The 45,996-nt window shown below is 61.6% G+C and carries 36 protein-coding genes and 2 pseudogenes; 20 read left to right on the top strand and 18 right to left on the bottom strand.

Going from position 1 to position 45,996, the window contains the following annotated elements:
- Positions 1-92: 92 nt before the first annotated feature.
- From P0D70_RS27360 to P0D70_RS27335, 6 genes and pseudogenes are all read left to right on the top strand, one after another.
- Complete coding sequence (locus tag P0D70_RS27360; RefSeq protein ID WP_091803992.1) at positions 93-1,778, top strand: phospholipase C; 1,686 nt, start codon at positions 93-95, stop codon at positions 1,776-1,778.
- A 116-nt stretch (positions 1,779-1,894) separates the two neighbouring features.
- Positions 1,895-3,328, top strand: coding sequence for a cytochrome-c peroxidase (locus tag P0D70_RS27355; protein ID WP_408186758.1), 1,434 nt, complete (start codon positions 1,895-1,897; stop codon positions 3,326-3,328).
- A 5-nt stretch (positions 3,329-3,333) separates the two neighbouring features.
- On the top strand, positions 3,334-3,987 hold the full coding sequence (locus tag P0D70_RS27350) for a hypothetical protein (protein WP_408186754.1): 654 nt from the start codon (positions 3,334-3,336) through the stop codon (positions 3,985-3,987).
- Between the two features lie 580 nt (positions 3,988-4,567).
- Positions 4,568-5,737, top strand: a complete 1,170-nt coding sequence (locus tag P0D70_RS27345; protein ID WP_408186753.1) for a GGDEF domain-containing protein — start codon at positions 4,568-4,570, stop codon at positions 5,735-5,737.
- A gap of 44 nt (positions 5,738-5,781) precedes the next feature.
- Positions 5,782-5,985, top strand: a complete 204-nt coding sequence (locus tag P0D70_RS27340; protein WP_408186759.1) for a hypothetical protein — start codon at positions 5,782-5,784, stop codon at positions 5,983-5,985.
- A 147-nt stretch (positions 5,986-6,132) separates the two neighbouring features.
- Positions 6,133-6,321, top strand: a pseudogene (locus tag P0D70_RS27335) (IS5/IS1182 family transposase); the annotation flags it as partial.
- Between the two features lie 117 nt (positions 6,322-6,438).
- Here the strand turns inward: P0D70_RS27335 and P0D70_RS27330 are convergent.
- The gene (locus tag P0D70_RS27330; protein ID WP_408186752.1) at positions 6,439-7,311 is read right to left on the bottom strand and encodes a helix-turn-helix domain-containing protein; all 873 of its coding nucleotides are present in this window, start codon (positions 7,309-7,311) and stop codon (positions 6,439-6,441) included.
- 180 nt (positions 7,312-7,491) lie between these two features.
- On the opposite strand from P0D70_RS27330, the gene pobA reads away from it, so the two are divergent.
- Complete coding sequence (gene pobA, locus P0D70_RS27325) at positions 7,492-8,676, top strand: 4-hydroxybenzoate 3-monooxygenase (RefSeq protein WP_408186751.1); 1,185 nt, start codon at positions 7,492-7,494, stop codon at positions 8,674-8,676.
- 309 nt (positions 8,677-8,985) lie between these two features.
- On the opposite strand, the gene P0D70_RS27320 is transcribed toward pobA, so the two are convergent.
- Positions 8,986-9,981 (bottom strand): AraC family transcriptional regulator, encoded by a 996-nt coding sequence (locus tag P0D70_RS27320; RefSeq protein ID WP_218157146.1) that lies wholly within the window; start codon positions 9,979-9,981, stop codon positions 8,986-8,988.
- A 152-nt stretch (positions 9,982-10,133) separates the two neighbouring features.
- On the opposite strand from P0D70_RS27320, the gene P0D70_RS27315 reads away from it, so the two are divergent.
- From P0D70_RS27315 to P0D70_RS27305, 3 genes are read left to right on the top strand one after another with little or no spacing between them, the layout of a single operon-like run.
- Positions 10,134-11,822 carry an AMP-binding protein gene (locus P0D70_RS27315; protein ID WP_408186757.1) on the top strand — a complete coding sequence of 563 codons (1,689 nt, stop codon included), beginning with the start codon at positions 10,134-10,136 and terminating at the stop codon, positions 11,820-11,822.
- A 52-nt stretch (positions 11,823-11,874) separates the two neighbouring features.
- Entirely contained in the window at positions 11,875-12,642 is a 768-nt protein-coding gene (locus tag P0D70_RS27310) for a 3-hydroxyacyl-CoA dehydrogenase (RefSeq protein ID WP_408186750.1), read from the top strand.
- Positions 12,643-12,687: 45 nt separating this feature from the next.
- Entirely contained in the window at positions 12,688-13,875 is a 1,188-nt protein-coding gene (locus P0D70_RS27305; RefSeq protein ID WP_091803968.1) for an acetyl-CoA C-acetyltransferase, read from the top strand.
- A gap of 237 nt (positions 13,876-14,112) precedes the next feature.
- On the opposite strand, the gene P0D70_RS27300 is transcribed toward P0D70_RS27305, so the two are convergent.
- The 3 genes from P0D70_RS27300 to nthA are packed head-to-tail and all read right to left on the bottom strand — an operon-like array spanning position 14,113 to position 16,699.
- Positions 14,113-15,360 (bottom strand): GTP-binding protein, encoded by a 1,248-nt coding sequence (locus P0D70_RS27300; RefSeq protein ID WP_408186749.1) that lies wholly within the window; start codon positions 15,358-15,360, stop codon positions 14,113-14,115.
- Positions 15,357-16,055: a nitrile hydratase subunit beta gene (gene nthB / locus P0D70_RS27295; RefSeq protein ID WP_408186748.1), complete on the bottom strand. Its 699-nt coding sequence runs from the start codon at positions 16,053-16,055 to the stop codon at positions 15,357-15,359. The genes P0D70_RS27300 and nthB overlap by 4 nt, the downstream gene beginning before the upstream one ends.
- Positions 16,056-16,099: 44 nt before the next feature.
- Positions 16,100-16,699 (bottom strand): nitrile hydratase subunit alpha, encoded by a 600-nt coding sequence (gene nthA / locus P0D70_RS27290; RefSeq protein ID WP_091803958.1) that lies wholly within the window; start codon positions 16,697-16,699, stop codon positions 16,100-16,102.
- A 543-nt stretch (positions 16,700-17,242) separates the two neighbouring features.
- Here nthA and P0D70_RS27285 point away from each other — a divergent pair.
- The 4 genes from P0D70_RS27285 to P0D70_RS27270 all read left to right on the top strand — a co-directional run bounded on the left by P0D70_RS27285 (position 17,243) and on the right by P0D70_RS27270 (position 22,040).
- On the top strand, positions 17,243-18,139 hold the full coding sequence (locus tag P0D70_RS27285) for a transporter (protein ID WP_091803955.1): 897 nt from the start codon (positions 17,243-17,245) through the stop codon (positions 18,137-18,139).
- A gap of 80 nt (positions 18,140-18,219) precedes the next feature.
- On the top strand, positions 18,220-19,269 hold the full coding sequence (gene oxdA / locus P0D70_RS27280) for an aliphatic aldoxime dehydratase (protein WP_408186747.1): 1,050 nt from the start codon (positions 18,220-18,222) through the stop codon (positions 19,267-19,269).
- Positions 19,270-19,321: 52 nt separating this feature from the next.
- Positions 19,322-20,848: an amidase gene (locus P0D70_RS27275; protein ID WP_408186746.1), complete on the top strand. Its 1,527-nt coding sequence runs from the start codon at positions 19,322-19,324 to the stop codon at positions 20,846-20,848.
- Positions 20,849-20,993: 145 nt separating this feature from the next.
- Positions 20,994-22,040, top strand: a complete 1,047-nt coding sequence (locus P0D70_RS27270; RefSeq protein ID WP_408186756.1) for an AraC-like ligand-binding domain-containing protein — start codon at positions 20,994-20,996, stop codon at positions 22,038-22,040.
- A 233-nt stretch (positions 22,041-22,273) separates the two neighbouring features.
- On the opposite strand, the gene P0D70_RS27265 is transcribed toward P0D70_RS27270, so the two are convergent.
- The 6 genes from P0D70_RS27265 to P0D70_RS27240 form a co-directional block, all read right to left on the bottom strand.
- Positions 22,274-22,771 (bottom strand): MarR family winged helix-turn-helix transcriptional regulator, encoded by a 498-nt coding sequence (locus tag P0D70_RS27265; RefSeq protein ID WP_091808933.1) that lies wholly within the window; start codon positions 22,769-22,771, stop codon positions 22,274-22,276.
- Positions 22,772-22,900: 129 nt separating this feature from the next.
- Positions 22,901-23,470 carry a DUF3237 domain-containing protein gene (locus tag P0D70_RS27260; protein WP_091803942.1) on the bottom strand — a complete coding sequence of 190 codons (570 nt, stop codon included), beginning with the start codon at positions 23,468-23,470 and terminating at the stop codon, positions 22,901-22,903.
- 42 nt (positions 23,471-23,512) lie between these two features.
- Positions 23,513-25,303, bottom strand: a complete 1,791-nt coding sequence (locus tag P0D70_RS27255; RefSeq protein ID WP_408186745.1) for an acyl-CoA dehydrogenase family protein — start codon at positions 25,301-25,303, stop codon at positions 23,513-23,515.
- A 1-nt stretch (position 25,304) separates the two neighbouring features.
- Entirely contained in the window at positions 25,305-27,203 is a 1,899-nt protein-coding gene (locus P0D70_RS27250) for a feruloyl-CoA synthase (protein ID WP_408186744.1), read from the bottom strand.
- 111 nt (positions 27,204-27,314) lie between these two features.
- Positions 27,315-28,751 carry an aldehyde dehydrogenase gene (locus P0D70_RS27245; protein ID WP_091808932.1) on the bottom strand — a complete coding sequence of 479 codons (1,437 nt, stop codon included), beginning with the start codon at positions 28,749-28,751 and terminating at the stop codon, positions 27,315-27,317.
- A 103-nt stretch (positions 28,752-28,854) separates the two neighbouring features.
- Positions 28,855-29,691: a p-hydroxycinnamoyl CoA hydratase/lyase gene (locus P0D70_RS27240; protein WP_408186743.1), complete on the bottom strand. Its 837-nt coding sequence runs from the start codon at positions 29,689-29,691 to the stop codon at positions 28,855-28,857.
- Positions 29,692-29,863: 172 nt separating this feature from the next.
- Between P0D70_RS27240 and P0D70_RS27235 the strand changes: the two genes are divergently transcribed.
- Positions 29,864-30,364, top strand: a complete 501-nt coding sequence (locus P0D70_RS27235; RefSeq protein ID WP_091803930.1) for a MarR family winged helix-turn-helix transcriptional regulator — start codon at positions 29,864-29,866, stop codon at positions 30,362-30,364.
- On the opposite strand, the gene P0D70_RS27230 is transcribed toward P0D70_RS27235, so the two are convergent.
- Positions 30,336-31,217: an amidohydrolase family protein gene (locus P0D70_RS27230; protein ID WP_408186742.1), complete on the bottom strand. Its 882-nt coding sequence runs from the start codon at positions 31,215-31,217 to the stop codon at positions 30,336-30,338. The two genes, P0D70_RS27235 and P0D70_RS27230, sit on opposite strands and share 29 nt — an antisense overlap.
- Positions 31,218-31,705: 488 nt before the next feature.
- Between P0D70_RS27230 and mhpT the strand changes: the two genes are divergently transcribed.
- The 4 genes and pseudogenes from mhpT to P0D70_RS27210 all read left to right on the top strand — a co-directional run.
- Complete coding sequence (gene mhpT / locus P0D70_RS27225) at positions 31,706-32,911, top strand: 3-(3-hydroxy-phenyl)propionate transporter MhpT (RefSeq protein ID WP_408186741.1); 1,206 nt, start codon at positions 31,706-31,708, stop codon at positions 32,909-32,911.
- Between the two features lie 42 nt (positions 32,912-32,953).
- Positions 32,954-34,087 carry a porin gene (locus P0D70_RS27220; RefSeq protein ID WP_408186740.1) on the top strand — a complete coding sequence of 378 codons (1,134 nt, stop codon included), beginning with the start codon at positions 32,954-32,956 and terminating at the stop codon, positions 34,085-34,087.
- A gap of 10 nt (positions 34,088-34,097) precedes the next feature.
- The gene (locus tag P0D70_RS27215; protein WP_408186739.1) at positions 34,098-35,807 is read left to right on the top strand and encodes a tannase/feruloyl esterase family alpha/beta hydrolase; all 1,710 of its coding nucleotides are present in this window, start codon (positions 34,098-34,100) and stop codon (positions 35,805-35,807) included.
- Positions 35,808-36,311: 504 nt separating this feature from the next.
- Positions 36,312-36,803 (top strand): annotated as a pseudogene (locus P0D70_RS27210) (IS6 family transposase); the annotation flags it as partial.
- Here P0D70_RS27210 and P0D70_RS27205 read toward each other — a convergent pair.
- From P0D70_RS27205 to P0D70_RS27185, 5 genes are all read right to left on the bottom strand, one after another.
- The gene (locus P0D70_RS27205; protein ID WP_408186738.1) at positions 36,792-37,163 is read right to left on the bottom strand and encodes a hypothetical protein; all 372 of its coding nucleotides are present in this window, start codon (positions 37,161-37,163) and stop codon (positions 36,792-36,794) included. The pseudogene P0D70_RS27210 and the gene P0D70_RS27205 overlap by 12 nt on opposite strands.
- A gap of 169 nt (positions 37,164-37,332) precedes the next feature.
- Positions 37,333-38,139, bottom strand: coding sequence for an oxidoreductase (locus P0D70_RS27200; protein WP_408186737.1), 807 nt, complete (start codon positions 38,137-38,139; stop codon positions 37,333-37,335).
- 31 nt (positions 38,140-38,170) lie between these two features.
- Positions 38,171-41,308, bottom strand: a complete 3,138-nt coding sequence (locus P0D70_RS27195) for an efflux RND transporter permease subunit (protein WP_408186736.1) — start codon at positions 41,306-41,308, stop codon at positions 38,171-38,173.
- Positions 41,305-42,420 carry an efflux RND transporter periplasmic adaptor subunit gene (locus tag P0D70_RS27190; protein ID WP_408186735.1) on the bottom strand — a complete coding sequence of 372 codons (1,116 nt, stop codon included), beginning with the start codon at positions 42,418-42,420 and terminating at the stop codon, positions 41,305-41,307. The genes P0D70_RS27195 and P0D70_RS27190 overlap by 4 nt, the downstream gene beginning before the upstream one ends.
- An 81-nt stretch (positions 42,421-42,501) precedes the next feature.
- Complete coding sequence (locus tag P0D70_RS27185) at positions 42,502-43,119, bottom strand: TetR/AcrR family transcriptional regulator (RefSeq protein ID WP_408186734.1); 618 nt, start codon at positions 43,117-43,119, stop codon at positions 42,502-42,504.
- Positions 43,120-43,195: 76 nt separating this feature from the next.
- Here P0D70_RS27185 and P0D70_RS27180 point away from each other — a divergent pair, with 76 nt between their 5' ends.
- Positions 43,196-44,656: an efflux transporter outer membrane subunit gene (locus P0D70_RS27180; protein WP_408186755.1), complete on the top strand. Its 1,461-nt coding sequence runs from the start codon at positions 43,196-43,198 to the stop codon at positions 44,654-44,656.
- A 248-nt stretch (positions 44,657-44,904) separates the two neighbouring features.
- Here P0D70_RS27180 and P0D70_RS27175 read toward each other — a convergent pair whose 3' ends face one another.
- On the bottom strand, positions 44,905-45,828 hold the full coding sequence (locus P0D70_RS27175) for a glutaminase (protein ID WP_408186733.1): 924 nt from the start codon (positions 45,826-45,828) through the stop codon (positions 44,905-44,907).
- Positions 45,829-45,996: the final 168 nt, after the last annotated feature.

The following is a 45,996-nucleotide window of genomic DNA, read 5'->3' as shown; positions in this document are numbered from 1 at the left end:
GTGGTTTTTGACGTTCCCCGCGCGCCCGCTTATTTCGCGATGAAACAGCGGACGAAAAATAAATAGCAAAACGATATCCGGAGTTAACTCGAATGTTTACCCGAGCTTTCCTGTTTGGTGTATCAGGCATCGCAATGGCGGTCTCACTGTACGCATGCGGTGGCAGCGGCTCGAATGGGCTGACGCCCGTGAGCGCACAAAATCAGTTGACGACGGCAACACCCATCAAGCACGTCGTTGTGATTTACAACGAAAACGTCTCTTTCGACCACTACTTCGCAACCTACCCGAATGCGACTAACCCGTCGGGTGAACCCGCGTTCACGGCTGCCGCAGGCACGCCGTCGGTGAATGGTCTGAGCGGCACACTGCTGACCAATAACCCCAACTTCATCAATACACTGAACGGCACGGGCGCTGCGAATCCGTTCCGGCTGGACCGGACGCAGGCGGCAACGGCCGACCAGAACCACGCTTATACGGCGGAACAGCAAGCGTATAACAATGGCGCCGCGGACCTGTTCCCGAAGTTCACGGGTAAGGGTTCGAGTGGTGGCGCAGGCGCCTTCGGTACAACTGGACAGGTAATGGGTTACTACGATGGCAACACCGTTACTGCCATGTGGAACTATGCTCAGCACTTTGCGATGAGCGACAACGCTTACACGGATACGTTCGGACCGTCGACGCCGGGTGCACTGGAAGTTATCGCCGGCCAGACCAACGGCGTGCAACTGGTCAAGACAAGCCAGCAGCCATTCAATCTCACGACGGCTTCGCATTCTTACTACGTCAACGACGGTCAAGGGGGCATTACCCTCATCAATGACGTCGACCCGGCAAACGACCTGTGCTCCAGCACGACCGACCAGATTCTGATGTCCGGCAAGAACATCGGCGACCTGCTTAACGCCAGGAGCATCACGTGGGGCGGCTTCATGGGCGGCTTCAACCTGTCGACGACCAACAGCAACGGTACGACCGGCTGCAAACGCAGTACAGTGACCCCGGCGGTCGGTCAGGCGACTGCCGATTACATCCCGCACCACAACTGGTTCCAGTACTACGCGTCGACGTCAAACCCGCAGCATTTGCGTCCTAGCGCGACAGCAGCCATCGGCTATACGCTCCAGTCCGACGGCAAGACAGTTGACCCGGCAAACCACCAGTACGACTCTGACGATTTCTTCGCCGCGGTGAAGGCCGGGAACTATCCGTCGGTCAGCTTCATCAAGGCCCCGGCATTCCAGGATGGCCATGCTGGCTACTCGGACCCGCTCGACGAACAGGCCTTCACGGCAAAGGTAGTCAACTTCCTGCAGCAGCAGCCTGACTGGAAGAGCACGGCGGTTATCGTAGCGTGGGACGATTCGGATGGCTGGTACGACCATGCCTATGCGAATCCCACGAGCCCGTCGTTCGACGCTCAGGCGGACCAGTTGAACGGCGCCGGCAAGTGCGGTACGGGAACGGCTCCGAACGGCGTGAATGGTGCGGCGGTCAATGGACGCTGCGGCCCGGGCACGCGTATTCCGTTCCTCGTGATTTCGCCGTGGGCAAAGGTGAACTACGTTGACCACACGCCGATTAGCCAGGCATCCGTGGTTCGCTTCATCGAAGACAACTGGCTGGGCAGCCAACGCATCGGCGGCGGTTCGTTCGATGCGACGGCCGGCAGCATCATGGGTCTGTTCAACTTCAGCGGCGCGGGTAACAACCCGACGGTGTTCGTCGACCCGAACCTGGGCTCGGTCGTCTCCTCCGTACCTGCCATCTGAACTCCGCCCTTCGCATCGGTGCCTGGCACCGATGCGAAACGGAAGAGTACTTCGGTGTTGCCAGCCCTTTGGGTTGGCAACATTTTTCATTTTCAGATTTCCTCGTCGTTGCTCATATGCCCGCCTCCTCAGTTCCTTCTACGGAAACAAGTCCTCAGAGACAGCCGCAGTTCCGCATTCGACGCACGCTTAAACGGGTTGTCGCAGCGGCGGCTGTCGCCGCAGTCGGTTTTTGCGGCTGGGCGCTGCTGTATCCGTCACGCGTGCCTGCAGCAGTCGGCTTGGTTGTGGAAAACCTCACTGGCGCGAACCCGAATCCCATCGAGCTTCAGCGTCCTGTTGCGCCACCTCAATTGAGTGCAGCGGCGCAACTTGGGAAGAAGATATTCTTCGACCCGACACTTTCCGCGTCGGGCCGCCAGTCATGCGCCTCCTGCCATAGCCCGGAGCATGCATACGGGCCCGCCAATAACCTGGCTGTCCAGTTAGGTGGTGCCTCATTGTCGCAGGAAGGCTACCGGCCGCCACAGTCGCTCATGTACCTCTACCGGCAGCCGAATTTCAGCATCGGCCCCGACGCCGGAGACGCGGACAACGCTCCCGACCTGGCGAAGATTGCGAGTCAGGCTGCAGGCGTCGCGCGGGCGCAAAAGAACGCGGGTGTTGCTCCGGCGGCGCCAGCGATGGTTCCGCAGGGCGGGATGTTCTGGGACGGCCGCGCGGATACGCTCCAGGCGCAGGCATCAGGCCCACTGCTTAATCCGGTCGAGATGGCGAACGCGAACATCGCCGATGTCATGGCGAAGCTCGAGCGGACGCCGTACAAGGACGACTTCACCCAGCTTTTCGGCGCGCATGTGTTTGAGAACACGACGCTTGCGATGTCCGAGGCGATGTTTGCAGTAGCGCGTTATCAGGTTGAAGAGCAGTCGTTTCATCCGTACACCAGCAAGTACGACTATTGGCTGGAAGGGAAGGCTAGGCTGAGTCAGGCGGAACTGCATGGACTGCGTCTGTTCAACGACCCGGACAAGGCGAACTGTGCGGGTTGCCACCTCTCGAAACCGGGTGCTGACGGCCTGCCGCCAATGTTTACCGACTACCAGTATGAAGCGCTCGGTGTGCCCCGCAACGTCCATCTTGCGGCCAACAAAGACCAGAGTTTCTTCGACATGGGCATCTGCGGTCCTTTCCGAACGGACCTGAAAGACCAGACGCAATATTGCGGGATGTTCCTGACGCCGACGCTACGGAACGTGTCGACGCGCAAGGTATTTTTCCACAATGGTGTGTATACCTCGCTTGAGGACGTCATGGCGTTCTACAACGAACGCAATACCGCTCCGCAGAAGTTTTATCCGCGCGGCGCGGATGGGAAGACTCGTCAGTACGATGACTTGCCGATGCGGTTTCATGCGAACATCGACGATAAGGACGCCCCCTTCGACCGGAAACCTGGCGACAAGCCGGCGATGACTGACACCGATATTCACGACATCATCGCTTTTCTGAAGACGCTGAACGACGGATACCGGGTCGGTGCGCAGTAGGTGACATGACAACGCTGTGGAACATAAGGGCTGCGTCGATGCTGCCGCAGCCCCCAGCTTTGAAAATTCCAAAGATTCACTTGTCACTTGCAGTGCATCATCAGGAGGAACGATATGTGGATGCTGCCTCGTACCTGGAGGAACTCAAATTACATGATGCTGACGGGCAAATGGCGCGATGCCCATTCTGTCGTCGCGAGATGATGATTGTGGAAGATGCAGGGGAGCAGGGACTTCAGTTTCTCCATCGACAGCATTTCTCGTTATCACCGTGCCCACTCACGACGAGCAATATTCAGCCCCCTGTACTCTTCGCACGAGGGATACGGAATATCGAAGTTGAGGGCAGGAATCGCGATACTTTCATTGCGAACTGGCGGACTTACTTCGCCGTCATGGCTGACCAGGTCAAGACGCTTTCCGTCGAGCGCTTCGTCAACCTCGTATCAATTGCCGACGTGCTGAATCTTTGGTCCTACAGCGACCTGGCTATGAGTGACATGCCGTTCATACTCCTCGTACTCGCGGAGGTAGAGCGCTCCGGTCTGGTGCTGCACACGCGCACGGGTTCGATTTCCAACTCCGATGCGATGCTATTCGAAACTCTGTTGGAGACGATTGAACGCTACCGGCGAAACCGCCACGAGGCACCGTCCTGACAAGCTTGGGGTGGTTCTAACCCCGTGCGAATTGCGAACCGAGGGTCATGGCGAATTTCGCGAGCCGTTATCCTCGAGGGAGAGCCGATACGCCGGCCGCCCGACACGCAATGCATAGCTGCACTTGGGCCCGCCCGGCCGGCATGGCTGACCGCTGGCGGTGATTTTTCGGATGTCGTCGCTGCTTCGCCGGTGTCTCAGGAAAACTTTCCCGACGTTGAGCGGCATTCGATACTATCGCCGCGACATACGTGGTGCCGAGCTTTGTGAAGGCAACTGCGCCGCTCTTTCCAATGTGACATTTCGTCGATTTTGAAGCTGCGATACGCTAAAGAGCGTTGACGGCTAGTGTGCTGCGGAAGATGCCCGTATCCATGAAGTTTCACCCCGTGGGAAGTCTGTTCGCCGATATGGAAATCCGCGGAGGATTCAAGAACGCCAGCCGCCTGCCGTAAACGCATGAGGGGGCCCTTGCTCTGCGACTCAAGGCGAAAAGCCCCGTGGAGCGCTTCAACATGGCCGCGCGCTCTGATGCCCTCTAATCCATATCGCTGTGAGTTTCGACTTCGCGCCAATAGGTATGTTCAGCCTCGTCAGCCTCCTGGTTGTTGCAATCATGTCCTGCTTGGTGAGCATGGCGGTGTTTGGTTCGCTGCTGCACGTGGGAATACAAGGGTTGCGTCGCTGGATTGGCGCAAACGCCGTCGTAGTCGTAGCGCTCGTCCTTCTCGCACTGCAGGCACCTGCGCCTGCACAGCTGGCCATAGTTGTCGCAAGTGCATTGCTCGGGGCCGCGGCGCTCTTGATGTTGCAAGGCTGTCGGCAGTTCTTTGGTCTTCGGCCTGCCCACTCGTTGGAGTACGTCGCGTACGGAGTGGTGCTGCTCGGTATTGTCTATTGGGGATACCTGTCGCCAGACGTCAATGCCAGAATTGCTTTGCTATCGGCGTTTCTTGCGTATGCCCGTCTCGCCATTGGCTGGATTGTGTTCAGGTTGCGGCCGCCGGGCAGACCGAAATATTGCTATCAGTTTTTGGCGGGTGCGGCATTCCTCGGCGCGGCTGTCCACGCATCACGCAGTATCGCCTGTGTAGTGGGATGGGAGCATCAGACCGCCTTTCTGGCGCCGACGCCGATAAACATTGCATTCATCGGTCTTGCCATATTAGCGCTGCCGTGTCTTTCGATTGGCGTGGTCATGCTTGCTCACGACCGGATGGCTGAGGGTATGGAACGCCTGGCAAATGTCGACGGGCTCACGGGTGCGCTTGTGCGCCGTGCTTTCCTTGCCCGGGCAGAGTCATTGCTGGCTGAAGCCAGGAACTCGAACTTGCGGCTGTCTATTGCAATTCTGGACCTCGACAAGTTCAAGGCAATCAATGACGAACACGGGCATGCCGGCGGCGACCAGGTACTTGCGCATTTCGCTTCCACCGTATCAAGCGGCTTGCGCCGCGGGGATGTCTTCGGCCGCCTCGGCGGAGAGGAATTCGCAATCCTGTCTCAGTCCACCGGGCAGGTCGACACCTTTCGCCTGATGGACCAGCTTCGCGTCCGTATCGCAGCATCACGTCTGGCTGTTGCGTCAGGCGAAGTCACCTACACCTTCAGTGCCGGCGTCGATGAGTACCAGGAAGGCGACACATTGGCGAACATGTTGGGAAAAGCGGATGCCGCGCTATACGCCGCAAAAGCCATGGGCCGGAATTGCGTTGTCGGTACGCGGTTGGCCGACAGTCAACGCGCTTGAGATGCACGAGGCGGGAGTGCGAATGAGCGAGCTGACGGACCTGCATGAGATTCGCTGAATTTCTATTCATTCTTCCCCATGGCTTGCTCGCAGATTGCCTGCTGTACGACCAGCAGATCGCAGCGCTAGAGCGCAATGCATTCGCGAACCAGCGACGGCTCGATCTGTCGGACCTGCGCTATCGCAACGGCGGGGACAGCTATCCGGCGCTCGCGGTCAACGATCACGCGTGCCATATCGCGGCATAGAGCCCCGGCTTTGGCGCGGCCCCATAAAGATGCGCGGCTTCATCAGCGTCTTTGCTTGCCGGAGGTTGCTGAAGTATCGCTGAAACACGTCGTCGCGCAGAGCTATCGAGGCTTGATAGATGGCCTATCACTTGCCCGATCGAGAATATGCGCGGCGGCGATACGTTGACCGAGAGTCTGTTTTTACTGCGCAAGCTGGACGACTTCGTCCCGAAGCCGCATCCACTACGTTCGATCCGCGTGATGGCGAATGAAGCGCTCGCGAAGAGGGATCGACTGTTCGACCAGATGTACGAAGCGGACATAGAAGGTGGACGGCCGAGGATCATGCCACAGGGGGCGAACGTAGAAATTACGTCGGGTGCAGACAAGGGGCAGGACGCTTTCGGAGGCGCTTGGATGACGTTGGTTCATTTCCTGCCGTGCAGCAGCCGGATGCTGGCAACAGTGAAATCATTTTCGCTTGCGAAAAGCGTTTGGCGTCACGCCAGTGAATCGCTTGAAGAACCGGGTGAAATACGCGGGCTCCGTAAAGCCCAAAAAATCGGATACCTGATTGATATTGAGTGCGGTGTAGGTGAGACTGCGCTTGGCCTCTAGCAGCAATCGCTGATGGACGAGGGCGAGCGCGCTTTTGCCGGCTATTCGCTGACATACCATATTCAGATGCACCGGCGTCACGCCCAGGCGTTCGGCGTAGCGGCTGATTGGAAAATGTTCGCGGTAATGTTTTTCGATCAGGCCGGAGAATGCCCTCACATAGGCTTGGCCACGATCCTGAGGTTCGCCCCTTTCCTTGCCTTGTTGATCCTGACGACTGACCCATACGACGAGCGCGCTCACGAGAGACCGGAGCATCAGGTCCCTTGAGGGCGCGGGAAGGCTGTATTCCTGATTCAACCGGTCGCATAGCGTGTTCATGTAAGGCAGGTCGTTGCCGACCGAATAACAGCCGGGGCGCTCAAGCACGCGGCGCGGCGCATCGATCTGCTGCTGAAGCCAGTTCATCAGCGGCGCGGCGATAGTAACCACGTATCCGTCGACTTCCGGAGAGAAATGGAAGCCATGCACGCACATCGGCGGGACGACCTGGACCGATGGCGTGTCTATCGTTGTTCTCTCGCCCTCAATGTCGAGCTGTGCCACACCTTTCTGAACGTACAGGATTTGCGCGAGGTCCGCGTGCCGGTGCTGCCGGATTTCCCAGTCGTGCAAACTGCTTCGCTCGGGTATCGACTCGCAGTGCAGCAAATCGAGCGTGCTCCAGTCAGGCCCTTCGCCGTATAAATTGAAGACGGGGATGTCGTGCTGCGCCGGATGCTTCATGAATTCATCCCCGAGGTATCGGCCCGCATAGGACTTTCTAAAAGTCCAATTTTAATCGAAAAAATTGCCTTATCAGCGCTGCGTATTTCTAGAAAAATGCAATTCAACCGTAGCGCCAGTTATTGGGGCTCAAAGAGTAAATTAGAAGTCACGGTGTAGAGGAAACAGGAGACATAGGTTATGCAGACCAAAGTAGCGATTATCGGCGCCGGGCCGTCCGGCCTGCTTTTGGGACAGTTATTGCACAAGGCTGGCATCGACAACGTCATTCTTGAGCGTCAAAGCGGCGAATACGTGCTCGGCCGAATCCGTGCGGGTGTGCTCGAGCAGGGCATGGTCGACCTGATGCGCGAAGCGGGCGTGAGCGAGCGTATGGACGCGGAAGGGTTGGTTCACGACGGCATCGAACTGGTGTTCGGTGGGCGACGTGACCGGATCGACCTGAAGCAGCTCACTGGCGGCTCGTCGGTGCTGGTGTATGGCCAGACCGAAGTGACGCGCGATTTGATGGCGGCGCGCGAGGCAAGCGGCGCGACCACGATCTACGAAGCGGCTAATGTTCAGTTGCACGACGTGAAAGGCGAAGCGCCTTACGTCACATTCGAAAAGGACGGTGAGACATACCGTCTGGATTGCGATTACGTCGCGGGCTGCGATGGCTTTCATGGCGTTTCGCGCAAGACGATCCCTGCGGAAGTGCTCACGCATTACGAGCGCGTCTATCCGTTTGGCTGGCTCGGCATGCTGTCCGATACCCCGCCTGTCAATCACGAACTGATTTACGCGCATCACGAGCGCGGTTTTGTGCTGTGCAGCCAGCGTTCGACGACTCGCAGCCGTTACTACCTGCAAGTGCCGTTGACGGAGAAAGTCGAAGACTGGTCCGACGAACGTTTCTGGGAAGAGTTGAAAACGCGCCTGCCGCAGGACGTGGCGCAGAAGGTTGTCACCGGCCCGTCGCTTGAGAAGAGTATCGCGCCGCTGCGCAGCTATGTGGTTGAGCCGATGCAGTACGGCAAGCTGTTTCTCGTTGGCGACGCGGCGCATATCGTGCCGCCGACCGGCGCGAAAGGCTTGAATCTCGCCGCAAGCGACGTGAGCACGTTGTATCGGATTTTGAGTCGTGTCTACCGCGACGGCCGTACCGATCTACTGGAAAAGTATTCGCCGATCGCGCTGCGCCGCGTGTGGAAGGCGGAGCGTTTCTCGTGGTTCATGACCAACCTCCTGCACGAGTTTTCAGAGCGCGACGCCTTCGACAAGCGCATGCAGCGTACCGACTACGACTACTACACGACTTCCGACGCAGGGCTCAAGACGATCGCGGAAAACTACGTTGGTTTGCCATATGAACCCATTGAATGAAGCAGCAGTGATGTTCGCTTGATTCGCACTCGCCGGCCGTGAAGTTGTATCTCAGGGTCCGGCGCATGGCATGCCGAGATCCCGCATCCGTCTTTTCGGCAGGCGAATTTCTACTGCACGTTTAGATTCTCGCCGCCGGCATCCACGCCCTGCGTGATGGACATCTTGCGTAGCAGTACACCTCGCGCGCCAACCTCGTAGGCGTCGTGACGAACGGCACGGCCGTGCTTAGCCTCGGCAACATCGGCCCGCTCGCGGCCAAGCCGATGCTGTGACGGCCTAGCGCCTACGGACCCTTGTCAGTCGAGGTCATGACGCACGACCGGCATCACGCCTGTACGCCCCCGGACTTCTGGACGTCCATTTTTTAAAGGCGCGATGGAACGCGCTTGGCTCGGTAAAGCCGAGTTCGCTGGCTACTTCGCTGACGCTTCGCGTGCTATGCACCAGCCAGTCGATCGCGAGACTCCGGCGGATCTCATCTTTGATCGAGGTGTACGTTTGCCCCTGCTGCTGCAAGCGGTGACGCAACGTGGATTCCGGTAAGCGCACTTGCCGCGCCATTTCCTCGAAGTTTGGCCATGCGGCGGGCGATAGCTGCTGCAGACGCCCGCGAACGTCGGCGACAAGACCCGCGTCATAACGATACCGCACGAGGATGTTGGCCGGCGCACCGCGCAGAAACTGCTTCAACGCGCGCTCGTTCCGGATAGTCGGCAGTTTAAGAAAAGCCGTGTCGAAGGTGAGGCGACTCACTGGTTGATCGAACCGGACAGGTGCGCCGAAAAATACGCGATAGTCAGCGCTACGACCCGGTTCGGCACAACGGAAATCGACCAGACGTAACGGGATCCGGCGCCCAACCAGCCAACACGCTATGCCGTGCAGAATGATCCAGTAGGTTCGATAGGCGAAAGCCGAACGTGCCGCACCGCAATCGGTCAGAACAATTTGCGCAAGACCATCTGCCGTCACCAGCTTGCCGAACGGATCGTCCAGTACCACGCGAAGAAAGCGCAACGCACGCTGCAGCGCCTGCTGCAGCGTGCCGGCGTGCAGCACGCAATGACACAGCAGCGTGAAGCTGCCGACCCGCATTGGGCGCTCGCCCAATCCGAAAAACTCGTCGTCCATCGCCCGCGCAATGGCTAACCAAAGGGCACCGTAGTGTTCGGCTGACACGGGCTCCTGCACCGAAGGTGGCAGGCCAGCCGCGGCTAGCAACGGTTCGGTGGGCGTCCCGTAGCTACGTGCGCATTCCAGTGCCTCGTGGACAAACGACGCTGAGATGGTGCGCAGTTTCATGCCGTCCTTATTTCGTGTTTGGGTCACATGGCAATATCGGCCGAAAAACTCGGCCTCTTTGGTCATAGATTGCCATATCTTGCCGCTGTATAGTGGATTTGAAGGCTAGGCGTGACGCCCAAAAATTCGAAAGATGGTATGAAGGAGACGGTATGAGTGATTGCAAAGACGGATGGAGCGAAAGCCTGACCGCCTACGCTGACGCACGAGAAGGCTTTCGGGTCGAAGACATGGCGGCTGTACTGGAAGGGAGTCTGGAGGACGGAATCAACGCCTGCATTGAATGCTGCGACCGGCACGTCGCGCCTGGGCGCATAGCGTTGGAATGGGAAAGCGAAGATGGCCGCCGTGCGACCTATACGTTTGAGCAACTGCGGGAACACTCAGCCCGGTTCGCCGGCTTCCTGACCTCTCGCGGCATAGGCGCCGGTGACGTGGTGGCGGGGTTGCTGCCTCGCACCCCTGAGTTGGTGATCACGATCCTCGGAACGTGGCGGGCCGGTGCTGTCTATCAACCGCTCTTCACCGCATTCGGGCCCAAGGCCATTGAACATCGATTGCGGATGAGCGGGGCCAAGCTGATCGTTACCGATCCACACAACCGGCTAAAACTGGATGAAATCGCCGACGCGCCTGCGGCCGCCGTCGTGACTCGTCTGGACGGCAACGAGACTGTGCGGTCGGGCGACGCCGATTTCCATGCGGAACTGGCGCGTCAGGGCAAAGATTTCGAACCGGTCATGCGGCGCGGCACGGACCTGTTCATGATGATGTCGACCTCGGGCACCACCGGCTTGCCCAAGTGCGTGCCGGTGCCACTGCGGGCGTTGCTCGCGTTCTATGTCTACATGCGCGATGCAGTCGACCTGCGGCCGGGCGACAAATTCTGGAATATTGCCGATCCGGGTTGGGCCTACGGCCTTTACTACGCGGTGACCGGACCATTGCTGCTGGGGCATGCCACCACGCTTTACGACGGTCCTTTTTCCGCTGAAAGCACCTATCGGATCATCAAGAATCACGAAATAACGAATCTTGCCGGTGCACCGACTGCCTACCGGCTGCTCATCGCGGCAGGCGAGGCGGCCGCAGCCGCCGTGAAAGGAACCCTGCGCGCAGTGAGCAGCGCGGGCGAGCCGCTGAACCCGGAAGTGATCCGCTGGTTCGACGAGCATCTCGCAGCGCCGATATACGATCATTACGGCCAGACTGAACTGGGCATGGTGGTGAGCAACCATCACGGTCTGCACCATGCCGTCCATCCGGGGTCGACCGGCTTGCCTTTGCTCGGTCATCACGTTGTGGTGCTTGACGACGAAGGCCGCGAGCTTCCGCCCAACGTGCCGGGCACTCTTGCGTTGGATATCGCGCGCTCGCCGCTTATGTGGTTTACCGGCTACCTGAATCAGCCGACCCCCGCGATTGAAGGCGGGTACTACCGGACGGGCGATACAGTCGAACTGGAAGCTGATGGACATATCAGCTTCGTTGGACGCAACGACGACGTCATCACGTCGTCTGGCTACCGAATCGGTCCGTTCGATGTCGAGAGCGCGTTGATAGAGCACCCGGCGGTGGTGGAGACAGCGGTGATCGGCAAGCCGGACCCGGAGCGCACGGAGATCGTCAAGGCCTTCGTGGTGTTGAGAGCCGACATCGAGCCGTCCGACTCCCTCGCGGACGAATTGTGCCAGCACGTCAAACGACGGCTGTCGGCGCATGCTTATCCGCGCGAGATTTCGTTTGTGGAGCAATTGCCCAAGACACCCAGCGGCAAGATCCAGCGCTTCATTCTCCGCAATAACGAGAGGGCTCAAGCCGCCGTAAAGACCGCGGAGTGAGTTGTTACGCCGTGCGGGTTCGATCAATGCTTTGAGAATACGGAAGTGGAATATGCAGGTTAAGGACCATGTTTTTCTGGTGACTGGCGCAGGGTCCGGTCTGGGCGCTGCCGTGGCTTGCCAGCTCGTGACCAGCGGCGCTTATGTTGTCTGCGCGGATATCAACAAGGCGGCCGGAGAGCGCGTCGCGTCGGAATTGGGCGCCCAGGCTCGCTTCATCACCACCGATGTCACCAGCGAGGCCGACGGCCAGGCCGCAGTCGACGCAGCGCTTGAAAGTTTCGGACATCTTCACGGCTTGATCAATTGCGCGGGCGTGGCACCCGGCGAAAAAGTGCTTGGCAGGGAGGGACCGCACCGGCTCGACAGCTTCGTCAAGGCGATTGGAATCAACCTGGTTGGGACCTTCAATATGATCCGCCTCGCCGCCGCGGCCATCGTGAAAGAAGCGCCTGGCCCCGACGGCGAACGGGGCGTCCTCGTCAATACGGCTTCTATCGCTGCATTCGACGGACAGATCGGCCAGGCAGCCTACGCCGCCTCCAAAGCCGGCGTGGTTGGCCTGACCTTGCCGGTTGCGCGCGAACTCGCCAGGCACGGGGTGCGGGTCGTCACCGTCGCGCCGGGTATCTTCGAGACGCCCATGCTGACGGCCATGCCGCAAGCGGTTCAGGATTCCCTCGGGCAAAGCGTGCCATTCCCTGCGCGGCTGGGCCGCCCATCCGAGTACGCCGCGCTCGTCATGCACATTTGCGAAAACATCATGCTGAACGGCGAAGTCATCCGTCTGGACGGCGCCCTGCGGCTGGCGCCGCGTTGATGAAGTTGCTGCCGGCACTCGAACTCAAGCACTTACGGAGAAGCAATGTCTACACAAGATCCTGTCGTGATAGTTGGAGCTGCGCGCACGCCGATGGCCGCGCTGCAAGGAGATTTCGCATCGCTCAGTTCGCCGGAACTCGGCGCTGTCGCCATTCGCGCCGCAATCGAGCGTGCCGGCCTCGCGGCTGATCAGGTCGAGGAAGTGATTATGGGTTGCGTGCTGCCTGCCGGCCTCGGCCAGGCGCCGGCGCGCCAGGCTTCGCGCGGCGCTGGCATTCCCGATTCGGCGGGATGCACAACTGTCAACAAGATGTGCGGCTCGGGCATGAAGGCGGCGATGTTCGCACACGATCTGCTGCTGGCCGGGACTAACCGTGTGATGGTGGCGGGCGGCATGGAAAGCATGTCCAATGCCCCGTACTTGTTGGACAAAGCGCGTAGCGGATATCGCATGGGTCATGGCAAGCTCATCGATCATATGTTCCTGGACGGATTGGAGGATGCCTATGATCGGGGCCGTCTGATGGGTACATTTGCCGAGGATAGCGCGCAGACCTATCAGTTCACCCGTGAGGAGCAAGACGCGTTTGCCACGACCTCGCTGGCGCGGGCATTGAAGGCCAGTACCGACGGCAGCTTCGTCCATGAGATCGCACCTGTCGTGCTGAAAGGGCGCAAGGGCGATACCGTGGTTGCCGTCGACGAACAACCCGGCAAGGCCCAGCCGGACAAGATACCGAACTTGAAGCCGGCCTTCCGGGACGGCGGTACGGTGACGGCGGCCAATTCGTCTTCGATATCGGACGGCGCCGCTGCGTTGGTGATGATGCGTCGCTCGGAAGCCGAGAAACGCGGCTTGAGTCCCATCGCCACGATTCGGGCGCATAACACCTTTGCTCAGCTGCCGTCCCTCTTTACCACCGCGCCGGTTGGAGCAATCAAGGGATTGCTGGAAAAGCTTGATTGGAGGCCGGATCAGGTCGACCTGTGGGAGATCAATGAAGCATTCGCCGTGGTGACGATGATCGCCATGCGTGATCTCGGCTTGCCGCACGAGAAGGTCAATGTTCATGGCGGCGCGTGTGCCTTAGGTCACCCGATTGGCGCATCGGGCGCACGGATCATCGTGACGCTGCTCGCAGCGCTCAAAAAGCATGGCGCGAAGCGGGGCGTCGCGTCACTCTGCATCGGCGGAGGTGAGGCCACCGCGCTGGCTGTCGAGCTGGCGTGATCGCCGGCCGAGAATAGCAACGGATTGGCGATTGGCATGTCGCTTTTTAGCGTGACTGTCGCCAATTCACGGTGAAGACGCGCCAGATCCGCTGCTCACTCAGCTGCTCACTCAGCTTCCCTTTGCCCGCAGCCGCTTTTGCTTCTCGGCGTGTTCAAGTACTGCGCGAAACATGTCCTCGTATCGGTACGGATCGCGAAAGGGCGGCGCCGCGTGAAGGGCCGGTGTTGCCAAACGTCATAGCTGTCCCGCGAGCGCTTGCGCGTCGAACGCCTCGGCACCCGGCAGACGCGCCCATTCATACGGGCCCGCGTCGATTTCGGAAACGCTTAGCAGACATGCATCGAGTTCCCGCCGCAGCCGGTCGTGGTCGATTGCCTGTCCGATAAACACGATTTCCTGCCGGCAATCGCCGACCGGCTCCTCCCACTTGTCGAGTATGCCCTGACGGCGATAGTCATCGCGCGGCCAGTCCGGTTGCGGAACGAAGCGCCACCAACGGCCGACGTAGCCCCACTGAAAGCGGCCGCCGGTCTGCACAAGCATGCCGATATCGACATGGCAATGCCCGATCCAGAAATAGCCCTTGCAGCGAAGCAGGCGGCCGTTGCTCCACGTTCGATGTAACCAGGCGAGGAGTCGCGCCGGATGAAACGGCGCGCGCTCGCGATAGACCCATGACGCGATCCCATACGACTCTGATTCCGAGGGCCGCTCGTCGGCTTGCATCCGCTGCATCCAGCCCGGCGATTCGACGAGCGCGGGCAGATTGAACCGGCGGGTATTCAGTACCTCCGACGGATCGACGTTGCCGTTCGCCATCGGCAGTATCCGCGCGGACGGATTCAGCAACGCGAGCGCCGCACGCAGCCGGTCGAAACCCGCTGCACCGATCCGGTCGAGCCGACTGACCAGGATGACGTTCGCGTATTCGACCTGCTCGATCAGCAGATCCGAGAGCTTGCGCGTCTCGGCGCCGTTTTCGTTGCCGGCTGCGACCGGCTCCGTCGATGCCAGCATCGCCTCGAACGTCTCGCCGTTGACGACGGTGACGAGCGTATCGAGTCGCGCGAGTTCGCTGAGGCAGAAGCCGCGCTGGTCGAGAAACGCGAACGTCTCCGCGACCGGCATCGGCTCCGAGACGCCGCTCGATTCGATCAGCAGGTAATCGAAGCGGCGCCGCCGCGCGAGCACGCTGATCTGCTCGAGCAGATCGGCGCGCAGCGTGCAGCAGATGCAGCCGTTGCTCATCTCGACGAGTTCGTCATTGCCGCGATGCAGTTCGACGTGACGCCGCACGTCGTCTGCGTCGATGTTCACTTCGCTCATGTCGTTGACGATCACCGCGACCCTCAGCCCCGCGCGATTGTGCAGGATGTAGTTCAGCAGCGTCGTTTTTCCCGCACCGAGGAACCCGGACAGCACGGTGACCGGGATCCGTGCCGCCGGGTCGTCCGGCGCGCGTAATGACGCAAGCGTGTTCATGCGGGCACACCATCGGCATGTTTCCCGCCCCGCACGGCGGCGGCCTCGGCGCGTGCCGGCGCGCGCTCCAGATAGCCTTCGAACAGATCGACAACCACGTAGCCGTCGTCCGCCGCATCGCCCCACAGATCCTTCACGCGAAACTCGACGTGATAGGTCGGCTGGTGCACGGCTTGAGTATCGCCATGGCCGATCGTGTCCGGGAACGGCCACGATTCGCTTGTCCGGTGCAGCACGACACCTTCTTTTCCGCGCACGTAGCCCGGCGCGCGGACGTGTCCGCTCACGTATTCGTCGCGGACGATCACGCGGTCGCCGACTTCAAACTGTGTCGAGCCGGCGCGGGCGGCGCGACCCGGCGAATGCGGTGGATTCGCGAGTCTGAACCGCGAGCCGAGCGCGCGGTCAAGTTCGTCTTGCGTCAGCACGCCGGTTTCGACGAGCAGCGTCGCCGTCGCGATCACGTAGCGTTCGTAGTAGCGCGTGCCGACGTGCTGGCGCACATCGATCCGCTCGACCGCGTGCCGTACTTCGTCGACGCTGAATTTTTTCAGCTGATCGACACCGACGAACATCAGGCTGTACGCGAGATGTTCCCAGTCTTCCTTGAAAACCGGCTTGTAGCTGAGGCTGTTGATCGAATGCGGAACCCGGCCGAAGCCCTGGAAGCCGCCGAGGTCGTGAAAGCCGTCCATGTGTTTACTCCGAAATGAATGTCGATGGGAGAGCCCGGCGCGAATCAGCTCACGCGCGGCAGTGCGATGCCGATCAGCACGTCCTTGGTGACAAGCGTCTGCAACTCGGCCTCGCTCATGTGCTCGCTACCTTGCGGGCGCACCGGCAGCACCAGATAGCGGCTTTCGGCCGTGGTGTCCCAGACCTTGACCACAACGTCGCCCGGTAGATCGGTGCCGAGTTCGTGCAGCACGGTGCGCCCTTCGCGAACGAGCCGGGCGCGGTATTCGAAGCCCTTGTACCACTCGGGCGGCAGACCCAGGACCGGCCAGTTCGTGCATGAGCACAGACTGCAGACGATCACGTTCTTCAGCGTCGGCGTATCTTCGAGCGCGACGATGTATTCGCCCTGCGGGCCCGTGTAGCCGAACTGCGCGCACGCGGCCGTGCCGTCCTTCAGCAGTAGTTCGCGAAACGTCGGATCAACCCATGCACGCGCGACGATGCGCGCGCCGTTGGCCGGATCCCAGGTCGTCGACATCAGTTCCGTCAGGCCCTCGATATAGCCGTCCGGGATCAGGTTCTTTTCCTTCATGACCCGGAATAGTGCCCGGGCACGTTCGCCGGGCGTCGAGGTTGTTTCCGCGAATGGGTTCGCGCTCATGGTGGGACTCCTTGTGATGGATAGGGGATAACAGACCGTCGCGGCGTCGATGCCGCCGCCGTGTCCGGGCGAAGACGCCGGCATTTCCGGTCACGTCCTGACGAACAGGGTAAGAAGAGAAAAAGCGCGGTGCTTTGTCCGCGCGGATCGGAAACTGTGCTGGGACGGATCCGCGCGCGTGATCGGCCGCAGATCGTGACGTGGGCGGCGAAACCTGCTGTGTACGCGGCTGACCCGCTTATGCGCCGGCTTTACATCGGCAGGGAATGACGGTGAACGGCATCCGTTATGTTGCTGGCGCGTGACGCCAGGCGCGGAAGCCCGCCCCAGCCAACTTCTTGTTCCGTCAGAAGACAGAACCGCGGATTTTGCCTTCCTATTCTCTCTCTCGAGCGATGGCCCGACGGGTCGTCGCGAATCGGCGGCGCAGCCCACGCGCCGCTGGATAGAAACCACGCAGTACATCACGATACCGGCGCCCGGCAACGGCGCACGTTCCTCGCACGTCGGGTGCGATGGTGTCTGCTCATCCAGGGGAGGGGAATGATGGACAACGGCAACAGAACGAAACTGAAGCGGATCGCGAGCTGGATCGGCGCCTCGCTGATACTGGTTGCATCGCACTATGCGGGGGCGGTCGAGGTCGATCCCGGCGATTACGAGCAGTACCCGGTCGGCGCGACGATCGGCGTGCTGTACTACAACTACTCGACGACAAACGCGGTCTATTCGAACGGCAGCAAGACCTCGAACTTCGACCTGCAGTCGAACGTCGGTATCGCACGTCTGCTGCACGTGTTCCAGCTGACCGACCGCCTGACGATCGATCCGCAGATCCTGCTGCCGTTCGGTCACATTAGCGGCTTTGGCAACGCGAGCGCGCTCGGCACCACAACGGGTGTCGGCGATGTGATCCTGACTGCGCCGCTCAAGCTTCGCCTGAACGACGCGAAGGACGTTGCGGCCGCAACCGTCTATCTGTACGCGCCTACCGGCAGCTACGACCAGAACCGCAGTCTCAACTTCGGCGCGAACCGCTGGTCGCTCGACTTCCAGGCTGCATATGTGAAGCACTTCTCGCCGCACTGGGCGCTCGATCTCGTCGGCGACGCGATCTGGTATGGCAACAACACGTCGTATGGCCCGAGCGGTGCGACGCTGCATCAGCGCATGGGCTACAGCGCACAGGCGATGGTTCGCTACATGCCGGATCCGGGCACGTCACTCGGACTTGGCGTCACGCAGTTTTGGGGCGGTGAGACCAGCGTTGACGGGATCGACAGCCACGACGCGCTGCGCACGACGCGCTTGCGGCTGACCGCGGCGAAGTTCGTGACCAAGGCTGACCAGGTGCAGATTCAGCTCGGCACTGACCTGAGCGTGCGTAACGGGACGAAGGACAGCCTCCTTGTCGGGCTGCGCTACGCCCATATCTTCTGAAGTCGAGTTCGGGTCACACCTGTTCGCTATCCTTACCTTTTGTTTCTCAACATGTCCTTCATTTTATAGCGAGGTCACTCATGGAATCCGCCATCGACAAACACCTGGTCTGTCCGCGTAGATTGTCGCGCCGCGTCGACGACGATTACCAGCCGCCGTTCCCTATGTACGTCGCCCGCGCGGCCGAGGACCTGCAGCAGGTCGTAATGGGCTACTTCGGTGTGCAGTATCGCGGCGCCGGCAAGCGTGCCGCCGCGCTGGCCGCGTTGCGCCGGATGGTCGCCGATTTCGGCGCGGTGGACGGGCCCGCGAATCACGATCTGACGCAGCATACCGACAACGAGGGCTATGACAACCTGATCGTCGTTGGCTATTGGCGCGACCCGGCTGCGTACCAACGCTGGGTCACGTCGCTCGCGATCGCCGAATGGTGGGAATCCGAAGAACGTCTCACCGACGGAGTCGGCTATTTCCGCGAGATCGCGGCGCCGCGTGCCGAGCAGTTCGAAACGCTGTACGCGTTCACCGACGCTTTTCCGGGCGTCGGCGCGATCATGGACGGCGTCAGCGGCGAGGTTGAGGAACATGGCTACTGGGGATCGATGCGCGACCGCTTTCCGATCTCGCAGATCGACTGGATGCAGGCGGACGGCGAGCTGAGGATCGTGCATGGCGACCCGTCGAAAGGCGGCCGCGTCGTGGTGCACGCGCATGACAACATCGCGCTGATCCGATCCGGGCAGGACTGGCGCGCGGCCGAAAGCGACGAGCGTCGTCTCTATCTCGACGAGATCGAACCGACGTTGCGCGCGGGCATGGACTTCCTGCGCGACAACGGCGCCGCCGCCGGCTGCTACAGCAACCGCTACGTGCAGTCGATCGATCTGGACGGCAACCTGCTCGACGAGAGCTACAACATCGGTCACTGGCGCTCGCTCGAGCGGCTCGAACGCTGGGCCGAGTCGCACCCTACGCATCTGCGGATCTTCGTCACGTTCTTCCGCGTTGTCGCCGGGTTGTCGAAGCTGCGGCTGTACCACGAGGTGTCCGTATTCGACGCGAAACATCAGGTGTACGAGTACGTGAACTGCCACCCGCAAACCGGGATGATGCGCGACGCCGCCCGCTGAATGATCCGCGCGCCGCACGTGCGGCGCCGCCTTACCGAACTGGAGAAAATCGATGGCGATCAAGCGCCCGACCCGTGAACAACTCGCCGGCATCGCAGCCGGTTTCGGCTTTCATGTCGACCAACGGCAACTCGCCGACTACGACGAAGCGCTGCAGGCGAACTTCGACGCATACGATACGATCGACGCACTGCCTGACTATCTGCCGCTTGTCACTTACCCGCGCACGCCCGGCTATCGCCCGGAAGGTGACGAGAATCGCTACGGCGCATGGGCGCGCAAGAGCACGATTCACGGTGCGCCCGATGGCAAGCTAAGCGGCAAGACGGTCGCCGTGAAGGACAACATCTGCGTGGCCGGCGTGCCGATGCGTAACGGCGCGAGCACGTTCGAGGGCTACGTGCCGGACGTCGACGCGACTGTCGTCACACGCATGCTCGATGCCGGCGCAACGATTGCCGGCAAGTCCACCTGCGAGTACTACTGCTTTTCCGGTGGCTCGCATACGAGTGCGTCCGGGCCGGTGCAGAATCCGCGCAAGCCAGGACATTCAACGGGCGGCTCGTCGTCCGGCAGCGGTGCACTCGTCGCGAGCGGCGAGGTCGATATGGCGCTGGGCAGCGATCAGGGCGGCTCGGTGCGGATTCCGTCCGCGTATTGCGGTGTCTACGGGATGAAGCCGACGCACGGGCTCGTGCCATACACCGGCGCGATGCCGATCGAGGCGACCGTCGATCACCTCGGACCGTTGACGAACAGTGTGTACGATAACGCGTTGCTGCTCGACGTGATCGCCGGCGACGACGGGCTCGATCCGCGCCAACGCGCGCTGCCGCCGCGCGCCGACTTTCTCGGCGCGATCCGCGACGGCATAGCAGGGTTGCGGATCGGGATCCTGCGCGAAGGCTTCGGGCTCGCGAACTCGGAATCGGTCGTCGATGAGGCGGTGCTCGTCGCCGCGCATCGGCTACGCAAGCTCGGCGCGAGCGTCGACGAGGTGTCGGTACCCCTGCATGCAGCCGGTACCGCGATCTGGCTGCCGATCGCAGCCGAGGGCGCGACGCAGCAGATGATGAAGGGCAATAGCCACGGCTTCAACTGGGGCGGTCTGTACGTGACCGGGATGATCGATCACCATGCGGGTTGGCGCGAGCGCGCCGACGAACTGCCAGACACCGTGAAGGTGACGATGCTGCTCGGCGAATACTTCACTAGCCGGTATCGTGGTCGCTACTACGCGAAAAGCCAGAACCTCGCGCGGCGGCTGCGGGCGGATTACGACTCGGCGCTTCAATCGTATGATCTTTTGTTAATGCCGACGGTGCCGATGCGCGCATCGAAGCTGCCGGACCCCGGTTGCACCATGTCGGAATCGCTGACGCGCGCGTTCGAGATGCTCGCGAACACCGCACCGTTCGACGTGTCCGGGCATCCCGCAATGTCGCTCCCGTGCGGGGTAGCGGAGGATCTGCCGATCGGGCTGCAACTGGTCGGCCGCCGCTTCGACGAGGCCACGATCTACCGCTGCGCGTATGCTTATGAACAATCATCCGCCTGGCGTCAGACGATATTCGCATGACTTGCCCGGAACGGTAGCGCGCTGCCGCTGCGCCGCGAGTCTGTCCGACAGGTCTCGCGGTGCAAGCGGTAGAGTCGATTGGACAACGCTTTTTTTCCCGTGCAGGGTACTGGCTGCTCGTTCGCAATCCAATTGGGACATGATGATGACGACGCAAGTTTTTCCTCGCGCCACGAGCGGAGATTTTTCCGGCTTCGAGTCCGATCGCCCGTCGGCCGAATGGACGACTTCGGCGATCGAGGTGGCGACCGACGGCTCGGTCAGCCAGCGCATCGAGTTTTGGCGCGAAACGATTCTGCGTTTGTTCGCGGACGTGCAGATAGCGGACGTGCAGAAGGCTGATTTCTTCGGGCAGGTACGGCAACGCAAGTGCGAAAAGATGCGGATCTCGGAGATCCACGCAAGCGAGCAAGCGGTGATCCGGCGTTATCGCCAAGCGCGGAGCGAGTATGAGGATAAGTATTTTGCGGTATTGATGCTTGAGGGCAGTCAATCGGTCGAGCAGGACGGCAAGATCGTCACGCTGCGTCCCGGGGATTTTGCGATCTACGACGCGACACGGCCGCACCACCTGCAGTTCGGCCAGCCGTGGCGCGAGATCGTCGTCAGCATTCCGCGCACGACTTTGAATCAGCTCGTCGTCGGCATGGAGCACCGCACCGCGAGTCCAATTCCAACGGCGCAGGGCGTCGGCAGCGTGATGCGCGGTTTCCTCGAGCAGATGTCGTCACAGATCCGCCATGTCTCCGAGGACGAGATGCTGCAACTGTCGGACACGGCGATCTCGTTGATTGCGATGACGCTTGGGAACCTGCGGCGCAACGACGTCGCGCAATCGAGGATGAAGGCGCTAACGTTGACGCGCGTGAAGCGACATCTGCTCGAGCACCTGCGCGACCCGGATCTGAATCCGACGTTGATCGAGCAGGCGATCGGGATTTCTTCGCGGTACATCAACAAGCTTTTCGAGGCGGAGAACACGTCACTGATGCGATATGTGTGGAACCTGCGGCTCGAACGCTGCGCGGAGGATCTGGTAAATCCGCACTGCGCGGTGCTGAGGGTTTCCGATGTCGCGTTACGGTGGGGGTTTAACGACATGTCGCATTTCAGCCGCGCGTTTCGGGAGCGGTTCGAGACGTCGCCGCGCGAGTGGCGCAATCAGGCGATGACGCGTCGACAGGGCCCGTGAGGAGCGAGATGAAAAAAAGCATGACCTGACGGTACCACCGTATAGATAGTCTCGGAGTACCCGATTTTCAGAAATGTTTCTGTTACCAGTACCGTTGATGTTCCAATCGGCTCTGGTGCAAATAGGAAGGCAGCTTGAGAGGTTGCCTATAGGAAGGATCATTTATCGAATTGACAGGACCGCATTCCATACGGCGGGCGCAGCTTCTCCCGCCTTCGCGCCCGAATTGCCAATCAGCTGCGCAGATTACGTACAAACAATTCGAGGTGGGCTTGCACGGTAGCGGCATTATCAGCATCGATACCTGCAAGCATCTGTTCTTCGAGCAGCCGCACGATATCCATGCCCCGACGCAGGACGTCGCGGCCTTCGTCAGTGAGTTGCAGCACGACGATGCGTCCATGATTGGGATCGGGCTCGCGCGTGATCCAGTTGCGCGATGACATGACAATCATCACCTCGTTGGCGGACTGCGGCGTGATGAACGACCATTCCGCAAGCTGGGCATTCGACGCCTGTCCACGCGCATCAAGAACGGAAAGCGCGGTGAATTGCGCCAGCGTCAGGCCGAGAGGCGCCAGCGCCTCCGTCATCTTTCGCCGCAGGATTCTGTCGAGGCTCCCAATGACGTAGGTCAAACGTGGCGCAGGCGTGGCCTTGCGCCGCGCCGATGGCGCGCGGGCGGGGCGCGCGGTGCCGGGGGTCGTCATTTTTGGGGCTTTGCTCGTCATCGCGTCGGCTCTTTGCTCGTCGGAAAGCAGCAATGTTACCGCGTTCATCCGCGCTTCCCGCGACCATCTCACCGTCGGTCCGCCAAACCGCGAGGCGGCACGCTACGACCCTCCGTCCGCCACGTTCACTTACTTCAGCAAGTAGGCGTCGTAGACCACGGCGTTGCCGAGCCGCATCGCGTAGCCAACGGCCATTGCCCGGTTCAGCCACGCGTATTTCTTCGAGGCGGTCTCGAAGGTCATGTAGAGGCGGAAGTAATATTTCCCCGGGTCCACGGGCTTGCCCTTCGCCACGTCCGCCATCACATCCGCGGGGCCGTACCGCAACCCTCTCGTCTGCAGATACACGAGCTCGCCGTCATCCATCTTCAGCAGGTATCGGGTGTCGATAATCGCCAGTCCGTCGGGAGTGACGACTTGCCAGTCAGCACCGTTATTCAGAATCTCGCCGTTCAGCATGGGACCGTGAAAACTGCCGCCGGTGATCGGAATGATCCGACGCTTACCGGCATCGGCGGTCTTTCCCAACTCCCAGATCGGCGCGGTCAGGTCGACCGAGAAGCGGCCCATGTAGGCGAGTTCCGGTTTGGGCGGCTCGAATTCGGCGTGGGCCGCCGCCTCCGGCTCCACGGCGAGAGCATGATTGAAAGCCAGTGCCGCAAATGTCGAGACGAGAAAAAGCCTGAGCAGATTTTTCATTGCGTTATCCAATGAGGTTGCAGTGCATGGAGCATCGAACAGCTACGAAGTGCCCGCTGTCGCTCCGATGAAAGGAAGATCGGCATGAATTCCGGCATCGACCAGGCGCCTGCGGTGCGTGAATTCGGCTAATCGGTAGTCGAAGAAATAGCGGGCCGTGGCCACTTTCTGACGATAGAAATCTTCTTCATCCGCCTTCGGAGCGGCAAGCCGAAGCGAGCGCGCCCACGCATAGGCGAGGAGCAACCAGCCGATCATTGCGAGGTAATCGTCGGCGACGCGATAAGGCAACTCCACGTCGCGCGCGCTCTCTTCGATGATCGCGGCGGTCGTATGCCACGCATCCGCGCACAATGTCTCGAGTTGCGCCGCGACCTGCGGCAAATCCGGTGCGGCATTGGCGTGCTCCGCGGCTTCCGCGCGAAGATGGGCAAGCAATGCTCGCAGCTTGTCCCCGCCGTCGCCGATTACTTTGCGAACCAGCAGGTCGATCGACTGAATCTCGTTTGTGCCTTCATACAGGAGCGAGACACGACTATCGCGCACCGTTTGTTCGATGCCGTATTCATGTATGTAACCGTAGCCCCCGAACACCTGGAGCGCGCTCGACGCCCCAAGAAAGCCATTGGCCGTGAAAAATGCTTTCGCCACCGGCGTGAGGAGCGCGGCGAAACGATCTGCTTCGGCACGCTTCGCTTCATCGGGATGGCGTGCGGCAATGTCGAGCCATTGGCCGATCCAATAGCCGATCGACCGCTCGCCCTCGACGACGCAACGCAGATCCATCAGCGTGCGCCGTATCGCGGGATGCAGCGAAATGGGCGACGCCCCCTGCGTTTTCGCCTCCAGACCGGGCGCGCGCATTTGCACCCGTTCGCGCGCATAGATCGTTGCGCGTTGCCAGGCACTCTCGGCGTGACCCAGTCCCTGCATCGCGACCTGCAAGCGCGCGGCGTTCATCATCACGAACATCGCCGCCAGCCCGCGATGCGGCTCGCCGACCAGCCAACCCAGCGCGTCCTCGAACCGCATCGTGCATGTGGGGCTTGCCTTGAGCCCCATCTTTTTTTCAATCCCCTCGCAATGAACGCCATTGCGAATCGCCACCCCGCTGTGAGGTCGCCACTTCGGCACAAGGAACATCGAGAGTCCGCGCGTTCCGGGAGGCGCATCGGGCAAACGCGCAAGTACCAGGTGGACGATGTTGTCCGTCAGATCGTGATCGCCACCGCTGATGAAGATCTTGCTGCCCGTGATTCGATAACCCTCGCTCACCTCGTCCGGGATGGCGGTCGTGCGCAGCAGACTGAGGTCGCTCCCTGCCTGCGGCTCGGTCAGACACATGGTGGTGAGCCACTCGCCGCTCGCGATTTTTGGCAGGTAGTCGGCTTTCAGCTTCTCCGACCCATGCGTCTGCAAGCAGACGCTTGCGCCATGCGTCAATCCGGGTGACATGAGCCACGCGTGATTCGCCGCCGCCAGCATTTCGTGAAGCGCCACTTCCAGCAGTTGCGGCAAGTCCTGGCCGCCATGGCCGGCACTTGCCGAGAGCGTCGGCCAGCCGCCGTCGACATAGGCGCGATACGCTGCCTTGAAGCCGCGCGGCATACGCACTTCGCCATCGACGAACTGACAGCCTTCAAGGTCGCCGCTGGCATTGAGCGGCGCAAGCTGCTCCGACACAAAGCGGCCGGCTTCTTCGAGGACCATTCGCGCGGTCGTCGAATCGAAATCGGACCATTCCGGAATCTGCCGCCAGAACGCTTCGGCGTCGAGCCATTCTTCCATCACGAAGCGCATGTCGCGCAGTGGAGCCACGTAGCAAGCAGACATGTCAGAGCCCGTCATTGCACGCATAGATCACCGCGGGATCGGCCTGACGTGGGTCATGCATCGCCTCCACCAGATTCGCGCGATGTGTCAGTACCGCGCGCTGGTTGATCGAGCCTTTGTCGGTGATCTCGCCCAGATCGAGGGAGGGGGGCACGTCGAGCAGGCGCAAGCGCGCGATCGTCGTTGCGCCGCCGGTCGACTCGCGGTTCAGACGGGCCAGCAAGCCGGTGAAGAACGCGCGCACAGCAGGCGCCGCGACGATCTCAGCGGCGCTCGCCGATGCCGGCAAGTCCGCCAGCCGCCGGCAATCGTCGAGGCGCGGAAACACTAGCGCACCGACATCGTCGCGATTCATACCGGTCACGACCACATCCTGGACGTACGGCGCGCCCTCGGAGACCACCCGGGCACGCATCGGCCCGACGCTCACGAACGTACCCGAGCTCAGCTTGAAGTCTTCGGCGATCCGGCCATCGAACAACAGTCCGAGTTCCGGCTTACGGGGATCGACGAACTTCAACGCGTCGCCGCTGCAGTAGTAACCTTCGTCGTCGAACGACCCGGCCACGTTTTCCTCGTCCATCCGCCAGTAACCGGGCATCACGTGCGGCCCGCGAAAGCGTGCTTCCAGCTTGCCCGATACGGGCGCGAGCTTTACTTCGCAGCCGGGTGCGGGCACTCCGACATAGCCCGCACCCATGACAGGCCCGGTCGTAAACAGACAGGAGGGCGATGTTTCGGTCATACCCAATCCGGCCATGATGCGAATGCGCTCGCCGCAGTATTGCTCCGTCACCCGCTCCAGGCGATCCCACGCCGCTTGCGAGAGTCCCGCGCCAGCAAAGAAATAGACTTTGACACGAGAGAAGAAGGTTGCGCGAAGCTGCGCGTCCGCTTCGAGCGCACTCGCCAGCTCCTCCCAACCCTTTGGCACATTGAAATAGATGGTCGGCGCGATCTCGCGAAGATTGCGCAGCGTTTCGTCGAACTTCTTGCCTACCGGCTTGCCGTCGTCGATATGCAGCGTGCCGCCGTTATACAGTGCGATGCCCACGTTGTGGCTGCCACCGAACGTGTGATTCCAAGGCAGCCAGTCGACCAGAACCGGCGGCTCGTGGGCGAATTCCGGGAACGTTTCGAGTAGCATCTGCTGGTTGCTGCACAGCATGCGGTGCGTCGTCGGAACCGCTTTCGGACGTTTGGTCGAGCCGGAGGTGAAGAGGAACTTCGCGATTGCATCGGGTTCGATCGCGGCGTGCACGGCATCGACCGTCGTTGCGGGCGTGTTCAACAGTTCCGCGAACGGTGTCTGCGCGCGATTGTTGGAACCGTAAGCCGTCACCACTTCCACATCGTCGGACACGACGGCGTCGATTGCGGCGGCGAACGCATCGCCGTCGGCGGCGAACACGAGACCGGGCGTCAGCAGTTCGATCGCGTGGCGCAGTTTGCCGTAGTCGCTGGAAATGAGCGAATAGGCGGGCGAGATCGGCGCATAAGGAACGCCCGCCCACATCGCACCGAGTGCGAGCTGGAAATGCTCGAGGTCGTTACCGGACAGAAGGACAACCGGCCGCTCGGCCGACAACTTGCGCTCGAGTAGCGCCTGGCCGATAGAACGGGCACGCTCGAGCATCTGCGCATAGCTGATGCCCACCCATTCGCCGTCGGCACCGCGGCGTGCCACTAGCCACCGGTCCGGATGGGCGTGGGCTCCGCTCACGAGCCGGTCGGTCAGACGTGCCGGATAAGCGCCGATCGGCTCGCTCGCTTGCAGGTACCAGGCGTCGCCCTGTCGACGAACGCTGGCCGCTGCCGATCCGATACGCACCCGGCGATAAGGCACGGACGTCTCTCGAATCACGGGTTCGACACGGGGCTGAGTCGGCTCTGCATTCACGTTTTGTCTCCTTGATGGGCTGCCGGCGCGGCGACTCGTGGACGAACGCAAGCCCTCTGTCATTCGACAGAGGATGCCGTGTTTCGACGCACTCGTCTTCGTGCGGCGCTGTTAGATCGGGTAGTGGCGCGGGCCGGTCTGAATGGTGATCCAGCGCAGATCCGTGAATTCGGCAATCGAAGCCTTGCTGCCGAAACGTCCGTAGCCACTGCCCTTTACGCCGCCGAACGGCATTTGTGCTTCGTCGTGCACGGTCGGCCCGTTGATGTGGCAAATGCCCGATTCGATACGCCTCGCCAGACCCAATGCCCGCGCGATGTCGCGGCTGAACACTGCCGCCGACAACCCGAACTCGCTGTCGTTGGCGACTTGCACCGCTTCGTCGTCGCTGTCCACACGCTGCACCGTGACCACCGGTGCGAACGACTCCTCCGCATAGAGCTTCATCTCGGGACGCACGCCGTCGACGATGGTCGGCTGCATGATCGCACCGTCAATCGCGCCGCCGGCCAGCACCGTCGCACCGTGGCGGCGCGCGTCTTCGACGAGCGCCGCCACGCGTTGCGCGGCCTGTGCGTTGACGAGCGCGCCGAGCACCGCGCCGTCGTCGGTCGGCGCGGTTGCCACCAGCTTGCGCGCTTTTTCAGTCAGCTTTTCCACCAGCGCATCCGCAATGCTGCGGTGGGCGATGACCCGCTCCGTGGACATGCAGATTTGCCCCTGGTTGAAGAACGCGCCGAACGCGATCGCGGCAACGGCCGCGTCCAGATCGGCGTCTTCAAGCACCAGCACCGGCGCCTTGCCGCCGAGTTCCAGCAACGCCGGCTTCAGATGCTTCGCCGCATGCATAGCGATGATGCGGCCCACATGCGTCGAGCCGGTGAAATTCACCCGCCGCACGGCCGGGTGTGCGATAAGGCGTTCGACGATTGCCGCCGCATCCTCGGGCGCATTCGTCACGACGTTCACGACGCCGTCGCCGAGCCCGGCTTCCTGCAATACCGTGCCGATCAGCCGATGTACCGCCGGACACGCCTCCGATGCCTTGAGTACCACCGTATTGCCGCACGCGAGCGGCATCGCGAGTGCGCGCGTGCCGAGAATCACCGGCGCATTCCAAGGCGCAATGCCCAGCACGACGCCGCACGGCTGACGCACGGCAAGCGCCAGATTGTCTGGTGTGTCGCTCGGAATCACGCTGCCGTCGATCTGCGTCGTCATTGCGGCCGCTTCACGCAGCATGTTGGCGGCGAGATGAACATTGAAGCCGTACCAGTTCGCCATCGCGCCCGTTTCGGCCACGCCGGCCGCGATAAACTCGCCGGTCCGTGCATCCATCATGTCGGCCGCTTTCAGCAGCCGCGCGCGACGCTCGGTGGGCCGAAGCGCGGCCCACGCAGGAAATGCGGCGGCGGCGGCGTCGACTGCCGCATCGGCGTCGGCAAGCGTGGCCGCAGGCGAGCGTGAGGCGAGGGTGCCGGTTACCGGGTTCAGGCGCTCGAACGTCGCCCCGCTGGATGCCGGACGGTCCTGGCCGCCGATCAACATGCTCACTTCGGTCACGATTGTTGTCTCCTCACTGTGCTGCGTGTCCTGATGCGGATGCCACCGCCGAGTCTCTTCGCCGGACTGTGGCTGCGATACTCATGCTTTATTCAGCGCGCTTATACGCCTGCAAACCCGGCTTGATCGACTTATCGTCGAGGAACTGCTTCAGGCCCTGCTCGCGTCCGTGCTCCGGGTCGCGCAGTTGCGCCTGATCGAGCTTGGCGTACAGGTAGTCTTCATTCTGCTCCCACGTCAGTTCACGGCAACGCTTGAAGCCGTGCTTTGCGGCGCGCAACACCACCGGGTTCTTTTCGAGGAGCTTCGCTGCCAGAGCAATGGTCTCGTCGCGCAGCTGCGCAAGCGGCACGCTCTTGTTGACGAGGCCCATCGCCGCAGCTTGCGGGCCGGTGAAGGTGTCACCCGTCATGATGTAGTGCAGCGCCTGACGATGGCCGACCGTATCCGCCATCGCCTTGCTGACCAGATTGCCGGGCGGAATGCCCCAGTTGATTTCCGACAGCCCGAATACCGCTTCGTCCGCTGCAAGTGCCAGATCGCACGCCACCAGCGGCGAAAAACCACCGCCGAAACACCAGCCGTTGACCATTGCGATGGTCGGCTTTGCATACATGCGCAGACGGCGCCACTGCCATTCCGACGCGTCGCGGCGAATCTTCTCCTGCAGAATTTCCGGACCCGCGTCGACTTCCCGGAAATACTCCTTCAAGTCCATACCCGCGGTCCATGCGGCGCCCGCGCCGGTCAGTACCAGAACCCTTGCGTCGTCGTCGAGCTCCACGGCATCCAGGACCTGCAGCATCTCGCTATTGAGCGTCGGGCTCATCGCATTGCGCTTCTCCGGGCGATTCAACGTCACCCACGCGATGCCTGCCTCGACCTTCACGTCAACCGTCTTCCAGCGACCCTCGTAACTTGCCATGTTCGTAACTCCTGCGCGCGGACCGCGCGATAAGGTGGAAATTCCGTTGAACTGCTGTAGTATCAACCTGCCTGAGATTTTTATATCAGGCATCCTGATACAGAGTCTATTATCAAGCAGCCTGATAAACAAGCGCCCGGTGCTTAGTGAAAACCCTCGAACATCAGATACGATGAAGCCAACCGATCATTCCGGCCGACCTTCGGGCGCCATGGCCGAAAAGCCGCTGCGTATCACCTACCTGGTCGGCAGCGTGGACCGTGTGCTGAAACGCCGGCTCATCGAAACGCTCGCGCCACATGGCGTGACGCTGCCGCAGTTCACCGCCCTGTCGGTGTTGAAAGCGCGCGGACACTCGTCGAACGCCAAGCTGGCTGAGCGATCGCTGATCACGCCTCAGGCGGCCAACGAGGTCATCAAGGTGATGGTCGCGCGCGGATGGGTCACACGCGCCGCCGACCCCTCCCACGGCCGCATCGTCGTGCTGCAACTCACGCGCGCGGGCGCCGCGCTCGTGCGCCAGTGCGAAGCGTCGATCGAGCGGCTCGAGGCAGGCATGATGAACGGTATCGAGCCCGCGAACGCCGATCTGCTGCATGCTTCATTGCGCATGCTGCTGCGCAATCTACACACTTTCGATCAGGTCACTTCGGACTCAATCCAAGCAGACTGATGGCGTTTTCCTTCAGAATCAACGGATGAACCTCGGGCTTGAAGCCCGCTGTCTGGAAATCGTTCAGCCAGCGATCCGGGCGAATCAGCGGGAAATCGGACGCGAACAGCATCTTGTGCTTGAGTAGCGTGTTCGCATGCTGAATCAGCTGTGGCGCGAAGTACTTCGGCGACCACCCCGAGAGGTCGATGTAGACATTCGGCTTGTGCAGGCAAATCGACAACGCCTGATCCTGCCACGGCCACGACGGATGCGCGATCACCACCTTCATGTCAGGAAATTCCGCCGCCACTTCGTCCAGGTGTATCGGCTCCGAATACTTGAGCAGCAGCCCTCCACCGCCGCGCATGCCGCTGCCCATGCCGGAATGGCCGCTGTGAAATACCGCCGGCAAGTTGTATTCGGCGATCACTTCATAGATCGGATAGGCCATCCGGTCGTTCGGATAGCAGCCCTGCAGCGTCGGGTGAAACTTGAATCCCCGCACGCCGTGATCTTCGATCAGACGCCGTGCTTCGCGCGCGCCCATCTTGCCTTTGTGCGGATCGATGCTCGCAAAGGCAATCATGATGTCGCTATTGTCCGCCGCGAATTGCGCGACCTCCTCGTTGGGGATGCGGCGGCGCCCGAGTTGCGCCTCGCAGTCGACCGTGAACATCACCATGCCAATTTTCTGCTGGCGATAGTAGTCGATCGTCTCCGGGATCGTCGGCCGCCGCCCCTGCTTGAGCACTGTACCGAAGTATTTGTCGGCAGCGTCGTCGAACTCCTTGCCGAACAGATCCGGCGGCTGGCAACAGGAGACCTCCGCATGCACATGGGTATCGATAGCAACCAGATTCGCAATGTCCATTCTCTTTCCTTGGTGATCCTAAAGGGACTCGGATTGGCGCGCCTCCGGCGCGGCGCAATCTCGATCACGTGCAATGTGTATCAATACGGCCGATACGGTCAACCCGACTTTGGCCTGGGGTATTCACCGAAGAATTTTATCTTGTCTTATCAGGTCGCCTGAGATCAAATACGCATCACCCGGCGGATATGTTTTCAAACTGACTGCGCCGCTCGGGCAATGCTGCACGGATCGATTCTTCTGCCGCGAAGGATCTTCCGCGATTAGAACGGCAGTGGTCTCGCCATAGCGCAATAACAGGCAATAACAGCTTCGGTTTCTCCGTACCCCTACGCTCTTATGCTTTCTCGCTGAAGTGCTTTCCTGCGATCTTTATATCAGGGCACCTGATATTGTGAGGGCTCGGCGAGACATGTGGTTCAGGCGGACCCGACAACCAGGTGATCGATATGAAGCCAATGAGAACAGCAGCACCAGGAGACGCAGTGATGACGCAACCAGTCGCCAGATCGGCTGCCGCCGTAACCCTGAGCCTCTGCTTTGCCGTCGCTTTGCTCGAAGGCCTCGACCTTCAATCGGTCGGGGTCGCGGCGCCGCGAATGGCGCGCGAGTTCGGCCTGTCGGTGACGCAAATGGGCCTTGCATTCAGTGCCGGAACCTTCGGCCTTCTGCCCGGCGCAATGTTCGGCGGACGGCTTGCCGATCGCATTGGCCGCAAGCGTGTGCTGATTCTCTCGGCATGTCTGTTCGGCCTGCTTTCGATTGCAACCGCGCTCGTCAGCAGCTTCGACATGCTCGTGCTGGTGCGCGTGCTGACCGGTATCGGACTGGGCGGTGCGCTGCCGAACCTGATCGCGCTGTCGTCCGAAGCGGTGTCGCCGAGGGCGCGCAATACCGCCGTGAGCATCATGTATTGCGGTATTCCGTTTGGTGGCGTGATCGCGTCGATCATCGGCATCGTGAACATGGGAGACACCGAATGGCGCCATATCTTCTATGTGGGCGGTGCAGGGCCGCTGCTTCTGGTGCCGCTCCTGTTCGCTTTCCTGCCCGAATCAAAGGCATTTCGGCGCGCATCGCATGAAGGGAACGTGCAGCCCGCCGCCGTGGGCAATGTGCTGTTCGCCGGCAATCGTGCTCTTTCGACAGCGCAGATCTGGATCAGCTATTTCTGCACGCTGATCGTTCTGTATTTCCTGCTCAACTGGCTTCCTTCGTTGATGGCCGCGCGCGGTCTCTCGCGCCCGGAAATCGGCTATGTGCAGATCGCCTTCAATGTCGGCGGCGGCATCGGCGCGCTTTGCATCGGTATGTTGATGGACCGGCTGCGCGGCGCCGTGGTCGTGTCGGGCATGTACATCGGGATCATCGCCTCGCTTGCAGCGCTGTCGATAGCGCCGGGATTCGGCGCGCTCGCCGGCTCGGCATTCTTCGCGGGCATGTTCGTTATTGGCGGGCAGTCGGTGCTGTATGCGCTCTCCGCGGCGTTCTATCCGACGGCGATGCGCGGGACGGGCGTCGGCGCCGCCGTCGCCGTGGGCCGTATCGGTTCGGTTGTCGGGCCGCTCGCGGCAGGCCAGTTGCTCGCGATGGGACGCAGCTCGTCGGTCGTGATCGGCGCGAGCATTCCAGTGACGCTGATCGCCGCAGTCGCGGCCCTCTTGCTCATCCGTCGCCCGCGCGCGACCGACTGATGGTTTTTCAAAAAAACACATAACGGTTTGGAGACTTCAATCATGCGAGCATCAACACGCCTTCTCCTGAGCGGCGCCCTCTGCGCAACGAGCACCGTGGCCGCCGCGCAATCGAGCGTCACGTTCTACGGAATCGTCGATACCGGTATCGAATACGTTTCGCACGCCAATGCGGCGGGCGACCACCTGTTTCGCATGCCCGCGGTGACGGGCGAGTTGCCTTCGCGCTGGGGCCTGCGCGGTGTGGAAGACCTGGGTGGCGGCTATAGCGCCGTCTTCACCGTCGAGAACGGCTTTAACGTGCGCGACGGAACGCTCGGCCAGGGTGGCCGCCTGTTCGGCCGACAAGCCTTTGTGGGCGTGAAGAGCCCGTATGGAACCGTCGCGTTCGGCCGCCAGTACACGATGACGTACCTTGCGTTGATGGGCGCGGACATCATCGGCCCGGATATTTATGGCCTCGGTTCGCTGGACGCCTACGTCCCCAACGCCCGCGCGGACAACTCGGTCACCTACATCGGCGTATACAAGGGCGTCACCCTCGGCGCCGGTTATTCATTCGGACGTGACGCCGGCAACAACTCGCCCGGACAAGGCACCTGTACCGGCTCGGTGGCGGGGCACGCCACCGAATGCCGCGACTGGTCCGTGATGCTCAAATACGAAGCGCAGTACTTCGGCGTGGCGGCGTCGTACGAAGAAGAGCGTGGCGGCGCCACCGCCGCGGCGAACTTCTTCGACGGCGTTGCGCCCACCACGCTCATCAATGCCGCCGACAAAGACGCGCGCGCTCACGTGAGCGCCTACGCGCAGTACGCCGGCGCGAAGATCGGTCTCGGCTGGGTCGGTCGGCGCGTCGTCACCGATTCTCCCGCTGTGCCGAACGTGCGCTCGAATCTGTTCTTCGTCGGCGCTTCGTATGCCGTCACACCGGCGTTTCTCGTAGATGGCGAAGTGTTCCGCATCGTCAACAGCGACCACGACACACGCGCCACGATGGGCACGCTGCGCACCACCTATCTGCTCAGCAAGCGCACAGCCGTCTACGCGCAGGGCTCCTATCTCGCCAACAGCGCGAAAGCACGCTATTCGGTCAGCGGCGGCGGTGGCGGCACGACGCCGGCCGCGGGCATGGGCCAGACGGGTGCGATGGTCGGCGTACGGCACATGTTCTAGGAGACATGAGATGAACAGAACCGCAATTGCAATACTGGTTTCGCTGACGCTCGCCGCGTGCGGTGGCGGACCGAACGACACATCGTCATCCCTGCCGCAACTCAGTGCGGCCACGCCCGCGAATCTCTCCGGCACCTGTACCGCGCTTGCCGCGAAGCTCTCGTTTGCGAACACGACGTTCACGTCGGTGCAGGACGTGCCGGCAGGTACGCTGACGGTAGCCGGCAAGCCGATCGCGGAACATTGCGTGATCGAAGGGAAAATGAATCAACGGGTGAGTTCCGTCGACGGCAAAACCTACGCGATCGGCTTCGAGATGCGCCTGCCGGTCGCCTGGAACGGACGCTTCTTCTATCAGGCGAATGGTGGCCTCGATGGAAACGTGCTGACCGCGACCGGTGAGATCGGCGGCGGTGGTCCGCTCAACGATGCGCTCAACATGGGCTACGCCGTCATCAGCTCGGACGCCGGCCACTCGTCGTCGCAAAACCCGCTGTTCGGACTCGATCCTCAGGCCCGTATCGACTACGGGTATAACGCGGTCGCGACGCTCACGCCGATGGCGAAGCAGGTCATCAGGACCGCCTATGGCAAGAGCCCCGACCGGAGCTATTTCGACGGCTGCTCGAACGGCGGCCGGCATGCGATGGTGGCGGCGGCGCGCTCGTCGGCGGAGTATGACGGCATCATCGCGGGCGATCCGGGCTTTCATCTGCCGAAAGCGGCGATCGGCGAGATGTGGAGCGCACAGCAACTCGCCAAGGTGGCGACGGCGAATACCACGAGCGGCCTTCCCGACATCAAGACGGGCTTTACCGCAGCGGAGCGCCAGCTGGTTGCGGCGCGAATCATTGCGAAGTGCGACTCGCTCGATGGCGTGGCCGACGGCATGGTGCAAGACATCAAGGCATGCCAGGCGAACTTTAGCCTCGCCAACGACGTGCCGACCTGCTCGGGGAATGTGCGCGATGGCTCGTGCTTGACGACTGCGCAGAAGGACGCAATCGGCAACGTCTTCTCCGGCGTGCGCAACAGCGCGGGAACGGCGCTGTACGCTAGCTTTCCGTACGATGCGGGTATCAATGGCGCGAACTGGTCATTGTGGAAGCAAACCAATTCCATCACGCTGGATCCCGCCGCCGCTGCCTTCACGTTCACGACGCCGCCGCAAAGCGCTTCGCTGCTTACGCAGTTGACGTCATATGCGTTGAACTTCAGCATGGACAGCGATGCGCCAAAGATCTTTGCAACGAGCGGCGTCTACACCGAGGCGTCGTGGTCGTTCATGACGCCGCCGGACGAGACCGATCTGAGCGCGTTGAAGCGGCGCGGCGCCAAGCTGATGGTGTATCACGGCACGAGCGACCCAGTGTTTTCATCGAACGATACGACCGACTGGTATCAGCGTCTCATGACGGCGAACGGCGGCGATGCGAGCAACTTCGCGCGTCTTTACACGGTGGCGGGCATGAACCATTGTTCGGGCGGGCCGACCGCAGACCAGTTCGACATGCTCACGCCGTTGGTCGCCTGGGTCGAACAGGGCAAAGCGCCCGACAGCATCGTCGCAACCGCACGCGACGCCGGCAACGCGATTCCGAACAGCGAAGTGCCCGCGGATTGGGGCGCGGGACGTACACGGCCGTTGTGCCCCTATCCCAAGGTCGCGCGATACAAAGGGGGTGACGTGAACTCGGCGGCCAGCTTCTCGTGCGGTTGATCGTTCCGGAGCGTCGCCGGATCTGAATAACGGCATCGCGAACGGCGTTAGCATCCAATAAAGCCACCTACTGTTAACGATGGCCTTATTGGATGCTAACGCCTTGAAGTCCATCTCCCCATTTCTGCTCGCGAGCCGTAAAGCGAAGCAAATCTTTCAATTCGCAAGTGTACGAATTAAATTCGCCATCCATTCGTAAAGCGAAGTAATGGTCAAGAGGCTGATTTACGAATGAGGGCTGTGTGTGTTCCTTCGCCACCGACAGTCGAGGATCAGCCGAGGGGCGGCGCGTAGTTGCGCGAGCTGAACCAGATTGTCGGGCGTGATTCATGGTGGCTCGATGGACAGGCGTCGGCCTGCTCGGCGGGGCTCTGGTGCAAATATGAAGGCCAATGGGTTGGGCTCAGGGTTTTGGCGCACGCAGGGCAAACAGATGAGTAAGCTGGGGAGAAGCGGTTCACGCCGGAGTTCGTTAAGCGCTGGAACCGCTTTGCTACGGCAGCCGGCAGGTCATGGCGAATCGACCAAACTTACGTGAAGATCCGTGGCAAGTGGGTTTATCTTTACCGAGCGGTTGACCGGGCTGGCAAGACGATTGACTTCCGGCTCAGCGCCAGGCGCGATGTTGCTGCTGCCAAGGCCTTCTTCGAGAAAGCGATCAGGAGTCGAGGGCTCGCACCCAAGTCAATCAGGTTGGACGGCTACGCAGCGTCTCACCGCGCAGTGCGCAAAATGAAGATCGATAGATTGCTGCCCGAAAGCACAACGTTGCGATCGTCGAAGTACTTGAATAAGCTGATCGAACAGGATCATCGCAACCTCAAAGCACGGGTGAACGTGATGCTCGGCTTTAAAGGCTTCAGGACTGCGGCAACAACCATTTCCGGCTTCGAGCTCATGCATCGCATTCGCAAAGGCCAGTTCAACCTGATGAAGCTGCATCTCAAAGATACCGCTGCGCCCCCGGTTTGGACGGCGGTCCTTTCATCTCGCTGAGACGACGGACGGCCACGCGTCATTGCACAGCAGCAGTCGAGATTCCGGGCGAGCAGAAACGCCGCTGGCGTCGTTCAGGTCATCGAGCCTTTTCATATCCCGAATCGCGTGGAAAAGATCGCGCATTGAATCGAGATCAATCAGTCTCACAAACGCGAAGGTATCCTCATAGGCACGCATCCAGGGGATCATTGCTGAAGCCACAGCTTTTCGGCCTTCGGTCACCTCCGTATGCCGCAGTGCTTCGTCGAAATGAGCCCAGAAAGCTCGCATTGCGCGCTGGGCGAAAAAGTGGTTGAGCGCGAGCGCGGAGATCTCTCCGATCGCGGGCATCGACGACTCGCGATTCTGACTTTCCATATCTGCGGTTCCGGATGCGTGGGGAGTGGGTTGCAAAGAGTTCCGTGCTGCCGCAGACGGGTCGTGGCAACGCGCCGATGTTGTCATGACCATGGACGCCTGAAACTAACCACCGTCGGCGCGGGGCGGGCCCGCGAACCTGATGTACGTTGCGGCGGGAGAGAGGACTTCACGCGAGCCCGAATGTTTTCCTCAAGCTTGCATCCACCGGGCCGGAGGGCATGAAGCGCCGCAATTTGCGCAACAGGGAAGCTTCGCCGGCCGGTGTGCGACGCATACGCCAGGTGCCGAGCGCCGCTTCAACGATTGTCTTCGCCACACCGTCGGGCGCGGGGGCACCTTTGACACTGTTGACGACTGCGCTCGATGCAAGGGCACGCTCGCGATCATAGTCGGCGATTTTCGAGCTTGCCAGAGGGGCGTTGATGTCCAGATTGGTCCTGGTAAAGGATGGTTCGACCAGCGTTAACCGGATGCCGAACTGGCGCACCTCATGGTCCAGGGTCTCGGTCAGCCCTTCAACGGCATGCTTGGACGCCGAATAGAGTCCCATATAGGGGGCGGGCAGGAACCCGAGCACGGAACTGACATTGACGATCCTTCCGCCGCGTTGTGCACGCATATGGGGAAGTACTGCCTGCGTCGTGCGCAGAATGCTGAAGACGTTGGTATCGAACAGCGACAAGGCCTCGGCAGTCGACGTTTCCTCCACGGCACCCATCAGGCTCGCTCCCGCATTATTGACAAGTACGTCAATTCGCCCGGTGCGTTCGATGACGGACTGGATTCCAGCCTGGACCGAAGCATCGTCGCGAACATCCATCTCGATGAGCCCGACTCCGGAGATAGGCACCGCTTTTGCGATGCCGCGCACTGTGCCAAACACGCGGCAACCTCGCCTCGCGAACTTCTCGGCGGTGGCGCGTCCGATACCCGATGACACGCCGGTCACAATAACGACCGTGGAATTCGACATGAACAGCTCCGTTTGGTGAATTGATCGTGTTTCAACGCGCGTCGAGCGCATCCTGCGTCATGAGTTCGGGATGCGATGAGTGGTGACCCAGGCTCTTGGGTGAACCCGCGGCGCTGCCGGGCCGGATCCTGAACCAGATCGAATACATGGCCGGCAGGAACACCAGCGTCAGCACTGTTCCGGCCAATGTACCGCCGATCAGCGTGTAGGCGAGGGTTCCCCAGAACACCGAATGCGTCAGCGGTATGAAGGCCAGGATCGCCGCCATAGCCGTGAGGATCACCGGGCGCGCCCGTTGCACGGTGGCCTCGACGACTGCATCGAATGGATCCAGCCCGGCCTGTTCGTTCTGGTGAATCTGCCCGATCAGGATCAGCGTGTTGCGCATCAGGATCCCCGAAAGCGCGATGAGGCCGACCAGCGCATTGATGCCAAACGGCTGCCTGAACAGGATCAGCGTCGGCACCACGCCGATCAGGCCAAGCGGGCTGGTGAGGAACACCATCACCATTGCGGAGATCGACCGAACCTGGAGAATGATGATGACCAGCGTGATCGCCAGCATGATCGGGAACAGCGGCAACATGGCGGTCGTCGCCTTGGCCGATTCCTCGATGGAGCCCGCCTGCTCGATGCGATAGCCACTGGGCAGCTTCGCGATGATCGGCTGAAGCTGCCTGGTGATTGCCGTTGATACGTCTGGCGGCTGCAGGTTGTCGGCAATGTCGCCGCGTACCGTGATCGTCGGCACGCGGTCGCGCCAGCGCTTGATCGACTCCTCCAGCCGCACGTCGACCTTGCCGACCTGCGACAGCGGAATGCGCTGCCCGTTGGCGCCGGCCAGCGTTAAGTCGCCGAGCCGGGCAGGGTCGAGACGCACATCGCCGGCCGAGCGCGCGATCACCTGCACGGTTCGGATATCCTCACGCACGGCGGTGACAGGCACGCCGGTGAGCAGGAACTGCAGCTGTTGCGCGACGGCGCTGGACGTCAATCCCACCGCCTGCAAGCGATCCTGCTGCAACGTAAAGTGCAGCGTCGGTGAGCGCGTGCCCCAGTCCGTGTTGACCGTGCGCATCATCGGACTGGCCTCCATCACCTGCTGGACTTGAGCCGCGATTCCACGCAGTTCGTCCGGGTCCGGACCGGTGACGCGATAGGCGACCGGGAACGGCGAATACGGCCCGAACACGAGTTGCGTGACGCGCACGCGTGCTTCGGGCACAAGACCGTCGGCGATGGCTCGCCGCAGTCGCGCCTTCAATGCATCGCGTTCCTCCTGACTGTCCGTGCGGATCACGATCTTTGCGAACGACGGATCGGGCAGTTCCGGTCCCATCGCCAGGAAGAAGCGCGGTGCACCTTGTCCGACGTACGCGGTGACGATCCTGGCGTCCTTCTGTTCAGACAACCATGCCTCCACCTTTTGCGTGGCGGCGCTGGTCTGTGAAATCGATGTGCCATAGGGCATCTGCACTTCGACCAGCACTTCGGGACGGTCGGAGATCGGGAAGAACTGCTTCTTGACCACGCCCATACCGAGGATGGCGATGGCAAAGAGGCCAACGACCGAACCGGCGACCAGCCATTTGCGCACGATCACGCGCGTGAGCAGCTGACGGAAGCGGTTGTAGCGCGGCGTGTCATAGATCGCGTCATGCCCGCCTTCGACCTTTTTGAAGTCGGGCAGCATCTTCACGCCGAGGTAGGGCGTGAAGAACACGGCAACGACCCAGGATGCGATCAGTGCAATGCCGACAATCCAGAACATGTTGCTGGTGTATTCGCCCGCGGTGGACCGCGCGAAGCCGTTGGGCATGAAGCCCACGGCCGTCACCAGCGTGCCCGCGAGCATGGGTGCGGCAGTATGGCTCCAGGCATAGGCAGAGGCGGCCACACGGCTGTAGCCTTCCTCCATTTTCACCACCATCATTTCAATGGCGATGATCGCGTCGTCTACCAGCAGGCCCAGCGCAAGGATCAGGGATCCCAGCGTGATGCGATCGAAGTTCTTGCCTGTCGCGGCCATCACCACGAATACGATGGCCAGCGTCAACGGGACAGCGGCGGCAACCACCAGGCCTGCGCGCCAGCCCATGCTCACGAAGCTCACGAGCATGACCACCAGCAGGGCGACAAAAAACTTGAGCATGAACTCGTCGACCGCCGAATGAATGTTGACGGCCTGGTCGGTGACCTTTGTCAGGCTCATGCCGAGCGGCAGCCCGGCGTTGATTGTGCCGACCTCGCTGTCCAGTGCGTTGCCGAGATCGAGCCCGTTCCAGCCGTCGCGCATCACGATGCCCAGCAGCAGCGCGGGCTCGCCGTTGTTGCGGATCATGAATGTCGCCGGATCTTCATAACCGCGCTCGACGGTGGCAATGTCCGACAGTTTCAGCGTGCGACCTTGCACGACGACCGGCGTGTCGCGGATCTTCTGCAGATTGTCGAAGGCGCCGTCCAGGCGAATGAACACCTCCGGACCTTTGGTCTCCACGGAGCCGGCTGGCGTCAGGGCGTTCTGGCCATTGAGCGCGGCGAATACGTCCTGCGGGCTGACACCGAGCGTTGCCAGCCGGTCATGCGAGAACTGGACGTAGATGCGCTCGGTCTGCTCGCCGATGATGTTGACCTTCTTCACGCCCGGCACGTGGAGCAACCGTTGGCGCAGCGTCTCGGCATCCCGCACGAGCAGCCGTTGCGGTTCGCCCCGGGCTTTCAGTGCGAAGAGCGCAAACGTGACGTCAGCATATTCGTCATTGACCATCGGCCCGATCACGCCAGCCGGAAGGTTGGCTGCTTCGTCGCCGATTTTTTTCCGGGCCTGGTAGAACTGCTCCTGCACTTCCGACGGTGGTGTGCTGTCGAGCAATGTTAGCGTCGTGAAGGCCAGGCCAGGTCGTGTGTAAGTTTCGGTCCGGTCGTACCAGCGCAGCTCCTGCATGCGCTTTTCGATCTTCTCTGCGACCTGATCGTGCATTTCCTGCGCAGTGGCCCCCGGCCATACGGTGACGATGGTCATCACCTTGATTGTGAACGCTGGATCTTCGGCGCGCCCCAGCTTGAAGAACGACAGGAGCCCGGCCAGCGAGATCAGGCAGATCAGGAACAAGGTGATGGAGCGCTCACGCACCGCGAGCGCCGACAGATTGAATCGGCCTTCGCTCACGGACGTGCTCCTTCGTTCGCCATTGCGACGGCCTCGCCGGACACGCGGACCTGTTTGCCTTCGTGCAGCAACTGGGCACCGAGCGCAATGACGCGATCGCCTTGCTTCAACGTACCGGACACGCGCGCGCTGCCGTCGTCCAGGTGAAGAACCGTCACCGGCTGCCATGCAACCCTGGTCGGCTTGCCGTCGACGACCCACACGCCGGGCCCTTTGCCCGCGTCGAGCACGGCGCCAATCGGCACCTGCATGCCGCCCTGGAGCGCCACGCGTGCGTCCGGTATCTCGATCGTGACGGTTGCACCTAGCGGCGCACCGGCCAGCGCGTCCTGCAACACATAACGAGCTTCGAAGGTGCGGGTACGCGGATCCGCCGTATCCGAGAGCTGGCGTAGCGTGACCGGCACGCTGACGCCGCTGTTGCCGAACAGGGTCGCATGGGCGACCGAACCCATGGCGGGGCGCAGAGTTTCCGGTAGCTGGATCACGGCCTCGCGGCGCCCGGCATGGGCCAGGCGCACTACGGGCTGTCCGGCGCTGACGACCTGGCCCGGTTCGGCCAGCGTTTCCATCACGACGCCATCGCCGTCCGCGGCCAGATTGGCGTAGTCCGTCGCATTGCGCGCCACGTCGGCGTCGGCCTGGGCCGCGCTGAGCTGCGCCCTGGCGGCATCGGCGGCCGCCTTGGCCTGGTCGTAGGCCGAAACCGAGATCGCACCCGTGCCGCGCAGGTCGCGATAGCGCTCCTCATCCTGCGCGGTCTGCTGCGCCCGCGCCCGCGCGGCGGTGACCGCCTCCTGCCGGGCCTGCGCGGCAAGCTTGAGATCGATGGGATCGAGGCGCATCAGCAGCTGGCCGCGTTTGACGGTTTGGCCGGTATCCACAAGCCGTTCCAGCACCTTGCCGGAAACACGAAAACCCAGGTCGCTCTGCACGCGAGCCGCGACAGTCCCCGTAAACGAACGGGCTGCGGGGACGGCGCTGTGAACGATGGCCGTGCGCACCAGCGGGACCTCGGTGCGCGGATCGGGCGGTGCTTTTTCGCCACAGGCCGCTAGCGCAAGCGCTAGCGCACAGGCGAGTGCGGATGTGGCGAGACGACGCGAGAACATGAAAGTCCCATCGATAAAGTGATGACGACTTTCATTATGGTTCTAGTGACTATTTCAGTCAAGCGTCACTCGCGAAGCGCATCAGGGCGACAGACTTCGGAGTACCAGGCTGGATAGCTGTGCAGGTGCGACGTCGGTGGTGTCGCGGTTGTATTGCAGGAGTAGCGGATTGAGATAGGGGCGCAGCACCAGGTAGATCGCCATTGCAGTTTCATCGAGCGGCGTCTTGCGCTCGAAGTCGCCGCTTTGCCTGCCCGCCTGCAGGACTTCCTGGAGCAGCTTCTGCACGCGTGCTTCATAGGCTTGCACCGCCTGCCAGTTTTCCGTGGCGGCTGATGCGGCAATGTCGTATAGCTTGCGGTCCCGGAAGAACAGCTTGAGGCTCGCTTCGGTAAAGACCTTGAACATTCGTCGCAGCTTCTCCGGCGGCAGATCGGTCTCTGCGACGGCTGTCCGGACCTCGCCTTCGATTTCCCGCAGGCAATTGACGCAGATCATTTCGCCAATGGCCTGCTTGGATTCGAAGAATTTGTAGATGTAGGCCTTGGAAAACCCGATCGCCTTGGCAAGGTCGGAGACCGTCGTTTTCTCGTAGCCATACCGGCTGAAGTGCTCCGTGGCGGCGGCAACGATCTGGTCCCGCACCTCGTGGTCAACCGGGCCGCGCGCGGGGACGGAGGGAGTGGTGGTGTTTTTCATGGCCATAGCATACAGGAATGGACAACCAGTGACCATTTGGTATTATGGTCACATCAGGAATCTTGTGAAGACGCTCATGCTACCCAAACACCTCCTTGTTGCGGTCATTGTCGCCAGCCTCTCTGGAGCCTGCGCTGTGGGCCCCGATTACGTCCGGACCGACGTGGCAATGCCGGACCATTTCCATGGCCAGGCCGCGGTAGATCACCGGGAGGCGGCGGCGAGCGCAGACCTGGTAACTTGGTGGACGGGTTTCGGCGATCCGCAACTGACGCGATTCATCGCGCTTGCGCTTGATCAGAACCTCGACCTCGCGCAGGCGTCCGCTCGCGTGGTGCAGGCGCGTGCGGGACTCGGCGCGGCGAACGCCGCGCTGCTTCCTTCTGGCAATGTCAGTGGCCAGATGGCCCGGGTCTACCAGTCGGTTGAAACTCCGCTGGGACGCGTCCTGAACTCAACGCCTGGTTTCGATCGCTACGGCAACGACTACGAGGCCAATTTCAACGCGAGCTGGGAACTGGATGTGTTTGGTGGCCTGCGTCGCGAGCGGGAAGCGGCAGTTGCCGATTATCAGGCTTCAGAGGCCGGCGAGGTGGCCACGCGCCTGGCTGTGGCAGCACAGACGGCCGACATCTACATCACCATTCGTGGATTGCAGGCTCGTTTGCAGGTGGCCCGCAAGCAGTTTCAGACGCAGCAGGATCTGCTCTCGACCATCAAGCTTTTGTATGGGAAAGGCCTGGCGGCCGATCTTCAGGTGAGCCAGGCTGAAGGCGCGCTGGCGCAGGTGCAGGCATCCATCCCGGTCCTGGAGGCCGGCCTGGATGCGGCGATGAACGCGCTGGACGTGATGCTGGGCGCACAGCCCGGCACACATCGGGCGGAACTGTTCGAGGGTGCTGGTATCCCAGCCGCCCCGCGAATTGCGGGCGCCGGCTCGCCTCGCGAGTTGCTCAGGCGTCGGCCCGATCTGATCGTGGCTGAGCGTCGCCTTGCTGCATCCAACGCGCGTATTGGCGTGGCAGTCGCCGAGTATTACCCCAAGCTGTCACTCAGTGGACTGATTGGGAGCGCCACCTCAGTGGCCAGCGGCAACCTGTTCAGCAGCGGTGCCAGTCAGGGCGCTGGCGTGCTGGGGTTGCGCTGGCGTCTGTTCGATTTCGGCCGCATCAATTCGCAGATCAATGAGGCCAAAGGCCAGGATGCCGAGATGCTCGCCGCGTACCGGCTTGCCGCACTGCACGCAACGGAGGACGTCGAGAATTCTTTCTCTACGCTCGTGAAGCGCGAGGAGCAGGCTGCCGTTCTCGCGCAGGGTGTGAATTCGCTAGGCCGGGCGCGAGCCGCCTCGTTTGCGGCCTACCAGAAAGGTGTCGTCAGCCTGATCGAAGTCCTGCAGGCCGATCAAAACTTGCTGCGCGCATCCGACGAGCGGGTGCAGGCGCAAACGGAATCCGCGCGCGCAGCGGTCGCTGCATTCAAGGCACTCGGCGGAGGGTGGCAACCCGCCGATCCTCAGGCCGTTGCAAGCCGATAGCACCACCGCCTTGGGCCGGCTGCAGCCGGCCCGCTCGTTTGCAGAGGCTTTCCTCCGACAGTCGGGACGCTGTTTGCGGCGCCTGCCGATGCGCAGTGCGCACGACGGGCAAGTGACCGTTGGTAATTCGAGAACGGCCACAACTAATGCAATGACCTGACTGACGGAAACGGGTCGGTCCCAGCCTTTCACTTGGCGCTCGCTCAGTGTGAGTCGACGCTTGCCGAATGACCTGGACTCCGGTGTTCTCAAAAAATCGACCGCCCGGTAAGCGTGGTCAACCGTTCAAGCGCCTGAACGCCCGCAAGTGAGTTGCCGTTCGCGTCGAGTCCGGGCGACCAGACGCAGACGGCCATTTCCCCCGGCAGCACCGCGACGATACCGCCGCCCACGCCGCTTTTCGCTGGCAAGCCGACGCGATACACGAAGTCACCGGCCGCGTCGTACGTGCCGCATGTCAGCATAAGAGCGGACAGGCGTTTGGCCGAACTCGCGTCGAGGATACGTTCGCCAGAGATCGGCGCGACGCCGCCGTTGGCGAGAAAGAGCGCGGCCTTCGCCAGTTCGACGCAGTTCATCGATATCGCGCATTGACGGCAATACGCATCGACGACAGCCTCGGGCGGCATCTCCAGGTTGCCGAAGCTCGCCATGAAATGGGCCATCGCGCGATTGCGGTGTGCGTGCTGCAATTCGGACTGAGCCACGCGCATGTCATAGTCGATGGTCGATTCACCCGTCAACCGCCGCATGAATTCGACGAGCGCTGTCTCCGCGTTGACGAAGCGGCGGCACAGCACATCGGTGACGACCAGCGCGCCTGCGTTGATGAACGGGTTGCGCGGCTTGCCCTTCTCGGCCTCGAGTTGCACGAGCGAATTGAAGGCCGTACCCGACGGCTCACGGCCCACGCGCTGCCACAACGCATCGCCCAGCAGCCTGAATGCCATCGTGCACGCGAACAGCTTGGAGATGCTCTGAATTGAAAAGCGCGTATCGGCTTGTCCCACGCGATACACGTCCCCCGAGGTCGTGACAACGGCCATGCCGAAGCTGTTGGCGGGCACATTCGCGAGTTCGGGAATGTAGTCTGCGGCGCGGCCCGCGGTGCGCCACGGCTCGATGTCGCGATGGATCTGTTCGAGGATCGCTTGATAGTTCTGGTAGGACATTGGTGGCTGCATCCAGGAGCCCTTGAGCATGGGTCGCGATGATACCGCAGCCAGGCAGTGTTAGGTGCCTCGCCCACAGTGTCGAGCACATGGGTCGGTCTCCGCCTTTCGCATCCCCCGTTGCGATCGGTGATCGATCTCGGTTCGCATCGGACCCGGTTCGGCCAG

It is taken from the genome of Paraburkholderia sp. RL17-381-BIF-C, assembly GCF_046026435.1.
Classification (GTDB): domain Bacteria; phylum Pseudomonadota; class Gammaproteobacteria; order Burkholderiales; family Burkholderiaceae; genus Paraburkholderia.
Note: the sequence above shows the minus strand (reverse complement) of the source record. Positions and strands in the feature narration are given on the sequence as shown.

Excerpts from the sequence above, each read along its gene's own strand:
- P0D70_RS27360 (WP_091803992.1), top strand. The coding sequence starts at position 93 with ATGTTTACCCGAGCTTTCCTGTTTGGTGTATCAGGCATCGCAATGGCG.
- P0D70_RS27355 (WP_408186758.1), top strand. The coding sequence starts at position 1,895 with ATGCCCGCCTCCTCAGTTCCTTCTACGGAAACAAGTCCTCAGAGACAG.
- P0D70_RS27350 (WP_408186754.1), top strand. The coding sequence starts at position 3,334 with ATGACAACGCTGTGGAACATAAGGGCTGCGTCGATGCTGCCGCAGCCC.
- P0D70_RS27345 (WP_408186753.1), top strand. The coding sequence starts at position 4,568 with ATGTTCAGCCTCGTCAGCCTCCTGGTTGTTGCAATCATGTCCTGCTTG.
- P0D70_RS27340 (WP_408186759.1), top strand. The coding sequence starts at position 5,782 with ATGAGATTCGCTGAATTTCTATTCATTCTTCCCCATGGCTTGCTCGCA.
- P0D70_RS27330 (WP_408186752.1), bottom strand. The coding sequence starts at position 7,311 with ATGAAGCATCCGGCGCAGCACGACATCCCCGTCTTCAATTTATACGGC.
- pobA (WP_408186751.1), top strand. The coding sequence starts at position 7,492 with ATGCAGACCAAAGTAGCGATTATCGGCGCCGGGCCGTCCGGCCTGCTT.
- P0D70_RS27320 (WP_218157146.1), bottom strand. The coding sequence starts at position 9,981 with ATGAAACTGCGCACCATCTCAGCGTCGTTTGTCCACGAGGCACTGGAA.
- P0D70_RS27315 (WP_408186757.1), top strand. The coding sequence starts at position 10,134 with ATGAGTGATTGCAAAGACGGATGGAGCGAAAGCCTGACCGCCTACGCT.
- P0D70_RS27310 (WP_408186750.1), top strand. The coding sequence starts at position 11,875 with ATGCAGGTTAAGGACCATGTTTTTCTGGTGACTGGCGCAGGGTCCGGT.
- P0D70_RS27305 (WP_091803968.1), top strand. The coding sequence starts at position 12,688 with ATGTCTACACAAGATCCTGTCGTGATAGTTGGAGCTGCGCGCACGCCG.
- P0D70_RS27300 (WP_408186749.1), bottom strand. The coding sequence starts at position 15,360 with ATGAACACGCTTGCGTCATTACGCGCGCCGGACGACCCGGCGGCACGG.
- nthB (WP_408186748.1), bottom strand. The coding sequence starts at position 16,055 with ATGGACGGCTTTCACGACCTCGGCGGCTTCCAGGGCTTCGGCCGGGTT.
- nthA (WP_091803958.1), bottom strand. The coding sequence starts at position 16,699 with ATGAGCGCGAACCCATTCGCGGAAACAACCTCGACGCCCGGCGAACGT.
- P0D70_RS27285 (WP_091803955.1), top strand. The coding sequence starts at position 17,243 with ATGATGGACAACGGCAACAGAACGAAACTGAAGCGGATCGCGAGCTGG.
- oxdA (WP_408186747.1), top strand. The coding sequence starts at position 18,220 with ATGGAATCCGCCATCGACAAACACCTGGTCTGTCCGCGTAGATTGTCG.
- P0D70_RS27275 (WP_408186746.1), top strand. The coding sequence starts at position 19,322 with ATGGCGATCAAGCGCCCGACCCGTGAACAACTCGCCGGCATCGCAGCC.
- P0D70_RS27270 (WP_408186756.1), top strand. The coding sequence starts at position 20,994 with ATGACGACGCAAGTTTTTCCTCGCGCCACGAGCGGAGATTTTTCCGGC.
- P0D70_RS27265 (WP_091808933.1), bottom strand. The coding sequence starts at position 22,771 with ATGACGAGCAAAGCCCCAAAAATGACGACCCCCGGCACCGCGCGCCCC.
- P0D70_RS27260 (WP_091803942.1), bottom strand. The coding sequence starts at position 23,470 with ATGAAAAATCTGCTCAGGCTTTTTCTCGTCTCGACATTTGCGGCACTG.
- P0D70_RS27255 (WP_408186745.1), bottom strand. The coding sequence starts at position 25,303 with ATGTCTGCTTGCTACGTGGCTCCACTGCGCGACATGCGCTTCGTGATG.
- P0D70_RS27245 (WP_091808932.1), bottom strand. The coding sequence starts at position 28,751 with ATGTTGATCGGCGGCCAGGACCGTCCGGCATCCAGCGGGGCGACGTTC.
- P0D70_RS27240 (WP_408186743.1), bottom strand. The coding sequence starts at position 29,691 with ATGGCAAGTTACGAGGGTCGCTGGAAGACGGTTGACGTGAAGGTCGAG.
- P0D70_RS27235 (WP_091803930.1), top strand. The coding sequence starts at position 29,864 with ATGAAGCCAACCGATCATTCCGGCCGACCTTCGGGCGCCATGGCCGAA.
- P0D70_RS27230 (WP_408186742.1), bottom strand. The coding sequence starts at position 31,217 with ATGGACATTGCGAATCTGGTTGCTATCGATACCCATGTGCATGCGGAG.
- mhpT (WP_408186741.1), top strand. The coding sequence starts at position 31,706 with ATGACGCAACCAGTCGCCAGATCGGCTGCCGCCGTAACCCTGAGCCTC.
- P0D70_RS27220 (WP_408186740.1), top strand. The coding sequence starts at position 32,954 with ATGCGAGCATCAACACGCCTTCTCCTGAGCGGCGCCCTCTGCGCAACG.
- P0D70_RS27215 (WP_408186739.1), top strand. The coding sequence starts at position 34,098 with ATGAACAGAACCGCAATTGCAATACTGGTTTCGCTGACGCTCGCCGCG.
- P0D70_RS27205 (WP_408186738.1), bottom strand. The coding sequence starts at position 37,163 with ATGGAAAGTCAGAATCGCGAGTCGTCGATGCCCGCGATCGGAGAGATC.
- P0D70_RS27200 (WP_408186737.1), bottom strand. The coding sequence starts at position 38,139 with ATGTCGAATTCCACGGTCGTTATTGTGACCGGCGTGTCATCGGGTATC.
- P0D70_RS27190 (WP_408186735.1), bottom strand. The coding sequence starts at position 42,420 with ATGTTCTCGCGTCGTCTCGCCACATCCGCACTCGCCTGTGCGCTAGCG.
- P0D70_RS27185 (WP_408186734.1), bottom strand. The coding sequence starts at position 43,119 with ATGAAAAACACCACCACTCCCTCCGTCCCCGCGCGCGGCCCGGTTGAC.
- P0D70_RS27180 (WP_408186755.1), top strand. The coding sequence starts at position 43,196 with ATGCTACCCAAACACCTCCTTGTTGCGGTCATTGTCGCCAGCCTCTCT.
- P0D70_RS27175 (WP_408186733.1), bottom strand. The coding sequence starts at position 45,828 with ATGTCCTACCAGAACTATCAAGCGATCCTCGAACAGATCCATCGCGAC.